The organism is Rhodococcus sp. MEB032 (genome assembly GCF_030208925.1).
GTDB lineage: Bacteria > Actinomycetota > Actinomycetes > Mycobacteriales > Mycobacteriaceae > Rhodococcus_F > Rhodococcus_F qingshengii.
In genome coordinates this window covers 113,298-159,080 of sequence record NZ_JARVSY010000023.1, presented here as the reverse complement: position 1 = coordinate 159,080, position 45,783 = coordinate 113,298, and the positions used below count along the sequence as shown (strand labels likewise).

Here is a 45,783-nt window from a genome sequence, read left to right as displayed (position 1 = left end):
CGCCGAACTCTTCGACTGACCGGGCAACCCTTGACTTGGATAAGTAGTGTCCGAGAATGCTTGGGCACGACCTATCCGAGTAAAGGAGAAAAATCATGAAGATCGTCATTTTCGGAAGCGGACTTATCGGAAGCCAGGTCGCCGCCGAGCTCGCTGACGCCGGGCACGACGTGAAGGCGCTCGGTCGTGGCGGCGGGATCGCCGACGCAGTTGAGGGCGCGCCAAAGCCACAAGATGGCACCGTCGAGATTGCCGAGCCCGAACCGCTGGGCATCGACGAACTGGTCCGGCGCCTGTTCGTCGTCACCGGCGACAACCGTTCGGCGATCTTCGATTGCTCGGCACCCGGCAATGGCGCATGGATCGCGTGCGAATCAGGGTGCCGGATTCAGATACCGAGCCGATGGCAGCGTGACATAGCCAATCGCCGGATTCGACGACCGGTACTGGGGGCGGTTCCATGCGAAGGCCGACCAGACTTGCCGCACCTGCGCACCTGCGCGCGAAAAGCTGGGAGGCACTCCAGAAGTGGGTTATAGACGGAGCCGACGGTTGCCCCTGCGTGTGCCACCACAATCGTTGCGCCGCAGGAAGTGAAGATCCGCCACAATCGCAACGAAACCAACTGCTATCCAGCCGACGGTCGGCCACCTTCGGTGTCCCCCGACATGAACTCCGCTGCGCTCCGTTCTGTGAAAAGCATTGATTTGTTTTCACTTCTGGCCTTCCGATTCTCGTCGGCGGTGACCTGCGCACAACCCCTGGCGGCGCAAGCGCCGGCCGGTGGCTCCGAGAAATTTTCGCCACTCGCACGCTCCCACCGAAATTTTCTCGGCCCGGGGGTGGCACTCCGGCCCTCATACCGACGCGATTCTCCTTTGCCAGAAGGCGAAAAAAATTGGCGGGGCACGAGGCCCGGTCACTTTCACAGCAAGGGGAACGACATGCAGAACATCCGTTTGAGGACCGCCACCGACGTCTTGGCCGCAATCCCGGCGTTGCTCGGATTCGTCCCCGTCAGTTCCGTCGTGATGATCGCTCTCACCGGATCACCGGCCATGCTCGCGTTCGTTGCGCGCACCGATGTCATCGGTGCCGATGCGGCAGCCGACTACAGCACCGCACTCGAGCAAGCCGCAGCCACGTCGGTTATCTGGGTTGTCGTCGGCGCCGGTCCGGTGGCAGCCGCCGGACTCGATCAGATCGAGGCAGCTCAGCGCGAGCTCGACAGCAGGGGAATCCGCAGCGTCCGCACCCTTTTCTCGGAGTCTCTTGAGGTCGGAGCGGGGTGGTTCGACACCAACGGCGAGGTGCCTGATTAGCAATGCATGTCCTGCGTCTCATGCCATTAGTTGCCCTTTCGTGGGTTCGCTTCGGCCATGGGCCGGGCATCTTCGTTTCGTCCGTGTTGGCTGACTGGGTTAGGTGACCATTCAGAAGTCGTTTGTCCGAAATGTCGTCCCCATCGGGGACGCCTCAACCCCGAGACTTCAGCGCCGCCCGCGCGGCATTGAACCCACCCATCCCGTGAACCCCGCCGCCCGGCGGAGTTGCGGACGAGCAGAGGTAGACGCCCGGGGCGCCGGTGGCATAGGGGTCCAGTCCGAACCGGGGGCGCGCGATGATCTGCCGCGCAGTGTTCGCCCCCGCGGAGATGTCGCCACCCACATAGTTGGGGTTGTACGCCTGCATCTGCGGCACATTGCGCACGTTGACGCCCACGATCCGGTCCCGGAACCCCGGCGCAAAACGCTCGATCTGACTCGTGATCGCATCGGTGGCGTCACCCGGATAGCCATGCGGCACATGCGCATACGCCCAGACCGGGTGGATGTCTCCCACAGATCGGGAGGGGTCGGCCAAGAACTGCTGGCCCAACAGAATGAAGGGCTTGTCCGGCATCTGATCCCGAACGGTCTGGCGTTCGACAGCCGCAGTTTCCGAAATCGTCCCGGACAGATGCAGGGTGCCGGCCTTGCGGGCATGCGGATTCGTCCACGGCACGATGCTTCCGTCGGAATCACCACGCACGGCGTAGTCGACCTTGTACGCAGCGGTGCCGTAGCGGAATTTGCGGTAGGCCCGGGCAATACGGTCGGGCTGCCGGCCGTCGAGCAGACGACCGGCCGCATCGGGAGCGATGTCGAGCATGACGATGTCGTAACCGGCGATCTGGGAGTAGTTGGTGACCCAGTTCCCGGTTTCGATGGTGCCACCGAGGCTGCGCAGGATCGAGGCGAGCGCCTCCGCAATCGATCCTGAACCACCTTGCGCCACAGGCCAACCGTGAGCATGGGCTCCAGCAGTGAGCATCGAGCCGACAGCACTGGAGAGTGGAAGGGTCAGCGTCCCGAACATGTGCGCCGCGACGCCACCGAACAGTGCCCGCGCCTGTGGGGTCTTGAACATCCGTGCGAAACCCGTCGCGGGAAGCAGAGCGCCCGTCCCGAAACGGGCGAGCATCAGCGGGTGCTTCGGAACGTGCACGATCGGCTGGAAGACGTCCTGCACCAACTCGTCGAAGTTCTCGGCGAGGTATCCGAAGACGTCGAGCCACCTCTTACCGTCGGCACCCAATCCGTCAGCGGTCCGGTTGATGTCGCGCCACAGAACCCCGGCGGTGCCGTCGTCGAGTGGATGGACCAGATCGATCTCGGGCCACAGCCACGTCAGGCCGTGCTTGGCGAGCCCGAATTCGCGGTCGAGTTCCTTGAAGTAAGGAGAAGCCAAGGCCGTGGGATGGAAGGCGGAGCAATCGTCGTGGACGAGTCCGTCGACTATGTATTCGCTACTGCGGGTGCCGCCGCCGATCTTGTCCGCACCCTCGACGACATGGACGTCGATTCCGGCGCGGGCGAGTTCGATCGCCGCCGCGAGACCGTTGGGGCCACTGCCCACCACTACTGCTGTTGTCATTTGCGCTTCGCCACCCGTCTTCTCAGGTGTGAGCCTACGGAAATTACAGCGATGGCATTCTGCGAGCAAACAATTCAGGCCTAGACCTTGGTTGATCGATCAACTTTTGTTACAGTTCGAGGCGCACTGGCCGCAGCTGATTCTTATCGCTGCGGCCAGTTGTTGCATTCGTCGCCCATCGCGCCTGTTTCCTGCGGATTCGGTATCCTGTGAATCGGAACTTCTCTGCACAGACGCAGCTCCGAAATCTGTCGAGGGGCCTTCTGGCTCCCTGCATCGCCGCAGTTCAGAGCAATTATAGGGCTACCTTAGTTGCGCCCGTGCCGGGGTTCTGAATTATCGTTTTCGTTACACGGTTGACTCACAAAAGTTTCAACCGACCGAAGACTCACGTCGCCGGGTGCCAGAACGCACACCATCGCGTCTGCGCAGGGCGGCTACTTCGGTGGTACCGAACACATCGTCGTGTCGGTGCTTTGAAGGACTTGCATTGCAAGTTGATGGCCATCAGCGCTGCTGGTCGTCGGTGCATCTTTATGGCATACGAAGGCTGGGTATGAAGCAACTTCCAGGCCCCCAGGGCCTCTATCACCCGTCCAATGAGCACGACTCCTGTGGAGTCGCATTTGTTGTCGACATGCATGGTCGCCGCAGCAGGGACATCGTCGAAAAGGCGATCACCGCTCTGGTCAACCTCGAGCATCGCGGCGCTGCCGGATCAGAACCCAACACGGGTGACGGTGCGGGCATTCTGCTGCAGGTTCCCGACAAGTTCTTCCGAGCTGTCGTGGACTTCGCGCTGCCCGCCGAAGGCGCGTACGCAACCGGTATCGCATTCCTCCCGCAGGGCGATGCCGATGCACACGAGGCTGCTGCTGCAGTCGAGAAGATCGTCGTCGAAGAGGGCCTGAAGGTTCTCGGCTGGCGCGAGGTCGGAACCGACGACTCATCGCTGGGCGCACTGGCGCGCGACGCGATGCCGACGTTCCGTCAGATCTTCATCGGCTCCGAGGGTGACAAGTACACCGGCATGGATCTCGAGCGTCGTGCATACGTGGTGCGTAAGCGCACCGAGCACGAACTCGGCTCCGAAGGCGCCGGCAAGGGTGGCCCGGGTAGCGAGACCGTGTACTTCCCCAGCCTGTCCGGCCAGACGTTCGTCTACAAGGGCATGCTCACCACCCCGCAGCTCAAGGGTTTCTACCTCGACCTGCAGGACGATCGTGTCGAGAGCGCACTGGGCTTGGTCCACTCGCGCTTCTCCACCAACACGTTCCCGTCGTGGCCGCTGGCGCACCCGTTCCGCCGGGTCGCTCACAACGGTGAGATCAACACCGTCACCGGCAACGAGAACTGGATGCGCGCTCGCGAGTCCCTGATCGACAGCGACGTCTTCGGTGGCCGCGAGAACCTGGACAAGATCTTCCCGATCTGCACCCAGGGCGCCAGTGACACCGCTCGTTTCGACGAGGTGCTCGAGATGCTGCACCTCGCCGGCCGCAGCCTGCCGCACGCAGTTCTCATGATGATCCCGGAAGCCTGGGAGAAGCACGAGAGCATGGACCCCGCTCGTCGGGCGTTCTACGAGTACCACTCGGCTCTCATGGAGCCCTGGGACGGACCGGCGTCGGTGTGCTTCACCGACGGCACCGTCATCGGCGCCGTGCTGGACCGCAACGGTCTGCGTCCGTCGCGTCTGTGGATCACCGAAGACGGCCTCGTCGTCATGGCGTCGGAGGTCGGCGTTCTGCCGATCGATCCGTCCACCGTTGTCCGCAAGGTCCGCCTCCAGCCCGGCCGCATGTTCCTCGTGGACACCGCGCAGGGCCGGGTCATCAGCGACGAGGAACTGAAGAACGAACTCGCTGCCGAGCACCCGTACCAGCAGTGGATCGACGAAGGTCTGATCCACATGGACGACCTGCCGGACCGTCCGTACACGTACATGTCGCACGAGCGCGTCGTCCTGCGTCAGCAGCTCTTCGGTTTCACCAACGAAGAGGTCAACCTGCTGGTCAAGCCGATGGCTCTCTCCGGTGCCGAGGCACTGGGCTCGATGGGTACCGACACTCCGATCGCCGTGCTCTCGTCACGTCCCCGGATGCTGTTCGACTACTTCTCGCAGCTCTTCGCTCAGGTCACCAACCCGCCTCTCGACGCGATCCGTGAAGAGGTCGTCACCAGCCTCGGCGCGACCATCGGCCCCGAGGGCGACCTGCTGCACCCGAATGCGGACTCCTGCAAGCAGATTGCGCTCCCGCAGCCGATCCTGCACAACGACGACCTGTCGAAGCTCGTTCACGTCAACGACGACGGCGAATTCCCGGGCTTCCGCAGCGTCGTGATCCGCGGCCTGTACCCCGTCAAGGAAGGCGGCGACGGTATCCGTCGTGCGCTCGAGGGCATCAAGTACCAGGTCTCGCAGGCAATCGAGGGTGGCGCGCGCATCGTCGTGCTCTCGGACCGTGAGTCCACCGAGGACTACGCACCGATCCCGTCGCTGCTCCTCACCTCGGCTGTGCACCACCACCTGGTTCGTGAGAAGTCGCGCACCAAGGTCGGCCTCATCGTCGAGGCCGGCGACGCCCGCGAGGTGCACCACATGGCGCTCCTCATCGGCTTCGGTGCCGCAGCGGTCAACCCGTACATGGCTTTCGAGACCATCGACGAGTTCCTGCAGAACGGCGAGCTCGAGGGTCTGACCCTCGAGAAGGGCATCGCGAACTACATCAAGGCAGCCGGCAAGGGTGTCCTGAAGGTGATGTCCAAGATGGGCATCTCGACGCTCGCGTCGTACACCGGTGCTCAGCTGTTCCAGGTCATCGGCCTCTCGCAGGAGCTGACGGACGAGTACTTCACCGGTCTGCAGTCGCAGCTCGGTGGCATCGGCCTCGACCAGATCGCAGCCGACGTCCAGGCACGTCACGCCGTCGCATACCTCGATCGCCCCGAAGAGCGCGCTCACCGCGAGCTCGAGGTCGGCGGCGAGTACCAGTGGCGTCGTGAAGGCGAGTACCACCTGTTCAACCCGGACACGGTCTTCAAGCTCCAGCACGCAACTCGCACAGGTCAGTACGAGGTGTTCAAGGAGTACACGACCATGGTCAACGACCAGTCGGAGCGCCTTGCCGCTCTGCGTGGTCTGTTCGACTTCAACATCGGCAAGCGGCCGCCGATCTCGATCGACGAGGTCGAGCCCGCCAGCGAGATCGTCAAGCGTTTCTCGACGGGTGCGATGAGCTACGGCTCCATCTCCGCCGAGGCTCACGAGACGCTCGCCATCGCGATGAACCGTCTGGGCGCCCGCTCCAATTCCGGTGAGGGCGGCGAACATCCGTCGCGCTTCACGCCGGACGAGAACGGCGATCTGCGTCGCAGTGCCATCAAGCAGGTCGCGTCGGGACGCTTCGGTGTCACCTCGCACTACCTGAGCAACTGCACCGACATCCAGATCAAGATGGCGCAGGGAGCCAAGCCCGGTGAGGGTGGCCAGCTTCCGGCTCACAAGGTGTACCCGTGGGTGGCCGAGGTTCGGCACTCCACGCCTGGCGTCGGGCTGATTTCGCCGCCGCCGCACCACGACATCTACTCGATCGAGGATCTCGCTCAGCTGATCCACGACTTGAAGAATGCCAACCCGCAGGCCCGCATCCACGTGAAGCTGGTCTCGGAGGTCGGCGTCGGAACCGTCGCGGCCGGTGTCTCCAAGGCACATGCCGACGTCGTTCTGATCTCCGGTCACGACGGTGGCACCGGTGCCACCCCGCTGACCTCCGTCAAGCATGCGGGCGCACCGTGGGAACTCGGCCTCGCCGAGACCCAGCAGACGTTGCTGCTCAACGGTCTCCGTGACCGCATCGTCGTGCAGGTCGACGGCCAGCTCAAGACGGGTCGCGACGTCGTCGTCGCTGCCCTGCTCGGCGGCGAGGAGTTCGGTTTCGCCACCGCACCGCTGGTTGTCTCGGGCTGCATCATGATGCGCGTCTGCCACCTCGACACCTGCCCCGTCGGTGTCGCGACGCAGAACCCGTTGCTGCGTCAGCGTTTCAGTGGCAAGCCGGAATTCGTCGAGAACTTCTTCATGTTCATCGCCGAAGAGGTTCGCGAGCTTCTCGCGGAACTCGGTTTCCGCACGCTGCTCGAAGCCGTCGGCCAGGTCGACATGCTGGACACCACGCGCGCTCTCGATCACTGGAAGGGAAGCAAGGCAGGCAATCTCGATCTGTCGCCGATCCTCACCCAGGTCGAGTCCGCGTTCATGGACCAGGACGTCCACTGCACCGGCACGCAGGATCACGGTCTCGACAAGGCACTCGATCAGCAGTTGATCGTCTCGGCCCGCAACGCACTCGACAAGGGTGAGGCGGTCTCCTTCGAGTCCGCGATCACCAACGTCAACCGCACGGTCGGCACCATGCTCGGCCACGAGGTCACCAAGGCGTTCGGTGGAGAGGGCTTGCCCGAGGGCACCATCGACATCACGTTCACCGGTTCCGCCGGTAACAGCTTCGGTGCTTTCGTGCCCAGCGGTATGACCCTGCGCCTGCACGGCGACGCCAACGACTTCGTCGGCAAGGGCCTTTCGGGTGGACGCATCGTCGTACGCCCGCCGCTCGATGCAGCGGAAGGCTTTGTCGCCGAGGACAACATCATCGGTGGCAACGTCATCCTGTTCGGCGCCACCAGCGGCGAGGCTCTGCTTCGCGGTGTCGTCGGCGAACGCTTCGCAGTCCGTAACTCCGGCGCCACTGCCGTCGTCGAGGGTGTGGGCGATCATGGTTGCGAGTACATGACGGGTGGAAAGGTGGTCATCCTCGGAGCCACCGGACGTAACTTCGGCGCCGGCATGTCCGGTGGCGTCGCGTACATCTACAACCCCGACAAGGCATTCGAGAAGAACCTCAACACCGAACTGGTGGACCTCGAGGATCTTTCGGGCGACGACTTCACCTGGTTGAAGGGCGCCATCGAACGTCATCGCGACGAAACCGGCTCCGAGGTTGCCACGCGCATCCTCGCTGACTGGTCGCAGCAGGTGGGTCACTTCGCAAAGGTGATGCCCCGCGACTACAAGAAGGTTCTTTTGGCCATCGCGGCCGCAGAGAAGGATGGCAAGAACGTGGACGAGGCAGTTATGGAGGCAGCTCGTGGGTGATCCAAGCGGCTTCCTGAAGCACACGTCGCGCGAACTTCCGGTTCGCCGGCCGGTGCCGTTGCGCCTGCTCGACTGGAAAGAGGTCTACGAGGAGTTCCCGAAGGAAACCCTCAAGACCCAGGCCAGCCGTTGCATGGACTGCGGAATTCCTTTCTGCCACAACGGTTGCCCTCTCGGAAACTTGATTCCCGAGTGGAACGACCTGGTCTACAAGGACCACTGGCACGACGCCATCGAGCGTCTGCACGCGACCAACAACTTCCCGGAGTTCACCGGTCGTCTGTGCCCCGCACCCTGTGAGGCGTCCTGTGTCCTGGGCATCAACCAGGATCCGGTCACCATCAAGCAGGTCGAGGTCGAGATCATCGACAAGGCCTTCGACGAAGGGTGGGTCAAGCCGGTTCGCGCCGCGCACGCCACCAACAAGAAGGTTGCGGTTGTCGGCAGTGGTCCGGCCGGTCTGGCTGCAGCGCAGCAGCTGACCCGCGCCGGTCACGCAGTGACGGTCTTCGAGCGGGCAGACCGCATCGGCGGCCTGCTGCGCTACGGCATCCCCGAGTTCAAGATGGAGAAGCGGCACATCGACCGCCGTCTCGAGCAGATGGAAGCCGAAGGCACCGTCTTCAAGACCAACGTCAATGTCGGCGTGGACATCACCGCGGACGAGCTGCGCGAGCAGTTCGACGCAGTGGTTCTGGCCGGCGGCGCCACTGCAGCTCGCGATCTTCCGATCCCGGGCCGCGACCTGGACGGCATCCACCAGGCGATGGAGTTCCTGCCGATCGCCAACCGCGTGCAGTTGGGTGACCTCGACGCTCCCACCATCACCGCTGAGGGCAAGAAGGTTGTCATCATCGGCGGCGGCGACACCGGAGCGGACTGCCTCGGCACCTCGCACCGTCAGGGTGCGGCCAGCGTCCACCAGTTCGAGATCATGCCGCGTCCGCCGGAGACTCGCGCCGAGCAGACTCCGTGGCCGACGTACCCGCTCATGTTCCGCGTGGCTTCGGCTCACGAGGAGGGCGGCGAGCGTCTGTTCTCCGTCAACACCGAGAACTTCGTCGGTGAAAACGGCAAGGTCACCGGACTCAAGGCTCACGAGGTCGAGATGAAGTCGGGTCGCTTCGAGAAGGTCGAGGGCTCGGACTTCGAGCTCGAAGCCGATCTCGTGCTCCTGGCCATGGGCTTCGTCGGTCCCGAGAAGCCGGGTCTGCTCACCGATCTCGGTGTCGACTTGAACGAGCGTGGCAACGTCGCCCGCACGTCGAAGTGGAACACCAACGTCGACGGCGTGTTCGTGGCCGGCGACATGGGCCGCGGCCAGTCCCTGATCGTCTGGGCCATCGCCGAGGGACGTTCCGCAGCAGCCGCTGTGGACACCTACCTCGAGGGTGTCACGGCCCTTCCGTCACCGATCCACCCGACAGCGGCTCCGCAGCGCTAGAGGCTCTCACAAAGCCGCACCCCACCGCATTCGGTGGGGTGCGGCTTTGTTTCTGCAAGCAATTCGCACGATCTGTAACAAACCTTCATCAATCGTGCATCGGACAGACACAACGCCCAGACAGTATGATTCCGGAGCACCGATAGTGGTGTATGGGTTGCTGAAGGTAAAACAGGGGAGTTTCATGCGTGCGAGGCGTCTCGTTGCGGTGTTGTCGGCACTTGCTGCGGCAGTAGTGGTACCGGTTGTCAGTGCTCCCGTGGCGTCGGCTGATCCCTGCCCCAGCCTGTACGTCGTGGCCATCCCGGGAACCTGGGAGCCCTCGGGCACCAGGCCCGGCGCCGGCATGCTCGCCCCGGTGACCAACGGGCTTCCGGGCTCCGTTCGCACCGATTACGTCACCTACTCGGCGACGGCCTTCCCGTGGGAGTCCAACGTCTACGCCAAGTCGAAGCAGCAGGCTGTCGACAATGCCCGCGGCATGATCGGCGCCATGGCCGCCTCGTGCGGTGACACTCGCTTCGCCATCGTCGGATACAGCCAGGGTGCCGACGCGGCAGGCGATCTCGCCGCCGAGATCGGAACCGGCATCGGCGTGGTCCCCCCGACTCGCGTCGAGGGCGTCGGCTTGCTGTCAGATCCCCGTCGTTCCGAGTCCGACGTCCTGATCGGCCCCGCTGTCGGCGGTAACGGTGCCAGCGGCCCTCGCATCGGTGGATTCGGTTGGCTGTCAGGCAAAACGGTGACGCTCTGCGCGGTCGGTGACCTGTACTGCTCGACGCCGAAGGACGATTTCGTGATGCGTCTGGCCGGATTCATGGCTCAGGCGTCCGATCCCACTCCGGCCAGTGCGCTCGCGCTGCGCGACGAAGCGGCCGTGATCGTCAACGATCTGATCACCGCAGGCGGGCTCCCCGCTCTGATGGCCCAGCTCGATCCGGGCGCGAATTCGCGTCGCATCGATCAGCTGGTCGACTTCTACGGCTCGCAGGTCCACACCGACTACACGCGTTACGTCGTTGACGGCGCAGGCAATTCGGCTACATCCTGGCTGCACGGCTGGTTGGCCGGCAAGGCCTGATCAGCAGTACGTCTGCTCCGCCGTGTCGACGTAGATCTCGGCAATGCGCTGCGAGGACATCGGCGTGATCTGTGAGTACACCTCGCCGACGGAGTTGAACTCCGCCAGCACTTCGGACCGAGGCATACCGTCAGCGAGAGCCTTGCAGGTGCCGTCGGCGTAGAGGATCTCTGCGGAATCCATTCCGGCGGGCGGGATCCCGGCCAGACGCAGAGCGGCGATATACCGCTGTCCCTTCTCGCCTGCGTTCGCGACGATCTCTTCCGGTGAGCGTGCATCGATTGGTGCGTTCGCCGGTGGCGCTACCGGTAGTGATACCGCCGGTGGCGTCGATTCGACGACGCTCGGCGCGGCTTCCGGTGTTGTTGCGGCGAGCGGGCTGGTCGGCAGCTCGGAAAGCGTACTGGGGGCAGTCGAACTCGACGTCGCCGCGACCGACGTGCTGGTGGCAGCAGAAGTGGATTCCGATGCGTCGCTGTCGGATTGGCTGCTGCAGCCGCTGAGGAGTAGGCCCGCTGCCGCGACGCAGAGGACCAGTCTGTTCGTGTTCATCACCCGTGAGTGTTACACACCGTACCGCTTATTTTGTCCGTTTTAAGGAAACTCCCTTTTGCCCTGTTTTTAAGTCGAAGTCCTGTGATATACATCTGTTCAGTTGTTACTTGTGAGTAGGAGCACACCGCAAAGACCTTGTCGGCGGCGGTCGAAACACAAGCAATGACTGCGAGTTTCGTCCCCCATCACATAAACGGCAGGGAGAAATCAGTGCAGAAATCTCACAAGAACGGCAACAGACGTCTCGGCACGCGCGTGGCCGTCATTGCAGGTACCGCAGGTGCGGTCCTCGCGTTCGCGGCGCCGATGGCCTCGGCTCAGGATCCGGTCGACAATTCGATACCCGGTGCCGCAGTGTGTCCGGCTACTGCCGAATCCTGTGTGTCGGTTGTGGTTCAGAGCGGAACCTTCGACAACAACGGCTTCAACCTCCCGATCGGAAAAGGCGACATGATCATCGCCGCCGAGGCCGGCTCCGGTGAAGGTGAGTCCACCGTTCTTCTCCCGCGCGACGACGGACACCACGGTGTCTACTCCAAGCCGTTGACCGTTCCGGGTGGAGTCCTCGGAATCGACCTGCCGTTCGGCAATCTGTTCGGCCTCGCCGCAGTCACCGCCGAGGTGGAGGCGACCGCTGCCCCGACCCTCAACGGCATCATCACCGACATGGATCTGAGCATCCCGGTGCGGATGAAGATCAACAACGCGTTCCTCGGCGACAACTGCTACCTGGGCTCCGCGGCTGCGCCGGTGAATCTTCGTCTCGCGCCTGACCCGTCGGTGGTACCGACCTACACGGTGCTCCCGGACAATGCACTGAAGGTGAGCCCGGTCGGGAACCAGGCCACCGGCTTCGCGCTGCCCGCCGCCAGTGGTTGCGGACCGTTCGGAGTGCTGAACCCGATCGTCAACTGGCGAGCAAAGGTACCGGCCACGTCGGGAACCTCGCTCAGCACGATCTCCGACGCCTACCTGTACCCGGGCGGCCTCACCGGTAGCGATCCTCTCGACGATCTCGGTGGCGGAACAGGATCCAGCGGTTCCAGTGGCTCGAGCGGTTCGTCCGGAAGCTCCGGTTCCTGAAAACTCGGATGCCTTGAAGCAGCGGTGGTGGCGGAATGTCACCACCGCTGCGGCGTCCGACCTGTAATAACCTGTGCCTCAGGGTGGGCGAAGGCGGACTCCATCAGGAGCACCTGCGCGGCCACGAAATCACAGGGGAGTCCTCAAACATGTTTCGAGACAGCGTTCTTGCGAGTCCGGTCCTGCGCCGGGGTGTGACGGCACTGGCAGTTGCGGCTGCAGCCACCATGTTTGTCGGTACTGCAGCGACGGCGGAGCCGGCAGCAGTTGTCGGTGAGGTGTCCGCGGACTCCATCGCGGCAGCCCGTGCGCAGGCCATCGGAACGACGGTCACCGTCGTGGGAACCGCGACTACGCCGTCTGGAGTGTTCGAATCCAGCTTCTACGATAAGGGCTTTGGTCTCCAGAGCGGCAATTCGGGCATTTACATCAGCGATCCGAACAATTCCGGGGTTGTTCTCGGCGATCGGGTTCAGGTCACCGGAGTCCTCGCGGATCAGGAAGGCCTGCTCGTCGTCCGCCCGACTGCCGTCGAGGTAATCGGCACGACTACCCAGATCAGCCCGGCGCGACTGCCCCTCAATGCAATCGGTGAGGGCAGTGAAGGTCGTCTCGTGACGGTGTCCGGAATCGTGAGCGGACCCGTCGTCGACGATCTGCCGTACGGCCACAAGATCCTGGTCTCGGGCGCCGAGGGAAACACCGTCATCTTCGTCAACACACAGACCGGAATCGACCTCGATGCCGTCGCCGTCGGACGCCCGATCACCGTCACCGGTTTCAGTGGCCAGTACGCCAGCACCTACGAGGTTCTTCCCCGCTCGGAAGCCGATGTGCAGCAGGGTTTCACGGGCAGCCTGAGTTTCGGAAGCTGACCTAGATCTCGAACCGAGCTCCGACGCGCATCGACCCGGGAGACAACCGGCTGATCGTGCGTCCGAGCTTGGCTTCGACGGTCACGGGTACGACGGCCTTGTTCGTGCGAACCGCTTTCACGATGGCACTGGCGACTCGGTCAGGCGTGAAGTTGCGCTTGCGGTAGAAGTTGTCGACCTTGGTCTGGTTCTCGAGCTGCTCCTCGGCGGTGGTCCCGGCGAACTCGGTGGTCTTGAGGATGTTCGTGTGAACGAGGCCGGGGCAGATGGTGCTGACGCCGATGCCGTGTGGAAGCAGCTCTGCCCGTAGGCAATCCGAGAGCATGAATACCGCTGCTTTGCTTGTCGAATACGCGGTGAGGGCCTTCTGTGGTGTGTACGCGGCGGCCGAGGACAGATTGACGACGTGCCCTCCTGTTCCCCGGTCGATCATCATCGGGGTAAATGCCCGGCAGCCGTAGACAACTCCCCAGAAGTTGATGTCCATGACGCGCTCGAACTGGCGCTGCTCGGTGTCGGCGAATGTCCCGGAGAACCCGATTCCGGCGTTGTTGACGACGATGTCCGGTACGCCGTGATGTGCCGCGACGGTCTCCGCGAACCGAATCACGGCCTGTTCGTCGGACACGTCCACCTGATAGGCGTGGGCACCGCCACCGAACACTGCTTCGGCGCCGCCCGCTTGCGAAGGGATGTTTACAAGTGCCGCAGTGTCCTGCGCGCTTTCAAGATTGATGTCGGAGACCACGACGATAGCTCCCTGGGCGGCGAAGGCGAGGGCCGTTTCACGCCCGATGCCGCTGCCCGCACCGGTGATCACCACCAGCGTGCCGGTGAGATCGCGCAGTCGACGCTGCAACTTCGTTCCGCGTCGCCAGCCGGTGACGTCCTTCAGTAACCCCATTGGTTGCCCTTTTCGTGTGTACGTTTGTGGCGTGTGTCTCTAGCTGACTTCCCCTCTGCGAAAGGTATCCGATGAGCGAGCTTCGTGTAGTTGCAACCATCCCGGCCAAGTCCGGTTCCGAGGACGACGTCCGATCGGCTCTGACAACTCTCGCGGAGGCGAGTCGGTCCGAGGACGGCTGTGTGTCGTACGAGTTGTTCGAGTCAGCGGCTGCGCCCGGCACGTTCGTCACGATCGAAACTTGGCGCGGGCAGGAGGAGTTGGACGCTCACATGCAGTCCCCGCATCTACAGGCCGCGCTGGCCGCTGCCGGACCACTTCTCGACGGCGCTCCGGCGATTCATCCGTTGAAAGGCGCCTGAATCAGAATGAATTCCTGACCTTCGCTAAGGGTCTGACCTGCGAATGTCGCTCGAAAACTGACCAATCGTCGCGCTTCATTCCACTGAGCGGGACCTGCGACTAATACCTGTGCCTTAAGTCACAAACTGTCTCGACAATGCTTCACATCACAGTTTCTGACCTGGAGGTTTTGAATGAGTCGCAGTTCTCGGCGCGGTCACCGCAAGGTTGCCGCCGTCGCGCTGGCAGTCTCCGCCGGCCTGTTCGTCTCGTCGTGCGCTGACAGCGGGAACGGGGGTGGGAGCGGCGACGCACCGGACTCCGGTTCGGGATTGTCCATCGGCCCGGTCAACGAGCAGTCCGGCGAGGGCGATCCGGTCAAGGGCGGCACCCTCACGTTCAGCGGGTACTCCGCCGTCACCAATCTCGATCCGGCGAAGACTCAGATCGCCGGTTCGGTCGCCGGTTCGGAGTTGGGCGCGATCTACGACACGCTCCTGCGGTACGACCCGGCGTCCAAGGAATTCGTTCCGAAGCTCGCAGAGTCGATGGAGCCGAGTTCCGACTTCAAGACGTGGACCCTCGAACTGCGTGACGGTGTGAAGTTCAGCGACGGGACGCCGGTGGATTCGGCGGCCGTCTCGGCGAGCCTCAATCGCTACGTCACCAACAAGGGACCGCAGTCGAGTCTGTACGCGTCGAAGGTCGCGTCGGTCGACACTCCGGATCCGTCGACGGTCGTCTTCAATCTCGTCGACCCGTGGACCGGTATCGAGTCACTGCTCTCGACGGGCCCCGGCATGATCGTCGCGCCGAGCGCCCAGCAAGGTGATCAGTTCACCCCGATCGGCGCGGGTGCCTTCACCCTCGAGAAGTTCGCTCCCAACGAGGAATTGATCCTCGACGCTCGGGAGGACTACTTCGACGGTGCCCCGAACGTGGACAAGCTGCGGTTGATCAGCATTGTCGGTTCGCAGTCCACCACCGAATCGCTCAAGAGCGGCGGCACGGACGTCGCATACATGCGTTCGCTACCGAACGTGCTGGATCTGATCGACTCCGGCTACCCGGGCTTCGTCGACATTCCGTCGCTGTCGTACCTGTCGCTGGTCAACACGGCACCCGGTCGTCCCGGTGCCGACGTGCGCATCCGTCAGGCATTGGCGCTCGCAACCGATCCCGTCGCACTCGACAACCGACTCAACGAGGGCAAGGGTCTGCCCGGACAGGTCATCTTCCAGGACACCTCCCGCTGGCATAACGACGTCGCTCCGATCGGCGTCGACACCGCCAAGGCGAAGCAGCTTCTCGACGAGGCCAAGGCCGACGGTTACGACGGCAAGATCACATACCTGACGCTGCAGGAGAATTCGGCGCAGGCGATGGCTCTCGCACTGCAGTCGATGGCCAACGCCGTCGGATTCGATTTCCAGATCGAGTACGTCAACTCGGTTGCCGACGTCGTCAAGCGTTTGTACGCCGACCGCGACTTCGACATGGCAACAGGTTCCGCCAGCCTCGCGGAAGCCGATCCTTTCGAGCGTCTGTACTCCAATCTCAAGTCGGGTGGACGGAACAACGCCACGAGCTTCTCCGACCCCGAGATGGATACGCTGCTCGATCAATTGGGTGTCGCGACGTCGACCGACTCGAAGATCGAGGTGCTCGCCAAGATCCAGGAGCGCGCCAACGAGGTTGTGCCGTGGCAGGTTTACGGCAACACCCCGTGGCTCGGTGTGTGGGGACAGAACGTCCACGGCATTCAGCAGAGCCTGGACGGAATCATGTTCTTCGACAAGGCCTGGAAGAACTGAAGGCTTCTGAAGAACTGAAGAACTGAAGAACTGACTGGACCCGAGAAGCGTCCCTGCGGGGACGCTTCTCGGCATCAGAGAGTGTGATCGATCAAGAAGTGAGATCGAGGGCGGCGCGGACGATGCTGTCGGAGTCGAGGCCGTGGTACCGGTAGACGTCCTCGAGCGAACCGACCTGACCGAACCGGCTCACTCCGAGCGCAGCACCCGGAACGTTGTTGATTCCAGTCAGGAACGCGAGGGTGTGCGGGTGCCCGTCGAGAACGGTGACCATCGGCGCGGACCGGCTGCTCGGAAAGACCTGATCCAGGATCCACGACGGACCGTCCGCGAGACCGCGCCGAGACTGGAGTGCTTCGAAGAGCAAGCCGGGGCTGGTCACGCACACGACGTCGGCGGAAATACCCTGCTCGCCCAGCCTTTCGGCTGCGACCAGTGTTTCGGTGACGGTGGCACCCATGCCGACCAGGGTGACGGCCGGATCAGGGTTGTGCCGCAGTGTGTACGCGCCGGCCACCACCTGACGTCGACGGCGTTCTCGCGCAGCCGGATCGGTCGGTACCGCGGCCAGGGCCTGATCGACCGGACGGGTCGACAGACGCAGGTACGACGAGCTGCCGTCTGGTCGGCCCAGGCGTCCGATGCTGTCGAGGAGCGTCCACTCGACGTCGACGGCGAATGCCGGTTCGAAACTGACGCATCCCGGCTGTTCCAGTCCGATGGATGGGGTCTTGATCGACTGGTGCGCACCACCTTCGGCGGCCAAGGTGACGCCCGACGGAGTGCCGACCATGATCGACTGGCCACCGGCGTAGATGCCGTACGACCACGGTTCGAGAGCCCGCTCGATGAAGGGGTCGTACATCACGCCGATAGGGAAGAGTGGCTGGCCCCAACGACTCCAGGTCGCACCGAGTTCGCCCATCAACCCGACCAGGTTGGTCTCGGCGATACCGAGTTCCATGTGCTGACCGGTGGGCTTCTCACGCCAGTGCATGATCGTTTCGGCGTCGTCGGCAAACCAGTTGTGCCGCTCGTCGGGGGACCACACGCCGACCTTGTTCAGCCAGCCTGCGAGGTTGGTGGTGGAACTGACGTCCGGGCTCAGTGTGACAACACGTTTCGCGGCGTCCGGCGCTTCGCGGCTGAGGTCGAGTAGTACCCGGCCGAGAGCTGCCTGAGTGGTGGACGTGCCGGAGGGCGTACGGCCGATGTCTTTCGGAACTGCCGGGGGCACCAGATGCTCCACCTTCGGGCGAGTCAGGCGCCCAGCGGTTTCGGCGCAGATGCGGCCGGACGGGCTGTCGGTCTCGAACCGTTCCCAGGGCTTCGACGGATCCATGCCGAGTTCCGCCGCCAGAATCTCGTACTGCTCGGTGGTGAGCAGCGACGAGTGGTTCTGCGGATGACCCTGCGTCGGCAGACCCCGACCTTTGATCGTGTACGCGATGATCACGGTGGGACGGGTGTCGTCGATCTGTGCGTACGCCTCTCGCAGAGCGTCGAGGTCGTGGCCACCGAGATTGCGGATGGCCTCGAGCACCGTGGCGTCGTCGAGGTCGTCGATCAGCGCCGTGATCGCGTCGGCGTCCGCCGCGTCGCCGGGCAGTCTCAGACGTACCTCGTCGGCCGTGCATCGCAGCAGGCGCTGGTACTCCGGATTCGGCATGTCCAGGATTCGTTCGCGCAACGCGGTGCCGCCCGGCCGGGTGAACAGTGATTCCAGCAGCGCACCGAACTTCACGGTGATGACCTGCCAGCCGGCACCCGAGAACATGCGCTCCAGGCGGGTTGCCGCGATGTTCGGCACCACCCGGTCGAGTGATTGGCGGTTGAGGTCGACTATCCACACGATCTCACCCAGTTCGGCAACCGAATGATCGAGAACTGCTTCCCACACAGCGCCCTCGTCGAGTTCGGCGTCACCGACCAGGGAGTACTGGCGCCCGGTTCCGGCGCCGCCGAGGGAGGCGTCGACGTATCGGCGAGCGATGGCGCCCCAGATGGGAGCCGTCGCGCCGATGCCCACCGAACCGGTCGAATAATCCACCGGATCAGGATCTTTCGATCGACTCGGGTAGCTCTGCAGGCCCCCGAATTCGCGCAGAGTCGTCAGGTAGGACTCGTCGAGTTCACCAAGCAGATAGTTGATGCCGTGGAGCACCGGCGCCGCATGCGGCTTGACGGAAACCCGGTCGCCGGAACGAAGTTGGCCGAACCACAGGGACGTCATGATCGAGACCATCGACGCGCACGAGGCCTGATGGCCGCCGACCTTGAGCCCGCTGGGGTTCGGTCGAACACGGTTGGCGTGATGGATCATCGCGGTCGACAACCACAGAACGCGCTTCTCGATCTCCGCCAGTGACTCGGGAGCGTTCTGGTCGATGTTGGGGCTGTTCACGGCCGGTCCTGCCTTCAGTAGTGGACATCGATCACCGCACCGCCTGTACCCCAGATCGTGGGGCCGACGATGTGGTTGTGATGTTTGGCAGGACTTCCTGAGGCCGAACCGTTCGGTGCGGCAAAGTCCAGCCGCACCTGTCGATCTGTTGTGCAGATTCTGCGTCAAAGTCCATCATCGGCATACAGATTGGGCAATAGCTACCCGGTGGATTGAGCAATGTGCGCAACACCGAGGCCTGTGCGCCGTGACAGGTGGGCACTATGCGCAGTGCACCGCCAGTCGCGCGCGGTCAGTCCATCAGGTCGTGGACGTAGCACCAGCGCCAGGATTCGCCGGGCTCGTGTGAGCGCATGACCGGGTGCCCGGTTTCGCGGTAGTGGTTGGTGGCGTGCTGATGAGGGCTGGAATCGCAGCATCCGACGTGGCCGCAGGACAGGCACATGCGCAGGTGAGACCAGTTATCCTCGCCCAACTCGGCGCACTCCTGGCAGACGCCGGGCGTCAGCGCCGCCGGGTCCGTTTCGGGCGCGTTGGTTAGTTCCTCGCAACCGGTGGGAGCGGGTGCGGGCTGCTGTGTGCGAGCTGCTGCTCGCTTCAGGATTTTCTTCATCGCCTTCCATACTGCATGCTGCCAGGGTGAACGGCATATTACTGGGGGTTGTAGTAGCGGCGTTGCTGGTGGCGGCGGTCGCGCGAAGGTTCGGGCTGTCTTCGCCGCTGATCCTCGTCCTGGTCGGTTTGATCGCCTGTCAGATACCGGGTGTTCCGGAATTGGAACTCGATCCCGACCTCGTCCTGTTCGTCGTGTTGCCTCCACTTCTGTACTCGGCAGCACTGGACAGTTCATACCTGGCTTTGCGCTCGAATCTGCGTCCGATCGGATTTCTCGCGGTGGGGCTTCCCCTGGCGACGACGGCTGCGGTGGGCTTTGTCGCCTACCTGATCGTGCCGGAGTTCTCGATAGCGGCTGCTCTGGTTCTCGGCGCCATCGTGGCGCCGCCGGACGCGGTGTCCGCGAGCGCAATCGGACGCAAGCTCGGCCTGCCGCGCCGAATCATGACCCTGCTGGGCGGGGAGAGCCTGCTCAACGACGCCACCGCTCTGACGGCGTACAAGGTCGCTCTCGCGGCTGCCGTCGGTACGGGTGCGACGCTGATCGGCGGCTTCGAGACCTTCCTCGTCGCGGCGGTCGGTGGAACGGTGATCGGCCTCGCGGTGGGGTTCGTCATCTCGAAGGTTCGCGGCAAGCTCCAGGATCCGGTGATGGAGAGCGGAATCGGATTGGTGGTGCCGTTCTTTACCTACCTCGCTGCGGAAGAGGTCCACGCGTCGGGCGTCATCGCGGTCGTCGTAGCCGGATTGTTCCTCGGCCAGCGCTCCACCCGTGCGAGTTATGCGACGCGTTTGCAGGACACGGCAGTGTGGAGGGCCGTCGACCTGATCCTGGAGTCGTTCGTCTTCCTGTTGATCGGTCTCCAATTGCCCAGTGTCGTCAACGGATTGCAGGGGTACAGCACTTCGATCGTCGTCTGGGCGTCGGTTGCCGTTCTCGTGACCGTCGTGGTGGTCCGAATCGCCTGGGTGTTCCCGTTCACGTACGTACCGCGCTGGCTGTCGCCGCGTATTCGAGCGAGGGAGCCGGAGATTTCGGCGCGGGCGGTGTTCGTCGTGTCGTGGGCCGGTATGCGAGGGGTCGTGTCGCTGGCAGCTGCCTTCGCCATTCCGCTGACGGTCAACAGTGGGGAGGACTTCCCGGGGCGGTCGCTGATCCTGTTCCTGACGTTTGTCGTCGTGGTCGGCACGCTGTTGCTGCACGGCCTGACGTTGCCGTGGGTGATCCGTGTCCTCGGCGTGCAGGGGGACGAAGAGCAGTCCGACGCCCGCGCCGAGGCGGCCGCTCAGGACAAGGCTGCACGGGCCGCTGCGGCGCGGCTGGACGAATTGGTCGGAGCCGACGCCGACGACGTCCCTCAGGTCCGCAATCGTGCCGCGGACATCTTGCGAAGCTGGAACACCCACCGCGCGAACTCGGCGTGGGAGCGACTGGGACGCAGCGACGAGGATCTGGGGGAGAGCCCGTCGAACGCCTTCCGCTCGCTGCGCCTCGAGATGATCGATGCCGAGCGAGGCGTCTTCATCGCCGAACGCGATGCCGGCCGGATCGACGACGAGGTCCTCCGGAAGGTACTTCGCGAGCTCGATCTCGAGGAAGCGACGCTCGACCGGGACTAGACCGGCTGGTCTGCTGTCCACGAAGGTAACCGCTGGCCAGGGTCGGTTTACCTGACTGTTGAGGCCTGCAACTTAACCGATTCCACTGAGCGAGACTCGATCCAATTTTCTGTGCCTCCCATCACAGACTGTTTCGTGTTCAACATCACGTCACGGTCTTACCCCGCCTTGGAGGCATTCGAATGAGTCGTAGTTCCCGCCGCGGAAGTCGCAGATTGGCTGCGGCTGCGCTGGCGATCACCGCAAGTATGTTCCTGGCGTCGTGCGCCGACAACGGCTCGAGCAATGGCGGCGGCGAATCCGCTGATTCCGGTTCCTCGCTGAAGATCGGCATGGTCAACGAGCAGGCTGATCCCGGCACTCCCACCAAGGGCGGCACGCTGACGTTCAGCGGTTACTCGGCGGTCACGACTCTCGATCCCGCGAAGGCTCAGGTTGCCGGCGCCACCGGTGGCAGCGAGCTCAGCGCCATCTACGACGTGCTCATGCGTTACGACCCCATCGGGCAGAAGTTCGAGCCCAAGCTCGCTCAGTCGCTCGAAGCGAGTTCGGACAGCAAGACCTGGACGCTGAAGCTCCGCGACGGTGTGAAGTTCAGCGATGGTACAGCTCTCGACTCGAAGGCCGTCGCCGACAGCATCAACCGCTACGTCACCAACAAGGGACCTCAGTCGAGCCTGTGGGCTTCCAAGGTTGCCTCGATCGACACCCCAGACGCGACGACCGTAGTCTTCAACCTCGTTGATCCGTGGACAGGCATCCAGTCGATGCTCGCCACCGGACCCGGCATGATCGTCGCCCCGAGCGCCCAGCAGGGTGACCAGTTCACCCCGATCGGCGCCGGCGCCTTCACCCTCGAGAAGTTCGCTCCCAACGAGGAACTGCTGTTGGCTGCTCGCCCCGACTACTACGACGGCGCACCGAACATCGACAAGCTCAAGCTGATCAGCATCGTCGGCGCTCAGCCCACCGCCGAAGCACTCAAGACGGGCGGCATCGACGCCGCGTACATGCGTACGCTCACCCCGATCCTGGATCTGATCGAGTCGGGTTACCCCGGCTTCGTCGACATCCCGTCGCTCGGTTACATCGCCAACGTGAACATGGCCCCGGGCCGCCCGGGCTCGGATGTCCGTGTCCGCCAGGCGATGGCGCTGGCCGTCGATCCGGAGACGCTCAACACCCGCGTCAACAACGGCAAGGGACTGCCCGGCCAGGAAATCTTCCAGGACACCTCGCGCTGGCACAACGACGTCGCACCGATCGGCGTCGATCCCGCCAAGGCGAAGGAACTGCTCGATCAGGCCAAGGCCGACGGCTACGACGGAAAGATCACCTTCCTCTCCATCCAGGAACCGTCCGCACAGGCAACGGCTCTGGCCATCCAGGCGATGCTCAACGCAGTCGGCTTCGACGCTCAGATCGAATACGTCACCGGCGCAGGTGATCTGGTCAAGCGGATGTACGCCGATCACGACTACGACATGAGCACCGCAGCACTGAGCCTCGCCGAGGCCGATCCCTACGAGCGTCTGTACACGGGCATCAAGTCCGGTGGCCGTAACAACGCGACCGGCTACTCCGACGCCGAAATGGATGCTCTTCTGGACAAGTTGGGCGTCGCAACCACCGACGAGGACAAGAAGGCAGTCCTGGCGCAGATCCAGGAACGCGCCAACGAGACCGTCCCGTGGCAGGTGTGGGGCAACGTCGCCGCACTCGACGTGTGGAACCAGAACGTTCACGGACTCGAGCAGAGCCTCGACGGAATCGTGCTCTTCGACGGAGCTTGGAAGTCCTAGAGAGCCTGAAGTTCACAGCCGGCCCCGCGCCCGTACTGCAGCGGATCGGGTCCGGCTGCGAACGAAGAAATGAAATCAGAGGAACTGCTGTGTATTGCGAGCTCGCTGTCCGAAGGAGACGAAATCGATGAACATCGGCGCAATAGGTAAGAAATTGGGCCAGCTCGTCATTGTGATCCTGATCGTCAGCTTCGGAACCTTCGTGCTGGCATCACTGATCCCCGGCGATCCCGCTGTCTCCGTTCTCGGTGAAGGCCGAACGCCTGCCGAGTACGAGGAAGTTCGGCAGCAGCTCGGACTCAACGATCCACTCCTGGTTCGCTATTGGGACTGGCTGGCCAGCGCTCTCCAGGGCGACCTCGGCAACTCGCTCGTTCCCCCGCAGCAGGACGTCCTCACCGCGATCAGTTCCGCTCTCCCCGTCAGCGTTCAGTTGGCAGTGATGGGTCTGGTCATCGCACTCGTCGTCGCAGTTCCGCTCGCACTCTGGTCGGCGCACCACGAAGGCGGCGTCATCGACCGCGTCATCAGCGCCGCGACGTTCGGTGTTCTTTCCGTCCCGAGCTTCCTCGCCGGTCTGTTGCTGATCATGGTCACCGTCAACTGGCTCGGCTGGTTCCCGCGATCACAGTGGGTGCGCATCGGCGACAGCCTGTCCGGAAACCTTTCACACGCAATACTTCCCGCGATCACCATCAGCCTCCTCGAGATGGCGATGTTCACTCGCGTTCTCCGATCCGACCTGGTGACGACGCTCCGTGAGGATTACATCCTCGCGTCGAAGGCCAAGGGAATGCCCACGCTGCGAGTGCTTTTCAGCGACGCGCTTCGCCCGTCGTCGTTCTCGCTCATCACGATGATGGGTCTGGCTCTCGGCGGCATGATCGGCAGCACCGTGATCGTCGAGACGCTGTTCTCACTGCCCGGAATGGGCACGCTCATCGTCCGCGCAGCGCAGCAGGGTGATTCGCCGATGCTGCTCGGCGCGGTGGTCGTGATCGCGGTCATCTACGTCCTCGTCAACAGTGCGATCGATGTTCTGTACACCTATCTTGACCCGAGGAGTCGTCGTGTCCATGTCTGAAGTGACGCCAGACGGAGCGGCCCCGTCGCCGGCCCCGTCCGAGGTGATGACATACCGGCAGCAGACAGTCCTGCTGGCTCCCGGTCCCGTCGAAACGCTGGAACAGCCCAAGAATCTGGTCCTGATCGGATCGATTCTCACAGTGGTCGGCGTTGCGCTGCTCGGCACCGCACTCTTCGGTTCAGCGATCATGATGACCGTCCGCATCGTGCTCGCGCTCGTTGCCCTGGTTTTCCTCTTCAAGGGTCTCGGCAAACTCGGTACGTCCAAGTGGGGCAGTCAGTTCGATCTCTCGTACTGGTTGGCGTGCATCTGGCTGGTCGCGCTGATCCTGGCCGCGATCTTCGCGCCGCTGCTGCCGCTCGGTGAGTACAAGGACACGGTCAAGACCTTGGCCGAGCCGGGCTTCGCATCGCCGAGCCTGCTCTCCGATCATCCGTTGGGTACCAACAACTTCGGTCTCGACCTGCTTGCCCGCGCCCTGTTCGGTGCTCGCGCCTCCTTGACTGTCGCCATCTGCGCCGTGCTGATCGGCATGATCATCGGTGGCACCATCGGCGTCATGGCCGGCTATTTCCGTGGCAAGGTCGACGCCGTGGTCGGAATCCTGACCAACTCGCTGCTGGCCATTCCTTCTCTGGTGCTGCTCATCGCACTGGCCGCGGTGCTCACGTCGAACCTGCGCAACATCACCCTCGCACTGTCGATTCTCTGCATTCCCAGCATGGTTCGAATCGCCAGGGCAAACACCATCGTCGTCGCCCAACGGGAGTTCGTGCTTGCCGCGAGAGCCATGGGCGCCACCAAATGGCGCGTCATCTGGCGCGAGCTGGTTCCCAACGTCCTCGTTCCCGTCGCCGCGCTCGGACTGGTGGCCGTCTCCGGCCTGATCGTCGCGGAAGCATCACTGAGCTTCCTCGGACTCGGTATCGCACAACCTGATCCGACCTGGGGCAACATGATTGCGGAAGGTCAGGGCGGGATCGTGGAGAAGCATCCGTTCATCGTCCTGGTACCAGGCGTCTTCCTCTTCCTGACGGTGTTCTCCTTCAACCTCATCGGCGAGAAGTATCGGAGTAAGCTGTGACCACTTCAGCTCAGAACGGCGTTCCGCTGCTGCAGGCGGACAACATCAGAACCGTATTCGCCACTCCCCGTGGCCAGTTGCGAGCAGTCGACGGTGTCTCGATCCACGTCTCCGCCGGCGAAACTCTCGGCATCGTGGGTGAATCCGGTTCCGGCAAGTCGGTTCTCGGGCGCACCATCATGGGACTGCTCCAGAAGGGTCCGGCTCTCGACATCAGCGGGACGGTGACGTTTGCCGGCCGCGACATGTCGACGATGAAGAAGTCGGAGATGAAGCACTTCTGGGGACCCGAGATCGCCATGGTCTTCCAGGATCCGATGACCTCGCTCAATCCGTTCAAGCGCATCGGTACCCACATCACCGAATCCTTGAAGTTCCACCTGGGTCTGAAGAAGGACGCGGCCCGCGATCGCGCAGCGGAACTCCTGTCGATGGTGGGTATCCCCGAGCCCAAGCGTCGGCTCGACCAGTACCCCCACGAACTTTCGGGCGGTATGCGACAGCGCGTGGTCATCGCGATGGCCCTGGCCTGCGAGCCGAAACTGCTGATCGCGGACGAGCCGACCACCGCTCTCGACGTGACGGTGCAGAAGCAGATTCTCGATCTGCTCGCCTCACTCAACGACAAGCTCAACATGGCCGTCATCCTGATCAGCCACGACCTCGGTGTGGTCTCGGGTCGATCGGACCGCGTTGCGGTCATGTACGCCGGTTCCGTCGTGGAAACGTCGGCGACCGAAGAGTTGTTCACTCGTCCTCGCCACCCGTACACCGAAGCGCTGATGGCCGCGATTCCGCGACTCGAGTCACCGACGCACACAGTGCTGCAGACAATTCCGGGCGGTCTCCCGGACATGACGAAGCCGATCACCGGTTGCCGCTTCGCGGCTCGCTGCCGGTACGCCCAGGACGACTGCCTGACCGGCGACCCGGCCCTGGCTCCCGGCGGACCGGGGGACAACACAACCGAAAGCCACACGTTCGCGTGCCACTACCCGGTCGACACCCCTGAAGGCACAACGGCATTGGTCGCCAACGAGAAGGCCGGCACTACCGCAGCGGGCCTGACGCTCGCGGTGAAGGAGATGGTCTGATGACTGCAGCAACCGATACCAGGCAGTCCGAGACGGTGGACGCGGCCTTGACGGTCGAGGACTTGGTCGTCGAATTCAACGTCGGCAAGGGCCAGACCGTTCACGCCGTGTCCGGGATCAGCTTCACCGTCGCTCCGGGCGAAACCTTGGGCGTGGTCGGTGAATCCGGCTGTGGCAAGTCCACGGCGGGCCGGGCGATCATGCAGTTGCCCTCACCGACGTCGGGCTCGATCCGCCTCGGAGAGACGGAAATGACGGCACTGGGCGCGGAAGAATTGCGTCGCAGCCGTACTCAGCTGCAGATGATCTTCCAGGACCCGATCTCCTCGCTGAACCCGCGACGCAAGGTCAAGGCTCTCATCACCGAGGGTCCGTCGATCTGGGGCGGAAAAGACAAGGCCGCCATCGAAGCTCGGGCGCGCGAGGTTCTTGCCGAGGTCGGGCTGGACCCGGACATGGTGTGGGACCGAACCCCACGCGAACTCTCGGGTGGTCAGTGCCAGCGCGTGTGCATCGCCCGCGCATTGATGCTCGACCCCAAGGTCCTGATCTGTGACGAGCCGGTCTCGAGTCTCGACGTCTCCGTGCAGGCGCAGATTCTGAACCTGCTCGAGGACGCGAAGAAGCGTCACGGGCTGTCGCTGCTGTTCATCGCACACAACATGGCCGTCGTGAAGAACATCAGCGACCGCGTGATGATCATGTACTTGGGCCGCGTCTGCGAAATCGTTCCCGCAGAAGACATGCAGAACCGCGCGCTGCACCCGTACACGCAGCTACTGCTGGCGTCGATTCCCGATCCCGACGCCACCGTCACCGCGGCGCAGAACGTCGAGCAGAAGGTCATCGAACTGCCGTCGCCGCTCAATCCGCCCAGTGGCTGCCGCTTCCGCACGCGGTGCCCGTTGGCCACTGATCTCTGCGCCGAGGAAGTTCCCGAGCTGCGTCTCGTCGAGGGCGGCCATCAGGTGGCGTGCCACCACGTGTGACTACACGCGAAGCATGTTGCGTACGTGACCGGTTTCGTTGATCGACCCGACCCTGCGGCTTCCGTTTCGCGACACGAGAATGCGCGTGACGGACACGTACTCGATCGGGAAGGTCAACGGGCGCTCCAGTCCGAGCAGTTCCTGCAGAACGATGTTGACGACGCCGCCGTGGCAGAAGATCGCCACGGTGGCGTCGTTGTCCGTTGCCGCGACTATCTCGTCGATCGCACCGAGGACTCGCGCACGAAAGGCGTCGCCGTCCACCGACTCGGGGAGCCAGCCGGCTTTGATGCGCGCATAGGTTTCCGGCGCCCGCTCCAGGACCTCGTGCATGGGGATGTAGTGCGGCTGCTCGTAGTCGTATTCCGCCAGACCCTCGCGCTGGGTGACCGGAAGGCCCAATATCTGCGCTACCGGGGCTGCGGTCTCGAGTGCGCGCTTTTGCGGGCTGCTGAAGAGTCCGGTGATCCGGTACGGCGCCAGTGCTGCGGGCAGCCGTAGTGCCTGGGCACGACCTTCGTCGGTCAGCGAGGGATCTGCGCGGCCTTCGGTGACCTCGGCCAGTTCGGGGAGCGCGTGTCGGATCAGGAGTAGTTGCACCTACGTCACCTTGCCATGTAGAGATCGAACGCCACCACGAGGTTTCGGCCGTCGCGTTTTGCCTGGTACATCGCGTTGTCGGCGATATCGAGCAGAGTCTCCATGCCCGGCATCGCGCGATCGGCCCAGGCGACGCCGATACTGACCGTTCCCGCGAAACCGCGAATGGATCGCGCGTGGGCCTCTTGCGCCTCTCTGATGCGCTCCGCGAGCTGGATGGCTTCCTCGAAGGTGCAGTCGGCGGCGGCGACGGCAAATTCTTCACCACCCAGTCGGCCGGAGAGTCCCAGCCCTTCGGTAGCGGCGAGGAGGGTGTTTCCGAACTGTTCGAGGACGGAATCGCCGGTGAGGTGGCCGAGGTTGTCGTTGATCGATTTGAAGTGGTCGAGATCGAGCATCATGACGGCGATTGGTCGTTGCGCCGCGTGCTGGGCGTCGAGGAGTTCCTGCGATTGGGTCCAGAACGCGTGGCGACTCAGCGTTCCGGTGAGGGCGTCGCATTCGGCGATGCGTTGGAGTTCTCGCTCAGCGCGCCGCTGTGCGCCAGTGGCGACGGCTACGGCGATGGGGGAGAGTGCCATCAAGATGACGGAGATCCGGGTGGTCACCCCCTCACTGAGTAGGTGCACCGGATCTGCCAGCGCCAGACGTCCCTTACCCGCCATGACCAGTGCCCACGCGCTCCATCCGGCTGCCAGGAGCGAGGTGCTGAACAGTGAGACACGCATTGCGCACCACAGGAGCGCCGGCATCGGCAGCAGCAGCGCAAGGGCTCCCTGGACCTCCAGGGCGAGTGGCAGACAGGCCAGGAGAGCGGCCAGAGGTGCCAGGATCTGTGCGAGCCGCCTCAAGCGCAGACTCTGCCGCACGGACGGCCCGCAGGTTCTTCGAATGTGTTCGAGCGTCGGTGCCGACAGAACGATCGGCAGCACGATCAGATACGTACACAGATCGGCGAAGAACCACCCCACCAATTCCGTTGCCGCACCGCTTCCTTCGTGGAGTTGAGTGCGTAGTGCGCTGGCGGACCCGGCCGTGAACGACGCCAGAACCGAGATGAGGAAGATTCTGGCCGTGTACTTCGTCTCGGAGATTCGCCGTGGAAAGCAGCCGAGCAAGTTCGCGGCGATCAATCCTGTCGTGACGCCGACCAGATTGATCGCATTCAGTTCGAAGGCCCTCTGCACGGGGCTTCCGGTCGCAAGATCCGCCGTCAGCAGCGCGGCGCCGCCGACAGCGAGTCCGATCGGCGCAAACGAGCGCGGGTTACGGAGGAGAATGCCCAGAAGGATCGCGTTGGCGGGCCAGAAGGTCGACAGAAAACCGGGCGGACGGGCGGCGATGCCCGCCAGGGCGACAACGAGGATCGCCACGAAAATCAGGCACGAGCGCACCCGACGTGTCGAACGGTCCATGGTCAGCCTGTCGTAGAAAGCAGAAGCTGTCCGAGACTAGCAATGATCCGGCTACTGTCCGAGTTGTAACTTTAAGTGTCATCCCCGACGGTTCGGCTGCGTGAGGCGCCGAATCAAGTTCGCCAACTCCTCGGGCTGATCGATCATCGCGTGGTGATGTGCCGGGCGCAGGACGTGAAAACTCCCGCCGAGGTAGGTGGCGAGTTTCTGCTGCTTTGCCATCCAGGCGATGGACCAGGGAGTGGTGTGGCCAGTGTGTGCGGCGACGACGCTGAGGTCGATGTCGGGCAGTGGATGCTTGCTCGAGCGTCGTAAAGCGGTGAGCTCCAGCGCCATATCGGTGTACGCGACGTATTCGATCATCGCCGCTTCCAGATAATGAGGCTCGCGGTAGATCTTCCGGACCCATTCGAGAGTGGCTTCGGACGACCCGCTCGGCGGCACGGACTGGTTGAGGATCTTGCGCGTCGTCGTACCGAGGAGTCGTTGGAGCCCGGTGGTGCTGAACGAAGCCGCGGCGGCTCGGGAGGCGATCAACAGCAGGTCGCGGGGGAAAAGACGCTTCGGCTCCTTCTCGGCACTGGAATCGAGGAGGAGCATCCCCGCAGCCCGATCGGGGAACAGGCGCGCGAAGCCTTCGACGTAGAAGCCGGCGATGGAGTGGCCGACGACGACGGCCGGACCACTCAGTCCCAGAGTGTCGAGCACGTCGCGGATCCGCTGAGCTTCGCCGCGGACGGTCGGAACTTCGGAAGTAGGCTCGCTGAGCCCGAAGCCCGGGCGATCGAAGCGGACGACGGTGTGGTCCGACTGAAGATGACGCGCGCAGTCATCCCAGTCGAACCAATTGCCCGCCAGCCCACCGCACAGGACGACGACGGGGCCGTCGCCCTCGGCAAGAACATGCAGTCGGCTCTCGCCGACCTGCAAGATCTCGCCCGGTGGTTTCACGTGGAACAATTCCGGCACGCGAGAATCCGGACTACTGACGCGGTTTCGCGAGGGGGAAGGCCAGCGTCTCGCGGATGCTGCCACCCGTGATCAGCATGACGATTCGGTCGACGCCCATCCCGAGACCACCCGTCGGCGGCATCGCGTGTTCGAGGGCTTGGAGGAAGTCTTCGTCCAATTCCATCGCTTCCGGGTCGCCGCCGGCCGCGAGCATCGACTGCTCGGTGAGCCGGTTGCGCTGATCCACAGGGTCGGTCAGCTCGCTGTACGCGGTTCCGAGTTCGACGCCCCACGCCACCAGGTCCCACTTCTCGGCAACGCCGGGGATGCTGCGGTGCGGCCGGGTGAGCGGCGACATCGAGGTGGGGAAGTTGGTGTAGAACGTCGGGAACTCCGTGTAGTCCTCGACCAGATGCTCGTACATTTCCTGCGCGATGGCGCCGGTATCCCAGCTGGACTGGTACGGGATCTCGTTGGCGTCGCACAGCTTCTGCAGGTCTTCGAGACTCGTTTCGGGGGAGACGTCGACGCCAAGTTTTTCGGCGACGGCGCCGTGCATCGTCTTCACCGGCCACTCGCCGGAGATGTCGACCTCGACCAGTTCGCCGTCCGGGCCGGGACGCATGATGATCTCGCGACCGAATGCTGCGACGGCCGCCGCCTGGATCAGCTCGCGGCACATCCGCATCATGCCCTCGTAGTCGCTGTGGGCTTCGTATGCCTCGAGGATCGTGAACTCGGGATTGTGTTTGAAGTCGACGCCCTCGTTGCGGAACACGCGGCCGATCTCGAACACCTTCTCCATACCGGCGACGCACAACCGCTTCAGGTACAGCTCGGGTGCGATGCGGAGATAGAGGTCGAGGTTGTACGCGTTGATGTGTGTCAGGAACGGAGCGGCATTCGCGCCGCCATGCACCTGCTGCAGAATCGGGGTCTCGACTTCGAGGTATCCGCGACCACCGAGTGAATCGCGCAGCGACTTCACGACGGCGCTTCGGGCCTCGAGCAGTTCGCGGGCCTTCGGGTTGAGGGCGATGTCGAGGTACCGCTGGCGGACGCGGGTCTCGGGATCCGAGAGGCCCTTCCACTTGTCCGGCAGCGGGTGCAGGCACTTGCCGTTCATGCGCCACTCGACGGCGATGAGCGACAGCTCGCCCTTGCGGCTGCGCCCGATGGTTCCGCTGACTTCGATCAGGTCACCGAGATCGAACTCGGCAGCGAACTCCGCCAACTTCTCGCGGCCGACGTTGTCCTGGTCGACCAGAACCTGGATGTCGCCGGACCAGTCGCGCACGTCCGTGAACACCACTCCGCCGTAGTCGCGGACCCGCAGGAGGCGTCCCGCGATTCGCACGCGGGTGCCCTCCGGTGACTTCGCTGCGGCCGCGATCGTGTGCGTCGGTGGATAGGCGACGGGGTAGGCGGCGATCCCTTCGTCGGCCAGTTGCGCGAGCTTGTTCATGCGCACGCGGACCTGCTCGGGTCGACGCGGACCGTTGGTCGTGAACGTCGGAGCCGAGTCCGGCGGGCTGCCGTCGGCATGCAGTCCTTCGGAAGTCACCAGAGCTGCCGGCACCGCCGCATGCGTGCCGGTGTGCTTGACGACCTGGCTGGACTTGCGCCCGAAACTGGGCAGCACCACAAAGCCTTCGGCGATGGCCGACGCGAATCCGACGCGCGGCAGTTCGCGGTTGTCCTCGAAGCAGAGGAAGCGCGGCGCCCAATCCGGCTGGTATTTCACGTTCGAGCGGTACAGCGCTTCGAGCTGCCACCAGCGGGAGAAGAAGACGAGCACCGAGCGCCAGATGCGGAGGATCGGGCCGGCGCCGATGCGCGAACCTTCCTCGAACACCGAGCGGAACACGGCGAAGTTGAGCGAGACTCGCACGACGCCGATCTCGTCCGAACGTGTGGCCAACTCCGAGACCATCAATTCGACGACACCGTTGGGCGCCGTCGGCTTACGGCGCATCAGGTCGAGCGAAACACCGTTCGGTCCCCACGGCACGAGCGAGAGCATGCCGACGACGCTTTCGTCCTCGGTGCCTTCACCCATGACGGCTTCGACGAGGAGGCAATCGCCGTCGAGGTGATCGCCCAGTCGGCCGAGCGCCATGGAGAAGCCGCGCTCGGTGTCGGTGTCGCGCCAGTCGTCGGCGCGGATGATGACGGCCGCCATGTCCTCTGGCGGGATGTCGCGATGGCGTCGCATCCGCACGGTGACGCCGTGACGCCTGACGCGGGTGACCGCCTGGCGCACCGGGCGCATGTCGCGTCCGTTGAGATTGAACTCGCGGGTGCGCAGGATCGCTTCGTCGCCGAGCTGCAGGACGCTCAGGCCCGCCTTCTTGTATGCCGTCGCCCCGGTTTCGCTGGCGCCCATGACGGCCGTCGCCCAGCCGTACTGCGACGCGAGCCCCTGCCACGCTTCGATGGCGTGCGGCCACGCTTCGGGATCACCGATGGGATCACCACTGGCGAGGCAGACGCCGATCTCGACGCGGTACGTGATCGCGGCCTTGCCGCTCGGCGCGAAGATGACCGCCTTGTCGCGGCGGGTGGCGAAGTAAGCGAGAGAGTCGTCGGCACCGAAGTTCTGGATCAACCCGCGGATCGCGGACTCGTCGTTTCCGGTGAGCGCGTTGTTGGAGCGTTGCGCGCGGAAGAGCGTCATGACGGCGGCGAGGAGCGCGATGGCGCCGAGCAGACCGAGGACCGTGTTGACGAAGACGCGCGGGTGGCCGTCGAACACCTCGTTGTCGACCGAAGCTGCAGCGGTGACGCGGTTCAGGGCCCAGAGGAATCGCTGGTTCTGCGGCAGGTCACCTGGGAAGAGTTCGACAAGGCCCCAACCGATCACGGTCGCGACAGCCATGCCGCCGATCAGCACGCCGAGTGCTTTCCAGCCGGCGCCCCGCCGTACGCGTGTGTAGAACTCGGGCCTCGCCGCGATGAGGATTCCGATCACGACAAGCAGAACGACAACCGCCACGGCGTTGTTCGGGTTCTTGTCGACGATCGCGGAGGCGATGTTGGTGAGGGTGATCAGTGACAGGTAGATCGTCAACAGCCACCAGGCGATGCGCTTGCGGCTCGCGAGGGCGGCGGCGAGCAGGGCGACGACGAGCGCCCACGACAGGCTCGTATCCGGTGCGTCGAAGTAGTAGCTGTCGATGTATTCGCGTGGGACGCGGAGGATGTGCCGCAGTACCGGCGAGATGCTCCACAGGAACACCAGTACGGAGAAGACTCCGAGGATCAGTCCCGAGATATGGGGAACCTGGCTGAACCGCCCTTTGCGGAATCGACGCGCCTGGCGCGGATTTTCGGGTGGCGATTCCACCAACTCTGCAGTGGTGTCCGATACCTCGGTCAATGGTGCCATCGAGCTTCCTCTCCTACCGGTCGATCAGATCCTCACGCTAAGTGTGGTCTGTCGTGTCCAGTTTTGTGGGAGGAGGAAGATGATTGACATGACCGACAACATTCCAGCAGTACCCATCCGCGACGAAATGATTCGGCTCGGTCAGTTTCTCAAGCTCGCGAACCTCATCGAATCGGGCGCGGAGGCCAAGGAAGTGATCGCCGACGGCATGGTTTCGGTCAACGGTGAGGTCGAGGATCGCCGTGGCCGTCAGCTTCGTGACGGCGATGTCGTCGAGATCGGCGGGATGGCCGCCAAAGTGGAAGCCCCCGCCTGATCCCGCGACTTCTGGCTAGCTTTCGCGAACGACGACGCCGTCCTGGTCGCTGTAAACGATCTCGCCGGGGTTGAAGGTGACTCCGCCGATTTCGATCGGCACGTTCTTCTCGCCCGAACCGGTTTGCGTGCTCTTGCGCGGGTTGGTGCCCAAAGCCTTGACGCCGATGTCGAGGGTGCGCAGGATCGCGGAGTCGCGGACGGCTCCGTTGACGATGACGCCTGCCCAGCCGTTGTCGACGCCGCGGCCGGCAATGATGTCGCCGACCAGCGCGGTGTGGATGCTCGCGTCACCGTCGACGACGAGGACTCCGCCGTTGCCCGGTTCACTGAGGGTCTGCTTCACGAGCAGGTTGTCCTGGAAGCACTTGATGGTCGTGATGGGGCCGGCAAAGACTTCACGTCCACCGAATTGGGTGAACTGCGTGTCGCAGCTACGGATGTCGGGTCCGATCTCGTCGGCAAGGTCAGCGGTCGCTACAGGCTCGGTCATGCCCCACAGGATAGTCGGCGAGGTTGGCGCCTAGTTGTCGTCGGGGAGTATGCCGTTCAGCACTATGTCGGCAAGAGAATCGGCAAACGGTCCCGGGTCCGAGACGTCACGAACCGACAGCGCGAAGATGGCTGCACCCGCCATGATGTCGAGAAGAGCGTCGGCGTCGACGCCGCTTCGGATGTCGCCGCGCTCTCTCGCCGCCTCGAGTCGACGGTTCAGCTCGACGCGGACTCCGGCCAGTTGCCGCACCACGAGAACGTCGCGTAATTCCGCGTTTGTTCGCACTTCGCTCATCAATCCGGGAGCAGCGGCTCGTGTGGCGGGAGCTGCGAACAGAGCAACCGCGCCGTGCACCAGCGCGCGGATCTGATCCGCGATCGTGCCCTCGGTGCCGAGTTCGGTGTCGATGTCCGCGCCCTGTTCGACGTCGAGTACGGGATAGATCGCGTCGTTGACGATGTGTGCCTTCGACGGCCACCGACGGTAGATGGCTGGACGCCCGACTCCCGCACGCGTGGCTATGGCGTCGATGGACGTGCCCGCGTACCCCTTTTCCTCCAACAGTTGCCTGGTCGCGTCCAGTACTGCGTCGTCGATTGCAGGGTTTCGCTGCGGGCCCAGGCGGTGCTGAGTTTCGGAATCTTTGGACATTTTGGGCAAATCCCTTGCGGTATCGCTGTGATGGCCGTTACATTCTGTCACGGCTTTAGTCGATACATATTGTATCGACAATCGGCACGTGCGCATCGGCGCCACCGAACCACGAGGAGTGGTGATGAACCTTCGAACCGAAACAGAAACCTCCGGCGAAGATCCCGACTACGCCGAATTTGCCAGGCCCGGCGAATCCCGCAACGACCCGGCGGAGATGCGGCGCAGCCTCGAAGGCTGGCTCGCGACCGTGCTGTGGCGAGGTTCGAAACCTTCCGTGACCTCGGTCGAGGTGCCGGCCGCGAACGGCATGTCCAACGAAACTGTGCTTTTCGATGCGACGTGGATCGAGGACGGGATTCGAGCCGAGCATCGCTTGGTCGCCCGTATCGCCCCGCGGGACAGTGCGGTACCGATCTTTCCGTCTTACAACCTGGACCAGCAGTTTCGGGTCATGAGCGCCGTCGCCGCTCACACGTCGGTGCCGATCCCGCGGGTGTACTGGTCCGAGAGCAACCCGGACGCGCTCGGCGGCGAGTTCTTCGTGATGGAACGGCGTGAGGGCGAAATCCCGCCCGATGTCATGCCGTACACGTTCGGATCCTGGCTCTCGGAAGCTTCGGCCGACGACTGTTCTCGACTCCAGCAGTCATCGGTCGGGGTGCTCGCCGAGCTACACGCTATGGCCGATCCGCACCTCGCACTCCCCGAGTTGTGCCGCGATGGTGCCGAACCGACTGGGGCAGAAGCACTTCGCGCGCACCTCGAGGACCAGCGGCGCTATTACGAGTGGGCAACAGCCGACGGACCAGGATCTCCTTTGATCGAGCGCGGTTTCGACTGGATCGAAGCGAACTTTCCCGTCGATGCCGGTTCCGCAGTGCTCTGCTGGGGTGACTCGCGGATCGGAAATGTCATCTACCGCGACTTCGAGCCGGCGGCGGTCCTCGATTGGGAGATGGCCACACTGGGGCCGCGTGAGCTGGACCTCGGCTGGATGATCTTCCAGCACAGGTTCTTCGAGGATCTCGCTGCCATGGCCGGACTCCCCGGAATGCCGGACTTCCTTCGTCGCGAGGACGTGGCAGAGGCCTACGGCTCGCTTTCCGGCCACCAGGTTGCGGATCTAGATTTCTACATCCTTTACGCCGCGCTGCGGCACGCGGTGATCATGTTCCGAGTCCAAAGCCGCGCAGTGGCTTTCGGTCAGGCCGAATTCCCCGACAACCCGGACGAGATGATCCTGCACCACAAAACACTCGAAGCCATGCTCGACGGCACCTATTGGGAGTCGCTCGCAACATCCCCGCTCACAACAGGAGATGCACGATGACACTGTCCCCGCTCGACGACTACCCGGTACATCAGATCGCCGAGACCATCCGCCACGTGGGCACCTCGGATCGAAACTTCTACGACCGCTACTACTTCAACTGCCATGCAGGCGTCGACGGCGACACCGAGCCACTGTTTCTCATCATCGGTCTCGGTCAGTACCCCAATCTTGGTGTATGCGACGGCTTTGCGGTTCTTCGGCGCGGCGATGACCACATAGTCTTCCGGGCATCTCGCGCCTTGGACGACGATCGTATGGACCTGTCAGTAGGCCCGTTGAGGATCGAGATCATCGAGGGCCTGCACCGCCTACGTGTGGTGTTGGACCCGAGTCCCGAAGCGCCGGACCTGAGCTTCGACCTCACCTTCGAGTCCGACGGCCCCGCCAATCTCGAGGCCAGACATTTCCATCGCCAGCTCGAACGAGTCACCTTCGATACTCAACGATTCGTGCAGACCGGAGCATGGTCCGGATCCTTGACCGTCGACGGCGACGCCATCCCGGTCACCCCGGAGACGTGGCGGGGTAATCGCGATCGGTCCTGGGGTGTGCGACCGGTCGGCGAAGCGGAACCGCCTGGACGCAAGGCAGATCCGGCGATAGCCGGCAGTCAGAACTTCTTCTGGATTTACTCGATCATGCAATTCGGCGACTTCACCATCGTCACGATCGTTCAAGAAGATCAGCAGGGACGCCGAATCCTCGAAGATGCGACTCGCGTCTGGGCGGACCGCTCGCGCGAGCCGGAGTGGTTGGGTCGACCGGACCACCAGCTCACCTTCATTTCCGGTACTCGCGAGGTGAAGAGCGGAACTCTGTACTTCCGGCGCCCCGGTGCACCAGGCGAATCCGACCACATCCTGGAGATCACCTGCGAACCGATACTGCCCAACTACATCGGTGTCGGCACGGGCTACGGACTCGAGCAGGATTGGCGCCACGGGATGTGGCAGGGCGAACTGGTGGTTCAAGGCCTGCGGGAAAAGGTTTCGGACATCGAATTGTGGAAGAAGATGCTGTGCCCGGTCGACAACCTGGCTCGGTTCACCCTCGTCGAGGACGGCGTAACCCGCACCGGGACAGGCCTGTTCGAGGTAGCAGTCATCGGACCTCACCAGCGATACGGATTTACCGGCATCGGTGATGTCGCTCCGTAACTCCAGATCACCACACCACAAATCCCAAACTGCAGAGAGAGGCACTGCCACATGTCCACACGCACACGAATGTTGTTCGCTCGCACTGCAAAGGCCGCCGCATTAGTCGTTACAGGTGGTCTGATGTTTGCTGCTCCCGCCACGGCAATCCCGCTCGACCTGGGCTCTCTCAACACAGGCTCGCTTGGAGCGGTCGATCTCGGCTCGCTCGATCCTGTCCTCGCGCCGACACCGAATTTGGCCTCCGTGGCCAACTTTCGCGACGTCGCCGGCAACGACGGTAGGGGATACACCACCGTCGACGGCTCACACCTCAAGCGCGGCGTCATCTACCGGTCCAATGCGCTGACCGCGACCACCGACGCAGACAAGACGACACTCACCGGCCTCGGACTTGCCGACGCCTATGACCTGCGCGGCGCAACCGAGATCTCCAACCCGTTCATCGGTGGCGCGGACAAACTCCCGGACGGTGTGACGTACACGAACATCCCCATCGAGTTCAAGGATCTCACCCAGCTCGCGACGACGATCAAGTCGCCGGAGGAGGCCAAGCAGTTCTTGGTCGACACCAACCGCAGTTTTGTCACCGATCCCGTTCGCCGTGCCGGCTTCAAGCAGGTCCTCTCGGACATCGCTGCGAGTGACGGGGTGCAGTTGTTCCATTGCACCTCAGGCAAGGACCGCACGGGTTGGACCGCGATGTTGCTGCAGTCCATCGCCGGTGTCCCCGCCCAGACGATCATGGACGACTATCTGTTGAGCAACACCTACCTTCAGGCGACCAACGAGAAGATCCTTGCGCAGATCTCTCAGGCCCTGAGCCCGCAGGTAGCGACCAATCTCGAACCGGCCCTAGGTGTCGACGCTTCGTACCTGGAAGCTGGACTCGCGCAGATAGCCAGCGATTACGGAACCGTCGACGGTTATCTCACCGAAGGTCTCGGACTCACTGCGGACACGATCGCACTTCTGAAGGCCAAGCTCGTCGACTAGTTGCGGGCCGCTAAAACGCTTGAACGAACGAGTACCAGTCGCCGTCGAACTCCTGGTATCCGATCTCGCCGTCGCGGCGGGGCTTGCCGAGATATGGTGCGCCGTCGGGTAAGTACGCCAATCCGATCGAATCGATCAGACCGCCCTCGATGTGGAAGCGACACCCGTTGCCGACGGGCCAGACCTGCAGGACCCGGTAGACGCCAATTGTTCGGTTTTCCAACGACTTCTGGCAATCCGCGGCCACTGCTTCGAGCGAATCTTTCGACAATGCAAACGCAACATGCGAAGGGACGGACAAGGTCACGAGCGCACCGGTGACGAGCACGATCACCGGCGCGATCGTGCTCAAACGCAGAGTTTTGTACTTCATCCAGCCAATCAGGCTGAGTATCAACCACACTCCGCCCAAACCGAGCAGTACTGAGGCTGCGAGCGCAAAGAACGGAAAGTACACAACCGGCGGCATGAAGGACCACACGATGACGCCGCATGTGAGAGTGACAAGCACTGCGGTGACAATCGCTGTCACCTTCCACCAGGATGCCGGACCTCCACGCTCAGTTGTCGGATCACCGTCAGTCATCGGACAACCCTTGCACAACGCGGTAACTGCGGAGCGGCAACGAATGGAATTGTTCCACTGATTTACGTCGGGGTCGTCCTGCGTGGATCCGAAAATTGAACACTTTCGGCCCGGTCAGTGCGCTGACGCCTGAGGGTATGGTCGGATTGTGAACCAGGATCTGATCATTCGCCGCTACGTATCCTCGGATGAGGATGTGGTCGTCGACTTGTGGTCGCGCGCTGCCCGTGAAGCCCACCCGTTCCTTGCGGGTGAGGGAACGGGCGAACGGGAGCAGAAGATGCGAGAGGTTTATCTGATTCAGGCCGACAATTGGGTCGCTGAGCACAACTCCGCTGTCGTTGGACTGTTGGGAATGATCGGCTCCGAAATCGGGGGACTGTTCGTCGCGCCGGCGTCACAAGGGTTGGGCGTCGGGCGGGCGTTGGTCGAACACGCCACAACCATGCACGGCGAGGTGACACTCGAGGTCTACACCCTCAACGATCGCGCCCGCAGGTTCTATGCGCTGATGGAGTTCGAAGAAGAGGGGCGTCGACACGACGCCGAGACGAACCATGAATTGATCACCCTGCGTCGCGCGGGTCGAGGCTCTTCCCTTTCCCAGGCATGAGAATTACGGATCAGCCCAGCACGGGCCTGACATTGTGCACAGATCTGGCGGCTACCGATTGGCTGGTCGATCAGGATCTTCCTTGGTATCAGTTGGCGGGGCGCGGCCCGATCGGATTTCCGAAGTATGCGCGCTTACGGTTCATCCCCGATCCGAGCTTTCCCGGTCAGAAATCCAATGATGTCGACTTCGATCAAACCGGGCCGGAAGAGAAAGTGCTGATCGGCTTCGCCCTGGATGTGTTGTCCAGTTACACAACCACACCCGACGAGTGCTATTTCTGCATGTGGACCGGGTGGGGGTCGGCAGTCGGTGATGACGTTCCGCGGTTCGAGATCCCCAATCGTGACTACTGGCTCTTTCGTGGAACGCTTGCCGACTACGCCGATTGGAGCGTGGAAAACTCAGCTCGTTGGCCGTGGGGTTCTTCCCCTGATCCGGCCTTCATCTGGCCGGCTGATCATTCCTGGTGCATAACCAATGATGTCGATCCACATTTCGCGACCATTGCGGCCCCCGAGGAGGCCATCATTCGAATTGTGGCTGATTCGCGGATCGACGCCGTGCTCGACGACCCGGATATCGATCCGCCGTATTGGCACTGACGCCCGATCACTTCCAAGTCTCGAGTTCGACTACCAGCGTGTTCCAGCGGACGCCGAAATCGGTAGGTACCCAACTCGTCTCGCAGTACACCGTCGGCCCGTCGAAGACGACGTTGAAGAGACCGGGATGAATTGTCGTCAAGAGTGTTTCGTGTTGAACGAGGTGGCCGGGCCGCTCTTTCACCCGCACGCGCCCGGTGGGCTGAGTGCGGTATCGAGTCCAGAGGTAGCGATCCCACACCAGGCAGCCTCTCAACCGCGTCTTGCCGACGGCTCCGACATCGTCGCCGATCAGTGTCGTAAATCCGTTTCTGAGATGGGCTATGTGCTCAGTGCGGCCGTCGATTGTCACGGTCGCGATGCGTGCATCGATTTCGCAGCAGACCTCGGCGGGAAGGTCCAACATTTCGGGACTGGCCCAATAGGTCGTCGGTTCGCAAGTATCGCCAGGCATGGGGGTGTCGCGCCACGGTTCGAGATCCTCGAGCATCCAGAGTTGCGCCACCGTGCAAGTATCCCAGGTGCTTACGCTTGGGCCTGCTGGTCTGCCTGCAGGTGCTTGACCGGGCATCCCGTGGGGAAGGTGCCGAGGTCTTCGACCTTGTAACCGTTCGGGTAGCTGCGGATGTTGGGCAGCTCGCGGGCGAATTTCCGCTTCGTACGCACGGGGAAGAACCGCAGCAGGCGCGCGCGGACCTTCAGCGCACCGCGTGAGACGACGCGCATCGCAGTGCTCGGGTGCTTGTAGTGGAAGGCGTCGAGTAGGTGATCGTCCATGAGCGCGAAGGCGAATCCCTTGACCAGAGCCTTTGGTGCCAGGTTGTTGGGCGGGAAGGTGCACATCAGGTCGAGGGTGGAATCAGCGACGGCTCGGGCGCCGGGATCGAATGAAAAGTGTTCGCGCTCATAGTCGTCGAGAAGTTTGACGAAGCCCTCGTAGGTGTCCGGCGTGTCTTTGATGTTCATGTACCGACCCAGGTGGCGGTAATAATTCGTCGACCCGACGATCTCGTTGTCGGTCATCTTCCGCCAGCCGTACTCGTCGAGCCATCTGACCGGCGTGACGACGAAGGTGGCCAGGACATAGAGCATGTCGTCGTTGGAGATGTCGTACGAGCCGTGCATCTGATTCATTCGACGCACGCTCTTGCGGCCTTCGGTGCTGCTGAGGCCGTGCTCGAGGATGGCGTCGAGGATCAGGCTGGTGTCGTCGTAGCGCTTCTGAACCTTGTCGGTGAACTCGCCTGTGGAGAAGAGGAGCTTGCCGATCGAGGGGACAGCGTATGTGCGGAACAGTGCGAAGCTGAGCGCCTGATTGATGTCCCAGGGAAACTCTTGCGCCGCGAGAATGCGCGACATCTCTTCGTAATCGGTTTCGGGATCGAGTTGATCCGTGCGACTGCGGAGGTCGTAGCGCTTCATCTGAACACTCCCTGGGACTGGTCTGCGCGCGGCAGAGATAGGTGTGAGCTGCACCACCGACTGTAGTTCTGACAACACGCGTTGTCTAGGGGGTGTGAATAGTCGTCTTTCCTTCGTTTCGGGCGTTGTACCAGGGGTATCCGGAAAGTGTTGTCGACCCGAGGAGCAGCTATGAGCGTCACACGCACGGCCGGGGTTTTTGCGGCCATCGGACTACCGATTGCCGCGAGCGTCATGTTCGCCGGAGTCGCCTCGGCTGATCCGCCCCACCCTTTCGGCGGCGCCGCCGTCACTATCGGGTGCCCGAATCAGGGGTCACTGGCCTCGTTGACCGGGCTCACCGGCCAGTCCGGACCAGAGTCCAATCCGCCCATCGCCAAGGGTGATATTCGCTTCGATTCGTTCCCGGCCGCTGCACCCATCCCGGCGGCGGGTCAGGTGACTGTTGCTTGGGTCAACACCGACACGGGCAAGTCCGGAATCGTCGACCTGGTCGGTACCTATCCGTACCTGTCCGCGACGGTGAACACCGGCGTCGGCAATGTCGTTGCGACGGCGTTCGGTTCGATCAACTGGGGCAGTAGCCCCATCTGCCAGTCGAATCCGACGATCGGCAGGTTCATAGCCTGATCTTGAGCCTGATCGTCACAGCCTGAACGGGCACAGGGTTGGCGGTATCGCGTGATTATCTGTCATCTCGGAGATACCGCCGGGTCCGCCCCATCCCATATTCTGAAACATGTTAGGTGAAAGCATATTTCAGGGATGGAAAAGGTGGCGACGTGAACGGGTCGAGCGCGCGTCAGTTGATGAGCCAGATGCTCGTCGAAAAACGAAACAGTCTTGCGCCCGAAAAGTTCGGCATGCGCTGCGAGGGTGCTCGCCGAATGCACGGCCTCAGTCGGCGCGATGTCGCGCAGATTGCCGACATCAGCTTCAATCACTATCAGCGGCTGGAACAGGGTACGTCCGTTGGTGTTTCGGCTCCGGTTATCGTGAGGATCTGCGACGCCTTGTTGATGGAAGACGACGAGAAGGCGCGCATGCTGGCATTGCACCAGGTATGGGCGCGCCCTCGTCGACCGCTGGCTGGATCCCGAGTTGCCGGATCTCAGGCTGCCGGTGAAATCTCCGGCAGGCAGCGGGCCCGTTCGTCCGGCGTGTAGAAGAAACTCCCGGCGCTCACCGGAGCGCACGGGGCAGCAAATGCTGTCTCGCGCTCGTTGTAGAGCATTCGGACCAGACGCTTACCCTCCGGTCCGGCGTAGACGTCCCACTGCACGTTCGCAGCCATCGGGCTGACCTGTGATCCGCGCCAGGGGTTGTTCGCATAGGTGTAGAGGTCGCCCTCCGCCTGCGAGACGGTGCTTCCCGGCAGTTTCAAGAGTGCTGCGAAGGGGATGATCGTTTCTGCGTGTGCAAACCGGAAATCCGCTCCCGGGACGGCGTCGTCGCCGGTATGTTTCTGCAGGCCGCGCAGGAACTCGTCGCGCAGGACAGTTGCCATCCGGTAGGTGACGTCTTCACCGGTGAAGCCCGGGCCCTTGGCGTAGAAGTCCTCGGCATCGTTCGTGTATGCGAGCCACTGCGCGTCAGCAGGTTCGATGAACCGCTCGAAATTCCACTTGCCTTCTTCGGCCATGCCCGGAGTGAGGATGTACGTGTTGTACAGCATGTACGCGGCGTCGACTTCGTTGTCGATCGTGCTGGAACCCTTGCCACGGTCGACGAGTGAGAACTCGCCCGCACTCAGCCGGTTCACGAAGTCCTCCGAGTAGAGCCTGAGCATCATGTGCCGCGAGACTTCGCGGGTGCGGGGAAGATCGGCGATCTGGTCGTCGACGGCTTTCAGTCGAGGATCGGACTCTTCGTAGTCCTTGTAGTCGGCGTTTGCATCCGAGTCGTGGAAGTAGAGAAGGTCGGCATCCGTGGTCACCGGTGCAACATCGCCGGCGACGGCTGGAAACGCACCGGTCAGCCCTTGCGCGAAGTTCTCGGCGCTGTCCACGGCACGGTCCACACCCGACGAGGTCAAGGTGATGGTGCCCTGTTGCGCTGCGATGGCGTCGAACAGTTGGGGGAGGCGTTCAGTGACCCGCGCGCCGAGCTGTCTGTGTTCGGTGATCCCGCGTCCGCTGAGGTTGCCGTACCCCAGCTTCTTGTTGGCGGCCATGAGATCACGGAGGGCCGGGCCGAATTCCTTGCCGACGGGAGTCAATGCGTTCTCGGCTTCGGCGATTTCCCACAGCTGCAGGCTCAGGTCGTCGTACTTCAGGCTCGACAGTGCTCTGGAACCATGGCGCGCAACACTTTCCGTGTACACGGGGGAGTATCCCGTCGGCGGCGCCTGATAGTCGGCGATGCGCTGGCCGGGAGTGTAGGGCGTCTTGGACGTGAAGCCGCCGTCGCTGACGGTTGGTATCTCTGTCGAACCGGAGCTCGAACCGGCGTCGAGCGAACCGAACGGTGACGCCGTGGCGATGGACTGGACGCTGCTGGTGACAAGCACTAGTCCGACAGCGCCGGCAGCGGCCAGCACGCCGAAGCGTGAGCTTCGCATGGTGAGTTGATCCTCTCCGTCGGTGCCGAGGTGACACGACGGAAGGAAAGTTAGAACAGCTAAGCGTCCGAATTGCACCTATTTGCCCATGTGCAGATGGACGCGGGGTTACAAGTTTCGGATTCGCAGAGCTCAGGAGGGTTTGGCGGCAATCCCGATCGACACGGAGAGCGACAACGCGATGAGGGTCATGGCCAGCCACTGGTAGCTCTTGGGCGTGGGCTGCTTCTTACGTCCGAACTTGCTCACTGATGTCTCCCGTTTGTCCGTGGGTACTCAGCACATATTACTGTTCCATTACCCCAATGGCGCGGTCGACCGGAAACTGTGCGCGATCAGACAGCAGGCGGACCGCGAAGTCCGCCCGCTGCCCCGCGATCAAGAGATCGTGCGCAGTTCCCGTCGCAGTATCTTGCCGGTGACGGTCTTGGGCAGTTCCTCCACCAGCACCACGGAGCGTGGGTACTTGTACGCCGCCATCCGCTGCTTGCAGTGATCGATCAGATCTTCCGGGGTGACGGACGCCCCCGCGACGAGGCTGACAAACGCCTTCACCGTCTCACCGCGGTATTCGTCGGCGATCCCGACGACTGCCGCCTCACGGACTGCGGGGTGCTCGGCAAGAACGTCCTCGACCTCGCGTGGCCACACCTTGTAGCCGGACGCGATGATCATGTCCTTCTTACGGTCGACGACGTAGAACCAGCCGGCTTCGTCCATGAACCCCACGTCGCCGGTGTGGAACCACCCGTCGCGAATGGCCGACGCACTCTCCTCCGGCTTGTTCCAGTAACCGCGCACCACCTGTGGACCTCGGACGACCAGTTCGCCGATCTCTCCGATCGGCAGGATCGCACCGCCCTCGTCTTCGATGCGGACCACGGTGTTGGGTACGGGAACGCCGACAGACAGTGCTCCGGATGTGGGGTCGACCGGCGTATCCGCACCAACGGGAACGGCATGGGTCGGCGAGGTGGTCTCGGTCAGCCCGTAGATGTTGTGCAGCGCAGCACCGGTCATGGCGCGGACGGCCTCGGCGGCAGTCGGCGAGATGGGTGCGCCGCCGGAATACAGCAACCGCATGGAGGTGAAGTCTTCGGGCGCGCAACCCGGAGTGTTGAGCAGTGCGGTGAACGCAGTGATGGCGCCGACTGTGAATGTCGGGCGGTGCTCACGAATCGCGTCGAGCATCACCTCGGGCTGGAAGCGATAGGCAAGCACCAGCGGCATTCTCGCCAGGACGGACACCGCGATGTGACCGATCAACCCCGTGATGTGGAAGAGCGGTGCAACTCCGAGAACCGTGTCTTTCGGGGTGAGCCCCAACCAGTCCCGGTACACCTGGGCGTTGAAGGTCATATTCGCGTGAGAGGTCATCGCTCCCTTCGGCGGACCGGTGGTTCCCGACGTATACGTCAGTACCGCAATGTCTTCCGGTGCAGCGTCAGTGGTGATCGGATCGCCGAGACGATGTTCGTCGATCAGCGTCGCAAGATCGTCGGTACCGAGATCCTTCTTGACGATTCCGTCGAAAATCCTCGGATCGTTGCGACTTTGATACTCGAGTTCCGAGGTGGTGATAACTCGCCTGACCGGCGAGTCGGAGACGACATTGCGGCCGACGGACTCGTAGAGCCCCTCGAGAGCGATCAGAACCGCTGCTCCGGAATCTTCGAGTTGGTATCCCAGTTCTCGTTCACGGCTCATGGGATTGATCGAGACTGCGACGCCGCCGGCTTTCCAGATTCCGGCGAGCGCAAGCACGAACTGCGGAACGTTCTGGAGGAACAGAGCGACGCGGTCACCCTTCACCAGTCCACCGGCTCGG

General features: G+C 63.1%; 39 protein-coding genes (1 of these 39 cut by a window edge). 23 read left to right on the top strand and 16 right to left on the bottom strand.

Annotated features, from left to right (window positions below):
- Window positions 1–95 precede the first annotated feature (95 nt).
- Entirely contained in the window at window positions 96–539 is a 444-nt protein-coding gene (locus tag QRN54_RS22015) for a ketopantoate reductase family protein (protein WP_285183077.1), read from the top strand.
- Between the two features lie 405 nt (window positions 540–944).
- Window positions 945–1,322, top strand: a complete 378-nt coding sequence (locus QRN54_RS22010; protein WP_058036988.1) for a DUF4192 family protein — start codon at window positions 945–947, stop codon at window positions 1,320–1,322.
- A 154-nt stretch (window positions 1,323–1,476) separates the two neighbouring features.
- Here the strand turns inward: QRN54_RS22010 and QRN54_RS22005 are convergent, their stop codons facing one another.
- Window positions 1,477–2,916, bottom strand: coding sequence for a phytoene desaturase family protein (locus QRN54_RS22005; RefSeq protein WP_285183076.1), 1,440 nt, complete (start codon window positions 2,914–2,916; stop codon window positions 1,477–1,479).
- A gap of 556 nt (window positions 2,917–3,472) precedes the next feature.
- Between QRN54_RS22005 and gltB the strand changes: the two genes are divergently transcribed.
- From gltB to QRN54_RS21990, 3 genes are all read left to right on the top strand, one after another.
- Window positions 3,473–8,071 (top strand): glutamate synthase large subunit, encoded by a 4,599-nt coding sequence (gene gltB, locus QRN54_RS22000; RefSeq protein ID WP_285183075.1) that lies wholly within the window; start codon window positions 3,473–3,475, stop codon window positions 8,069–8,071.
- Window positions 8,064–9,515 carry a glutamate synthase subunit beta gene (locus QRN54_RS21995; RefSeq protein WP_285183074.1) on the top strand — a complete coding sequence of 484 codons (1,452 nt, stop codon included), beginning with the start codon at window positions 8,064–8,066 and terminating at the stop codon, window positions 9,513–9,515. Before gltB ends, QRN54_RS21995 begins: the two co-directional genes overlap by 8 nt.
- 184 nt (window positions 9,516–9,699) lie before the next feature.
- The gene (locus QRN54_RS21990; protein WP_007735797.1) at window positions 9,700–10,596 is read left to right on the top strand and encodes a cutinase family protein; all 897 of its coding nucleotides are present in this window, start codon (window positions 9,700–9,702) and stop codon (window positions 10,594–10,596) included.
- Here QRN54_RS21990 and QRN54_RS21985 read toward each other — a convergent pair whose 3' ends face one another.
- Window positions 10,597–11,148, bottom strand: a complete 552-nt coding sequence (locus tag QRN54_RS21985) for a DUF732 domain-containing protein (RefSeq protein ID WP_058227389.1) — start codon at window positions 11,146–11,148, stop codon at window positions 10,597–10,599.
- A 213-nt stretch (window positions 11,149–11,361) separates the two neighbouring features.
- On the opposite strand from QRN54_RS21985, the gene QRN54_RS21980 reads away from it, so the two are divergent.
- Complete coding sequence (locus QRN54_RS21980; protein ID WP_003943530.1) at window positions 11,362–12,234, top strand: hypothetical protein; 873 nt, start codon at window positions 11,362–11,364, stop codon at window positions 12,232–12,234.
- A 149-nt stretch (window positions 12,235–12,383) separates the two neighbouring features.
- The gene (locus QRN54_RS21975) at window positions 12,384–13,109 is read left to right on the top strand and encodes a single stranded DNA-binding domain-containing protein (RefSeq protein ID WP_054781541.1); all 726 of its coding nucleotides are present in this window, start codon (window positions 12,384–12,386) and stop codon (window positions 13,107–13,109) included.
- A gap of 1 nt (window position 13,110) precedes the next feature.
- Here QRN54_RS21975 and QRN54_RS21970 read toward each other — a convergent pair whose 3' ends face one another.
- Entirely contained in the window at window positions 13,111–14,013 is a 903-nt protein-coding gene (locus QRN54_RS21970) for an SDR family NAD(P)-dependent oxidoreductase (RefSeq protein ID WP_003943614.1), read from the bottom strand.
- A gap of 71 nt (window positions 14,014–14,084) precedes the next feature.
- On the opposite strand from QRN54_RS21970, the gene QRN54_RS21965 reads away from it, so the two are divergent.
- On the top strand, window positions 14,085–14,375 hold the full coding sequence (locus QRN54_RS21965) for a putative quinol monooxygenase (RefSeq protein ID WP_003943546.1): 291 nt from the start codon (window positions 14,085–14,087) through the stop codon (window positions 14,373–14,375).
- Between the two features lie 174 nt (window positions 14,376–14,549).
- On the top strand, window positions 14,550–16,169 hold the full coding sequence (locus tag QRN54_RS21960; RefSeq protein ID WP_042453342.1) for an ABC transporter substrate-binding protein: 1,620 nt from the start codon (window positions 14,550–14,552) through the stop codon (window positions 16,167–16,169).
- A gap of 91 nt (window positions 16,170–16,260) precedes the next feature.
- On the opposite strand, the gene QRN54_RS21955 is transcribed toward QRN54_RS21960, so the two are convergent.
- Together QRN54_RS21955 and QRN54_RS21950 are read right to left on the bottom strand one after the other, a co-directional pair.
- A complete protein-coding gene (locus QRN54_RS21955) occupies window positions 16,261–18,573 on the bottom strand; it encodes a thiamine pyrophosphate-binding protein (protein ID WP_285183072.1) in 2,313 nt (770 codons plus the stop codon).
- Between the two features lie 292 nt (window positions 18,574–18,865).
- Window positions 18,866–19,186: a UBP-type zinc finger domain-containing protein gene (locus QRN54_RS21950; RefSeq protein WP_003943615.1), complete on the bottom strand. Its 321-nt coding sequence runs from the start codon at window positions 19,184–19,186 to the stop codon at window positions 18,866–18,868.
- 26 nt (window positions 19,187–19,212) lie between these two features.
- Here QRN54_RS21950 and QRN54_RS21945 point away from each other — a divergent pair, with 26 nt between their 5' ends.
- From QRN54_RS21945 to QRN54_RS21920, 6 genes are all read left to right on the top strand, one after another.
- Complete coding sequence (locus QRN54_RS21945) at window positions 19,213–20,808, top strand: Na+/H+ antiporter (protein ID WP_030536674.1); 1,596 nt, start codon at window positions 19,213–19,215, stop codon at window positions 20,806–20,808.
- A 182-nt stretch (window positions 20,809–20,990) separates the two neighbouring features.
- Window positions 20,991–22,610, top strand: a complete 1,620-nt coding sequence (locus QRN54_RS21940) for an ABC transporter substrate-binding protein (protein ID WP_003943605.1) — start codon at window positions 20,991–20,993, stop codon at window positions 22,608–22,610.
- A 127-nt stretch (window positions 22,611–22,737) separates the two neighbouring features.
- Complete coding sequence (locus QRN54_RS21935; protein ID WP_285183071.1) at window positions 22,738–23,694, top strand: ABC transporter permease; 957 nt, start codon at window positions 22,738–22,740, stop codon at window positions 23,692–23,694.
- Complete coding sequence (locus QRN54_RS21930) at window positions 23,687–24,781, top strand: ABC transporter permease (protein WP_007735813.1); 1,095 nt, start codon at window positions 23,687–23,689, stop codon at window positions 24,779–24,781. The genes QRN54_RS21935 and QRN54_RS21930 overlap by 8 nt, the downstream gene beginning before the upstream one ends.
- Entirely contained in the window at window positions 24,778–25,875 is a 1,098-nt protein-coding gene (locus tag QRN54_RS21925; protein ID WP_003943600.1) for an ABC transporter ATP-binding protein, read from the top strand. The genes QRN54_RS21930 and QRN54_RS21925 overlap by 4 nt, the downstream gene beginning before the upstream one ends.
- Complete coding sequence (locus tag QRN54_RS21920; RefSeq protein WP_042920668.1) at window positions 25,875–26,864, top strand: ABC transporter ATP-binding protein; 990 nt, start codon at window positions 25,875–25,877, stop codon at window positions 26,862–26,864. Before QRN54_RS21925 ends, QRN54_RS21920 begins: the two co-directional genes overlap by 1 nt.
- Here the strand turns inward: QRN54_RS21920 and QRN54_RS21915 are convergent, their stop codons facing one another.
- The 4 genes from QRN54_RS21915 to lysX all read right to left on the bottom strand — a co-directional run bounded on the left by QRN54_RS21915 (window position 26,865) and on the right by lysX (window position 33,218).
- Complete coding sequence (locus QRN54_RS21915; protein ID WP_003943544.1) at window positions 26,865–27,464, bottom strand: histidine phosphatase family protein; 600 nt, start codon at window positions 27,462–27,464, stop codon at window positions 26,865–26,867.
- 5 nt (window positions 27,465–27,469) lie between these two features.
- Window positions 27,470–28,879 (bottom strand): GGDEF domain-containing protein, encoded by a 1,410-nt coding sequence (locus tag QRN54_RS21910; protein ID WP_003943555.1) that lies wholly within the window; start codon window positions 28,877–28,879, stop codon window positions 27,470–27,472.
- 78 nt (window positions 28,880–28,957) lie between these two features.
- Window positions 28,958–29,848 (bottom strand): alpha/beta fold hydrolase, encoded by an 891-nt coding sequence (locus tag QRN54_RS21905; RefSeq protein WP_007735816.1) that lies wholly within the window; start codon window positions 29,846–29,848, stop codon window positions 28,958–28,960.
- Window positions 29,849–29,861: 13 nt separating this feature from the next.
- Window positions 29,862–33,218 (bottom strand): bifunctional lysylphosphatidylglycerol synthetase/lysine--tRNA ligase LysX, encoded by a 3,357-nt coding sequence (lysX, locus tag QRN54_RS21900; protein WP_003943575.1) that lies wholly within the window; start codon window positions 33,216–33,218, stop codon window positions 29,862–29,864.
- Window positions 33,219–33,306: 88 nt separating this feature from the next.
- Here lysX and QRN54_RS21895 point away from each other — a divergent pair, with 88 nt between their 5' ends.
- On the top strand, window positions 33,307–33,534 hold the full coding sequence (locus QRN54_RS21895) for an RNA-binding S4 domain-containing protein (RefSeq protein ID WP_003943569.1): 228 nt from the start codon (window positions 33,307–33,309) through the stop codon (window positions 33,532–33,534).
- 15 nt (window positions 33,535–33,549) lie between these two features.
- Here the strand turns inward: QRN54_RS21895 and rraA are convergent, their stop codons facing one another.
- Window positions 33,550–34,026: a ribonuclease E activity regulator RraA gene (rraA, locus tag QRN54_RS21890; RefSeq protein ID WP_003943552.1), complete on the bottom strand. Its 477-nt coding sequence runs from the start codon at window positions 34,024–34,026 to the stop codon at window positions 33,550–33,552.
- A gap of 30 nt (window positions 34,027–34,056) precedes the next feature.
- The gene (locus QRN54_RS21885) at window positions 34,057–34,680 is read right to left on the bottom strand and encodes a TetR/AcrR family transcriptional regulator (protein WP_208689992.1); all 624 of its coding nucleotides are present in this window, start codon (window positions 34,678–34,680) and stop codon (window positions 34,057–34,059) included.
- A gap of 124 nt (window positions 34,681–34,804) precedes the next feature.
- Here QRN54_RS21885 and QRN54_RS21880 point away from each other — a divergent pair, with 124 nt between their 5' ends.
- From QRN54_RS21880 to QRN54_RS21870, 3 genes are read left to right on the top strand one after another with little or no spacing between them, the layout of a single operon-like run.
- Window positions 34,805–36,013 carry a phosphotransferase family protein gene (locus QRN54_RS21880; protein ID WP_285183070.1) on the top strand — a complete coding sequence of 403 codons (1,209 nt, stop codon included), beginning with the start codon at window positions 34,805–34,807 and terminating at the stop codon, window positions 36,011–36,013.
- On the top strand, window positions 36,010–37,173 hold the full coding sequence (locus tag QRN54_RS21875) for an Rv3169 family protein (RefSeq protein ID WP_285183069.1): 1,164 nt from the start codon (window positions 36,010–36,012) through the stop codon (window positions 37,171–37,173). Before QRN54_RS21880 ends, QRN54_RS21875 begins: the two co-directional genes overlap by 4 nt.
- A gap of 51 nt (window positions 37,174–37,224) precedes the next feature.
- Window positions 37,225–38,169 carry a tyrosine-protein phosphatase gene (locus tag QRN54_RS21870; RefSeq protein WP_162114214.1) on the top strand — a complete coding sequence of 315 codons (945 nt, stop codon included), beginning with the start codon at window positions 37,225–37,227 and terminating at the stop codon, window positions 38,167–38,169.
- 10 nt (window positions 38,170–38,179) lie between these two features.
- Here the strand turns inward: QRN54_RS21870 and QRN54_RS21865 are convergent, their stop codons facing one another.
- Window positions 38,180–38,755: a hypothetical protein gene (locus QRN54_RS21865; RefSeq protein WP_064113858.1), complete on the bottom strand. Its 576-nt coding sequence runs from the start codon at window positions 38,753–38,755 to the stop codon at window positions 38,180–38,182.
- Window positions 38,756–38,903: 148 nt separating this feature from the next.
- Between QRN54_RS21865 and QRN54_RS21860 the strand changes: the two genes are divergently transcribed.
- On the top strand, window positions 38,904–39,368 hold the full coding sequence (locus QRN54_RS21860; RefSeq protein ID WP_064442919.1) for a GNAT family N-acetyltransferase: 465 nt from the start codon (window positions 38,904–38,906) through the stop codon (window positions 39,366–39,368).
- Window positions 39,365–39,973 carry a hypothetical protein gene (locus tag QRN54_RS21855; protein ID WP_003943589.1) on the top strand — a complete coding sequence of 203 codons (609 nt, stop codon included), beginning with the start codon at window positions 39,365–39,367 and terminating at the stop codon, window positions 39,971–39,973. Before QRN54_RS21860 ends, QRN54_RS21855 begins: the two co-directional genes overlap by 4 nt.
- A gap of 7 nt (window positions 39,974–39,980) precedes the next feature.
- Here the strand turns inward: QRN54_RS21855 and QRN54_RS21850 are convergent, their stop codons facing one another.
- Complete coding sequence (locus QRN54_RS21850) at window positions 39,981–40,478, bottom strand: hypothetical protein (protein ID WP_064442920.1); 498 nt, start codon at window positions 40,476–40,478, stop codon at window positions 39,981–39,983.
- A 20-nt stretch (window positions 40,479–40,498) separates the two neighbouring features.
- Window positions 40,499–41,395, bottom strand: coding sequence for an oxygenase MpaB family protein (locus QRN54_RS21845; protein ID WP_007735854.1), 897 nt, complete (start codon window positions 41,393–41,395; stop codon window positions 40,499–40,501).
- A gap of 171 nt (window positions 41,396–41,566) precedes the next feature.
- Between QRN54_RS21845 and QRN54_RS21840 the strand changes: the two genes are divergently transcribed.
- Window positions 41,567–42,025, top strand: coding sequence for a hypothetical protein (locus QRN54_RS21840; protein ID WP_003943607.1), 459 nt, complete (start codon window positions 41,567–41,569; stop codon window positions 42,023–42,025).
- Window positions 42,026–42,177: 152 nt separating this feature from the next.
- Window positions 42,178–42,561, top strand: coding sequence for a helix-turn-helix domain-containing protein (locus tag QRN54_RS21835; protein WP_285183068.1), 384 nt, complete (start codon window positions 42,178–42,180; stop codon window positions 42,559–42,561).
- Here the strand turns inward: QRN54_RS21835 and QRN54_RS21830 are convergent.
- Window positions 42,507–43,955: a histidine-type phosphatase gene (locus tag QRN54_RS21830; protein ID WP_285183067.1), complete on the bottom strand. Its 1,449-nt coding sequence runs from the start codon at window positions 43,953–43,955 to the stop codon at window positions 42,507–42,509. The two genes, QRN54_RS21835 and QRN54_RS21830, sit on opposite strands and share 55 nt — an antisense overlap.
- Window positions 43,956–44,333: 378 nt before the next feature.
- Window positions 44,334–45,783, bottom strand: the 3' portion of a protein-coding gene (locus QRN54_RS21825; protein WP_285183066.1) for a class I adenylate-forming enzyme family protein. 200 nt of this gene lie beyond the right edge of the window; only the last 1,450 of its 1,650 coding nucleotides appear in the window; the start codon falls outside the window, past its right edge; the stop codon is at window positions 44,334–44,336.

What these genes read in the sequence shown, in the direction of transcription:
- QRN54_RS21975 (WP_054781541.1), top strand. Translation starts at nt 12,384, where the DNA reads ATGTTTCGAGACAGCGTTCTTGCGAGTCCGGTCCTGCGCCGGGGTGTG.
- lysX (WP_003943575.1), bottom strand. Translation starts at nt 33,218, where the DNA reads ATGGCACCATTGACCGAGGTATCGGACACCACTGCAGAGTTGGTGGAA.
- QRN54_RS21830 (WP_285183067.1), bottom strand. Translation starts at nt 43,955, where the DNA reads ATGCGAAGCTCACGCTTCGGCGTGCTGGCCGCTGCCGGCGCTGTCGGA.
- QRN54_RS21960 (WP_042453342.1), top strand. Translation starts at nt 14,550, where the DNA reads ATGAGTCGCAGTTCTCGGCGCGGTCACCGCAAGGTTGCCGCCGTCGCG.
- QRN54_RS21875 (WP_285183069.1), top strand. Translation starts at nt 36,010, where the DNA reads ATGACACTGTCCCCGCTCGACGACTACCCGGTACATCAGATCGCCGAG.
- QRN54_RS21895 (WP_003943569.1), top strand. Translation starts at nt 33,307, where the DNA reads ATGACCGACAACATTCCAGCAGTACCCATCCGCGACGAAATGATTCGG.
- QRN54_RS22015 (WP_285183077.1), top strand. Translation starts at nt 96, where the DNA reads ATGAAGATCGTCATTTTCGGAAGCGGACTTATCGGAAGCCAGGTCGCC.
- QRN54_RS21950 (WP_003943615.1), bottom strand. Translation starts at nt 19,186, where the DNA reads ATGAAGAAAATCCTGAAGCGAGCAGCAGCTCGCACACAGCAGCCCGCA.
- QRN54_RS21865 (WP_064113858.1), bottom strand. Translation starts at nt 38,755, where the DNA reads ATGACTGACGGTGATCCGACAACTGAGCGTGGAGGTCCGGCATCCTGG.
- QRN54_RS21940 (WP_003943605.1), top strand. Translation starts at nt 20,991, where the DNA reads ATGAGTCGTAGTTCCCGCCGCGGAAGTCGCAGATTGGCTGCGGCTGCG.
- gltB (WP_285183075.1), top strand. Translation starts at nt 3,473, where the DNA reads ATGAAGCAACTTCCAGGCCCCCAGGGCCTCTATCACCCGTCCAATGAG.
- QRN54_RS21910 (WP_003943555.1), bottom strand. Translation starts at nt 28,879, where the DNA reads ATGGACCGTTCGACACGTCGGGTGCGCTCGTGCCTGATTTTCGTGGCG.
- QRN54_RS21845 (WP_007735854.1), bottom strand. Translation starts at nt 41,395, where the DNA reads ATGAAGCGCTACGACCTCCGCAGTCGCACGGATCAACTCGATCCCGAA.
- QRN54_RS21935 (WP_285183071.1), top strand. Translation starts at nt 22,738, where the DNA reads ATGAACATCGGCGCAATAGGTAAGAAATTGGGCCAGCTCGTCATTGTG.
- QRN54_RS21840 (WP_003943607.1), top strand. Translation starts at nt 41,567, where the DNA reads ATGAGCGTCACACGCACGGCCGGGGTTTTTGCGGCCATCGGACTACCG.
- QRN54_RS22005 (WP_285183076.1), bottom strand. Translation starts at nt 2,916, where the DNA reads ATGACAACAGCAGTAGTGGTGGGCAGTGGCCCCAACGGTCTCGCGGCG.
- QRN54_RS21930 (WP_007735813.1), top strand. Translation starts at nt 23,687, where the DNA reads ATGTCTGAAGTGACGCCAGACGGAGCGGCCCCGTCGCCGGCCCCGTCC.
- QRN54_RS21880 (WP_285183070.1), top strand. Translation starts at nt 34,805, where the DNA reads ATGAACCTTCGAACCGAAACAGAAACCTCCGGCGAAGATCCCGACTAC.
- QRN54_RS21885 (WP_208689992.1), bottom strand. Translation starts at nt 34,680, where the DNA reads ATGTCCAAAGATTCCGAAACTCAGCACCGCCTGGGCCCGCAGCGAAAC.
- rraA (WP_003943552.1), bottom strand. Translation starts at nt 34,026, where the DNA reads ATGACCGAGCCTGTAGCGACCGCTGACCTTGCCGACGAGATCGGACCC.
- QRN54_RS21970 (WP_003943614.1), bottom strand. Translation starts at nt 14,013, where the DNA reads ATGGGGTTACTGAAGGACGTCACCGGCTGGCGACGCGGAACGAAGTTG.
- QRN54_RS21985 (WP_058227389.1), bottom strand. Translation starts at nt 11,148, where the DNA reads ATGAACACGAACAGACTGGTCCTCTGCGTCGCGGCAGCGGGCCTACTC.
- QRN54_RS22010 (WP_058036988.1), top strand. Translation starts at nt 945, where the DNA reads ATGCAGAACATCCGTTTGAGGACCGCCACCGACGTCTTGGCCGCAATC.
- QRN54_RS21990 (WP_007735797.1), top strand. Translation starts at nt 9,700, where the DNA reads ATGCGTGCGAGGCGTCTCGTTGCGGTGTTGTCGGCACTTGCTGCGGCA.
- QRN54_RS21965 (WP_003943546.1), top strand. Translation starts at nt 14,085, where the DNA reads ATGAGCGAGCTTCGTGTAGTTGCAACCATCCCGGCCAAGTCCGGTTCC.
- QRN54_RS21870 (WP_162114214.1), top strand. Translation starts at nt 37,225, where the DNA reads ATGTCCACACGCACACGAATGTTGTTCGCTCGCACTGCAAAGGCCGCC.
- QRN54_RS21920 (WP_042920668.1), top strand. Translation starts at nt 25,875, where the DNA reads ATGACTGCAGCAACCGATACCAGGCAGTCCGAGACGGTGGACGCGGCC.
- QRN54_RS21855 (WP_003943589.1), top strand. Translation starts at nt 39,365, where the DNA reads ATGAGAATTACGGATCAGCCCAGCACGGGCCTGACATTGTGCACAGAT.